General features: G+C 54.5%; 52 protein-coding genes, 1 tRNA gene, 1 other RNA gene and 1 pseudogene (1 of these 55 running past the window's edge). 37 read left to right on the forward strand and 18 right to left on the reverse strand.

The genetic code is table 11. From position 1 onward, the window contains the following. From IE105_RS00005 to IE105_RS00080, 16 genes are all read left to right on the forward strand, one after another. Positions 1–101, forward strand: a 101-nt coding sequence (locus IE105_RS00005) for an EF-Tu C-terminal domain-related protein (protein WP_233353933.1), incomplete at its 5' end; no start/stop codon positions are given. 18 nt (positions 102–119) lie between these two features. Continuing rightward, a tRNA-Trp gene (locus IE105_RS00010) sits at positions 120–195 on the forward strand. A 99-nt stretch (positions 196–294) separates the two neighbouring features. After that, complete coding sequence (secE, locus tag IE105_RS00015) at positions 295–546, forward strand: preprotein translocase subunit SecE (protein WP_189494099.1); 252 nt, start codon at positions 295–297, stop codon at positions 544–546. After that, the gene (gene nusG / locus IE105_RS00020; RefSeq protein WP_189494101.1) at positions 546–1,088 is read left to right on the forward strand and encodes a transcription termination/antitermination protein NusG; all 543 of its coding nucleotides are present in this window, start codon (positions 546–548) and stop codon (positions 1,086–1,088) included. The genes secE and nusG overlap by 1 nt, the downstream gene beginning before the upstream one ends. A 120-nt stretch (positions 1,089–1,208) precedes the next feature. Beyond that, complete coding sequence (rplK, locus tag IE105_RS00025; protein ID WP_189494103.1) at positions 1,209–1,637, forward strand: 50S ribosomal protein L11; 429 nt, start codon at positions 1,209–1,211, stop codon at positions 1,635–1,637. A gap of 3 nt (positions 1,638–1,640) precedes the next feature. Then, on the forward strand, positions 1,641–2,333 hold the full coding sequence (gene rplA, locus IE105_RS00030; protein ID WP_189494105.1) for a 50S ribosomal protein L1: 693 nt from the start codon (positions 1,641–1,643) through the stop codon (positions 2,331–2,333). Positions 2,334–2,581: 248 nt separating this feature from the next. Further along, positions 2,582–3,097: a 50S ribosomal protein L10 gene (gene rplJ / locus IE105_RS00035; protein ID WP_189494107.1), complete on the forward strand. Its 516-nt coding sequence runs from the start codon at positions 2,582–2,584 to the stop codon at positions 3,095–3,097. An 87-nt stretch (positions 3,098–3,184) separates the two neighbouring features. Then, positions 3,185–3,553, forward strand: a complete 369-nt coding sequence (gene rplL, locus IE105_RS00040; RefSeq protein ID WP_189494109.1) for a 50S ribosomal protein L7/L12 — start codon at positions 3,185–3,187, stop codon at positions 3,551–3,553. A gap of 188 nt (positions 3,554–3,741) precedes the next feature. Next, on the forward strand, positions 3,742–7,824 hold the full coding sequence (gene rpoB / locus IE105_RS00045) for a DNA-directed RNA polymerase subunit beta (protein ID WP_189494111.1): 4,083 nt from the start codon (positions 3,742–3,744) through the stop codon (positions 7,822–7,824). A 108-nt stretch (positions 7,825–7,932) separates the two neighbouring features. After that, positions 7,933–12,105, forward strand: a complete 4,173-nt coding sequence (rpoC, locus tag IE105_RS00050) for a DNA-directed RNA polymerase subunit beta' (protein ID WP_189494113.1) — start codon at positions 7,933–7,935, stop codon at positions 12,103–12,105. 101 nt (positions 12,106–12,206) lie between these two features. After that, positions 12,207–13,562 carry a serine hydrolase domain-containing protein gene (locus IE105_RS00055; protein WP_189494115.1) on the forward strand — a complete coding sequence of 452 codons (1,356 nt, stop codon included), beginning with the start codon at positions 12,207–12,209 and terminating at the stop codon, positions 13,560–13,562. A 97-nt stretch (positions 13,563–13,659) separates the two neighbouring features. Continuing rightward, the gene (locus tag IE105_RS00060; protein WP_189494116.1) at positions 13,660–14,400 is read left to right on the forward strand and encodes an SDR family NAD(P)-dependent oxidoreductase; all 741 of its coding nucleotides are present in this window, start codon (positions 13,660–13,662) and stop codon (positions 14,398–14,400) included. 36 nt (positions 14,401–14,436) lie between these two features. Beyond that, positions 14,437–15,342 (forward strand): hydroxymethylglutaryl-CoA lyase, encoded by a 906-nt coding sequence (locus tag IE105_RS00065; protein ID WP_189494119.1) that lies wholly within the window; start codon positions 14,437–14,439, stop codon positions 15,340–15,342. 58 nt (positions 15,343–15,400) lie between these two features. Beyond that, a complete protein-coding gene (gene dnaG / locus IE105_RS00070) occupies positions 15,401–17,212 on the forward strand; it encodes a DNA primase (RefSeq protein ID WP_189494121.1) in 1,812 nt (603 codons plus the stop codon). A 101-nt stretch (positions 17,213–17,313) separates the two neighbouring features. Beyond that, on the forward strand, positions 17,314–19,317 hold the full coding sequence (gene rpoD / locus IE105_RS00075; RefSeq protein ID WP_189494122.1) for an RNA polymerase sigma factor RpoD: 2,004 nt from the start codon (positions 17,314–17,316) through the stop codon (positions 19,315–19,317). 541 nt (positions 19,318–19,858) lie between these two features. Next, a complete protein-coding gene (locus tag IE105_RS00080) occupies positions 19,859–20,665 on the forward strand; it encodes an NAD(P)H-hydrate dehydratase (RefSeq protein WP_189494124.1) in 807 nt (268 codons plus the stop codon). Here IE105_RS00080 and xth read toward each other — a convergent pair. The 3 genes from xth to IE105_RS00095 form a co-directional block, all read right to left on the reverse strand. Further along, positions 20,662–21,456, reverse strand: coding sequence for an exodeoxyribonuclease III (gene xth / locus IE105_RS00085; RefSeq protein ID WP_189494126.1), 795 nt, complete (start codon positions 21,454–21,456; stop codon positions 20,662–20,664). The genes IE105_RS00080 and xth overlap by 4 nt on opposite strands. Before the next feature lie 159 nt (positions 21,457–21,615). Beyond that, entirely contained in the window at positions 21,616–23,325 is a 1,710-nt protein-coding gene (locus IE105_RS00090) for a hypothetical protein (protein WP_189495004.1), read from the reverse strand. A 33-nt stretch (positions 23,326–23,358) separates the two neighbouring features. Further along, positions 23,359–24,819, reverse strand: coding sequence for a sigma-54-dependent transcriptional regulator (locus IE105_RS00095; protein ID WP_189494128.1), 1,461 nt, complete (start codon positions 24,817–24,819; stop codon positions 23,359–23,361). 235 nt (positions 24,820–25,054) lie between these two features. Here IE105_RS00095 and IE105_RS00100 point away from each other — a divergent pair, with 235 nt between their 5' ends. The 4 genes from IE105_RS00100 to IE105_RS00115 all read left to right on the forward strand — a co-directional run bounded on the left by IE105_RS00100 (position 25,055) and on the right by IE105_RS00115 (position 28,410). After that, entirely contained in the window at positions 25,055–25,348 is a 294-nt protein-coding gene (locus tag IE105_RS00100) for an aa3-type cytochrome c oxidase subunit IV (protein WP_189494129.1), read from the forward strand. 170 nt (positions 25,349–25,518) lie between these two features. Continuing rightward, complete coding sequence (locus IE105_RS00105) at positions 25,519–26,649, forward strand: Re/Si-specific NAD(P)(+) transhydrogenase subunit alpha (RefSeq protein WP_189494131.1); 1,131 nt, start codon at positions 25,519–25,521, stop codon at positions 26,647–26,649. Positions 26,650–26,654: 5 nt separating this feature from the next. Continuing rightward, a complete protein-coding gene (locus IE105_RS00110) occupies positions 26,655–26,984 on the forward strand; it encodes a proton-translocating transhydrogenase family protein (protein ID WP_189494133.1) in 330 nt (109 codons plus the stop codon). Position 26,985: 1 nt separating this feature from the next. Continuing rightward, positions 26,986–28,410, forward strand: coding sequence for an NAD(P)(+) transhydrogenase (Re/Si-specific) subunit beta (locus IE105_RS00115; RefSeq protein WP_189494134.1), 1,425 nt, complete (start codon positions 26,986–26,988; stop codon positions 28,408–28,410). 84 nt (positions 28,411–28,494) lie between these two features. Here the strand turns inward: IE105_RS00115 and nfsB are convergent, their stop codons facing one another. Continuing rightward, the gene (gene nfsB, locus IE105_RS00120; protein WP_189494135.1) at positions 28,495–29,187 is read right to left on the reverse strand and encodes an oxygen-insensitive NAD(P)H nitroreductase; all 693 of its coding nucleotides are present in this window, start codon (positions 29,185–29,187) and stop codon (positions 28,495–28,497) included. Between the two features lie 126 nt (positions 29,188–29,313). Between nfsB and IE105_RS00125 the strand changes: the two genes are divergently transcribed. Next, positions 29,314–29,697, forward strand: coding sequence for a winged helix-turn-helix transcriptional regulator (locus IE105_RS00125; protein WP_308429042.1), 384 nt, complete (start codon positions 29,314–29,316; stop codon positions 29,695–29,697). A gap of 18 nt (positions 29,698–29,715) precedes the next feature. On the opposite strand, the gene IE105_RS00130 is transcribed toward IE105_RS00125, so the two are convergent. Then, a complete protein-coding gene (locus IE105_RS00130) occupies positions 29,716–31,011 on the reverse strand; it encodes an amidohydrolase family protein (RefSeq protein WP_189494136.1) in 1,296 nt (431 codons plus the stop codon). Between the two features lie 182 nt (positions 31,012–31,193). On the opposite strand from IE105_RS00130, the gene IE105_RS00135 reads away from it, so the two are divergent. Then, entirely contained in the window at positions 31,194–32,165 is a 972-nt protein-coding gene (locus tag IE105_RS00135) for an NAD(P)H-quinone oxidoreductase (RefSeq protein ID WP_233353899.1), read from the forward strand. A 113-nt stretch (positions 32,166–32,278) separates the two neighbouring features. On the opposite strand, the gene IE105_RS00140 is transcribed toward IE105_RS00135, so the two are convergent. Both IE105_RS00140 and IE105_RS00145 read right to left on the reverse strand, forming a co-directional pair. Beyond that, positions 32,279–32,800: a CC0125/CC1285 family lipoprotein gene (locus IE105_RS00140; RefSeq protein ID WP_189494138.1), complete on the reverse strand. Its 522-nt coding sequence runs from the start codon at positions 32,798–32,800 to the stop codon at positions 32,279–32,281. Between the two features lie 102 nt (positions 32,801–32,902). Continuing rightward, on the reverse strand, positions 32,903–33,619 hold the full coding sequence (locus tag IE105_RS00145; protein ID WP_233353900.1) for a glutathione S-transferase N-terminal domain-containing protein: 717 nt from the start codon (positions 33,617–33,619) through the stop codon (positions 32,903–32,905). 26 nt (positions 33,620–33,645) lie between these two features. Between IE105_RS00145 and IE105_RS00150 the strand changes: the two genes are divergently transcribed. Then, entirely contained in the window at positions 33,646–34,509 is an 864-nt protein-coding gene (locus IE105_RS00150) for a DMT family transporter (protein WP_189494140.1), read from the forward strand. Here the strand turns inward: IE105_RS00150 and IE105_RS00155 are convergent. Continuing rightward, positions 34,506–35,252 (reverse strand): pirin family protein, encoded by a 747-nt coding sequence (locus tag IE105_RS00155; RefSeq protein ID WP_233353901.1) that lies wholly within the window; start codon positions 35,250–35,252, stop codon positions 34,506–34,508. The two genes, IE105_RS00150 and IE105_RS00155, sit on opposite strands and share 4 nt — an antisense overlap. Positions 35,253–35,268: 16 nt before the next feature. Next, positions 35,269–35,865: an FMN-dependent NADH-azoreductase gene (locus IE105_RS00160; RefSeq protein ID WP_189494142.1), complete on the reverse strand. Its 597-nt coding sequence runs from the start codon at positions 35,863–35,865 to the stop codon at positions 35,269–35,271. Between the two features lie 96 nt (positions 35,866–35,961). Here IE105_RS00160 and IE105_RS00165 point away from each other — a divergent pair, with 96 nt between their 5' ends. After that, the gene (locus IE105_RS00165) at positions 35,962–36,873 is read left to right on the forward strand and encodes a LysR family transcriptional regulator (protein ID WP_189494144.1); all 912 of its coding nucleotides are present in this window, start codon (positions 35,962–35,964) and stop codon (positions 36,871–36,873) included. A gap of 7 nt (positions 36,874–36,880) precedes the next feature. On the opposite strand, the pseudogene IE105_RS15305 reads toward IE105_RS00165, so the two are convergent. After that, positions 36,881–37,753: pseudogene (locus IE105_RS15305) on the reverse strand (enoyl-CoA hydratase/isomerase family protein). A 420-nt stretch (positions 37,754–38,173) separates the two neighbouring features. Between IE105_RS15305 and IE105_RS00180 the strand changes: the two are divergent. Together IE105_RS00180 and IE105_RS00185 are read left to right on the forward strand one after the other, a co-directional pair. Next, a complete protein-coding gene (locus IE105_RS00180) occupies positions 38,174–39,574 on the forward strand; it encodes a sodium/proline symporter (protein ID WP_189494151.1) in 1,401 nt (466 codons plus the stop codon). A 134-nt stretch (positions 39,575–39,708) separates the two neighbouring features. Beyond that, the gene (locus tag IE105_RS00185; RefSeq protein WP_189494153.1) at positions 39,709–40,542 is read left to right on the forward strand and encodes a hypothetical protein; all 834 of its coding nucleotides are present in this window, start codon (positions 39,709–39,711) and stop codon (positions 40,540–40,542) included. Positions 40,543–40,578: 36 nt separating this feature from the next. On the opposite strand, the gene nadC is transcribed toward IE105_RS00185, so the two are convergent. After that, a complete protein-coding gene (gene nadC, locus IE105_RS00190) occupies positions 40,579–41,433 on the reverse strand; it encodes a carboxylating nicotinate-nucleotide diphosphorylase (protein ID WP_189494155.1) in 855 nt (284 codons plus the stop codon). Between the two features lie 9 nt (positions 41,434–41,442). Beyond that, positions 41,443–41,949 (reverse strand): TetR/AcrR family transcriptional regulator, encoded by a 507-nt coding sequence (locus IE105_RS00195; protein ID WP_189494157.1) that lies wholly within the window; start codon positions 41,947–41,949, stop codon positions 41,443–41,445. 60 nt (positions 41,950–42,009) lie between these two features. Here IE105_RS00195 and IE105_RS00200 point away from each other — a divergent pair, with 60 nt between their 5' ends. The 10 genes from IE105_RS00200 (at position 42,010) to IE105_RS00245 (ending at position 52,016) form a co-directional block, all read left to right on the forward strand. Beyond that, entirely contained in the window at positions 42,010–42,399 is a 390-nt protein-coding gene (locus tag IE105_RS00200) for a hypothetical protein (protein ID WP_189494159.1), read from the forward strand. 717 nt (positions 42,400–43,116) lie between these two features. Beyond that, positions 43,117–44,775, forward strand: coding sequence for an energy-dependent translational throttle protein EttA (gene ettA / locus IE105_RS00205; protein WP_189494161.1), 1,659 nt, complete (start codon positions 43,117–43,119; stop codon positions 44,773–44,775). A gap of 151 nt (positions 44,776–44,926) precedes the next feature. Next, on the forward strand, positions 44,927–46,816 hold the full coding sequence (locus IE105_RS00210) for a glycoside hydrolase family 9 protein (RefSeq protein WP_189494162.1): 1,890 nt from the start codon (positions 44,927–44,929) through the stop codon (positions 46,814–46,816). A 57-nt stretch (positions 46,817–46,873) separates the two neighbouring features. Further along, positions 46,874–47,839, forward strand: coding sequence for an ArsR/SmtB family transcription factor (locus IE105_RS00215; RefSeq protein WP_189494164.1), 966 nt, complete (start codon positions 46,874–46,876; stop codon positions 47,837–47,839). Beyond that, positions 47,836–48,816 (forward strand): methylenetetrahydrofolate reductase [NAD(P)H], encoded by a 981-nt coding sequence (gene metF / locus IE105_RS00220; protein ID WP_189494166.1) that lies wholly within the window; start codon positions 47,836–47,838, stop codon positions 48,814–48,816. The genes IE105_RS00215 and metF overlap by 4 nt, the downstream gene beginning before the upstream one ends. Next, the gene (locus IE105_RS00225) at positions 48,813–49,505 is read left to right on the forward strand and encodes a tellurite resistance TerB family protein (protein WP_189494167.1); all 693 of its coding nucleotides are present in this window, start codon (positions 48,813–48,815) and stop codon (positions 49,503–49,505) included. Before metF ends, IE105_RS00225 begins: the two co-directional genes overlap by 4 nt. Positions 49,506–49,609: 104 nt before the next feature. Then, positions 49,610–49,969, forward strand: a complete 360-nt coding sequence (locus IE105_RS00230; RefSeq protein WP_189494169.1) for a hypothetical protein — start codon at positions 49,610–49,612, stop codon at positions 49,967–49,969. 18 nt (positions 49,970–49,987) lie between these two features. Further along, entirely contained in the window at positions 49,988–50,863 is an 876-nt protein-coding gene (locus IE105_RS00235) for a DMT family transporter (protein WP_189494171.1), read from the forward strand. 2 nt (positions 50,864–50,865) lie between these two features. Continuing rightward, complete coding sequence (locus tag IE105_RS00240; RefSeq protein ID WP_189494174.1) at positions 50,866–51,294, forward strand: DUF1801 domain-containing protein; 429 nt, start codon at positions 50,866–50,868, stop codon at positions 51,292–51,294. Further along, positions 51,291–52,016, forward strand: a complete 726-nt coding sequence (locus tag IE105_RS00245) for a peptidoglycan recognition protein family protein (RefSeq protein WP_189494176.1) — start codon at positions 51,291–51,293, stop codon at positions 52,014–52,016. The genes IE105_RS00240 and IE105_RS00245 overlap by 4 nt, the downstream gene beginning before the upstream one ends. On the opposite strand, the gene IE105_RS00250 is transcribed toward IE105_RS00245, so the two are convergent. The 4 genes from IE105_RS00250 to IE105_RS00265 form a co-directional block, all read right to left on the reverse strand. Further along, positions 51,999–52,223, reverse strand: a complete 225-nt coding sequence (locus tag IE105_RS00250; RefSeq protein WP_189494178.1) for a ribbon-helix-helix domain-containing protein — start codon at positions 52,221–52,223, stop codon at positions 51,999–52,001. The two genes, IE105_RS00245 and IE105_RS00250, sit on opposite strands and share 18 nt — an antisense overlap. 170 nt (positions 52,224–52,393) lie before the next feature. After that, positions 52,394–52,570: a DUF4169 family protein gene (locus IE105_RS15585; protein WP_189494180.1), complete on the reverse strand. Its 177-nt coding sequence runs from the start codon at positions 52,568–52,570 to the stop codon at positions 52,394–52,396. Then, positions 52,567–53,958: a class II fumarate hydratase gene (fumC, locus tag IE105_RS00260; protein ID WP_189494182.1), complete on the reverse strand. Its 1,392-nt coding sequence runs from the start codon at positions 53,956–53,958 to the stop codon at positions 52,567–52,569. Before fumC ends, IE105_RS15585 begins: the two co-directional genes overlap by 4 nt. A gap of 323 nt (positions 53,959–54,281) precedes the next feature. Then, on the reverse strand, positions 54,282–54,887 hold the full coding sequence (locus IE105_RS00265) for an SspB family protein (protein WP_233353902.1): 606 nt from the start codon (positions 54,885–54,887) through the stop codon (positions 54,282–54,284). Between the two features lie 129 nt (positions 54,888–55,016). Here IE105_RS00265 and IE105_RS00270 point away from each other — a divergent pair, with 129 nt between their 5' ends. Then, positions 55,017–56,366 carry a cytochrome P450 gene (locus tag IE105_RS00270; RefSeq protein WP_189494184.1) on the forward strand — a complete coding sequence of 450 codons (1,350 nt, stop codon included), beginning with the start codon at positions 55,017–55,019 and terminating at the stop codon, positions 56,364–56,366. A 12-nt stretch (positions 56,367–56,378) separates the two neighbouring features. On the opposite strand, the gene IE105_RS00275 is transcribed toward IE105_RS00270, so the two are convergent. Both IE105_RS00275 and ssrA read right to left on the reverse strand, forming a co-directional pair. Continuing rightward, complete coding sequence (locus IE105_RS00275; RefSeq protein WP_189494186.1) at positions 56,379–57,371, reverse strand: phosphatase domain-containing protein; 993 nt, start codon at positions 57,369–57,371, stop codon at positions 56,379–56,381. Positions 57,372–57,552: 181 nt separating this feature from the next. Next, positions 57,553–57,671: a transfer-messenger RNA gene (gene ssrA, locus IE105_RS00280) on the reverse strand; it runs 244 nt beyond the window's last position.

The following is a 57,671-nucleotide window of genomic DNA, read 5'->3' on the forward strand; positions in this document are numbered from 1 at the left end:
AGCTGATCGTCCCAATCGCGATGGAAGAGAAGCTCCGCTTCGCCATCCGCGAAGGTGGCCGCACAGTCGGCGCCGGCGTGGTGTCAAAAATCACGGAGTAGGCCCGCAATAACTAGTGTAGGGGTATAGCTCAGTTGGTAGAGCATCGGATTCCAAATCCGAGTGTCGAGGGTTCGAGTCCTTCTGCCCCTGCCACTTTCTAACACGATCCGGAGCCGCTAGGGGTCCGGACCCAGGTGTCGCGGAGGTCGATTCGGCCTTCGCGTTTCGCCGTTTAAATAAGGGAACGCCCTAATGGCGAAAGGCAAGTCAGCCACTCCGTCCAAGAAGGACGCCAAAGTGCCACCGAAAGTGTCACCGGCGACTTATTTGGCGCAAGTTCAGCAAGAGGGCCGCAAGGTTGTCTGGCCGAGCTGGAAAGAAACTCGCCAGACGACCATCCTTGTGATGATCATGGTTGTCATTATGGGTCTCTTTTTCTTTGCGGTGGATTTCCTGATCGGCATTGTCGTGCCGTGGGTCTTGAATTTCGGGAGCGTCTCTTAATGGCTGCACAGTGGTATATCGTTCAGGCCTACTCGAACTTCGAGAAACGCGTGAAAGAAACGCTCGAGCGCGACGCCGAGGAAAAAGGCTTGTCTCATTTGTTTGAGGAAGTTTTGGTTCCAACGGAAACCGTGATCGAAGTGCGCCGCGGCCGTAAGGTTGAAAGCGAGCGCAAATTCTTTCCGGGTTATGTTCTGGTCAAGGTTGATCTGACCGATGAGGTCTATCACCTGATCGCGAATTCGCCGAAGGTCACAGGATTTCTTGGGGCGTCGAGCACGTCTAAAAAGCCTCGCCCTGTTCCGGATAAGGAAGTAGCACGGATCATCGGATCGCAGGAAGAGGGCGCCGTAGCGGCCCGTCCGACGATCAGTTTCGAGATTGGTGAAATGATTAAAGTTGTCGATGGCCCGTTCCAGAGCTTCTCTGGCTCGGTCGAAAGTGTCGACGAAGAGGCCGCGCGCCTCAAGGTTCTTATTAATATCTTCGGGCAAGGTACGCCCGTTGAACTCGACTATTCGCAGGTTGAAAAAGAGAGCTAGCGCTCACGACCTGCAAATACTGACTGTGGGAGGGGCGGCTAAGTCCAGTCGATCCCAGCACCACGGTCTCCACACGCGCGACGGCAATCCTGCTCAGCGCAACCGCCATAGGAGTGGAAAATGGCAAAGAAGATTAGCGGCTACATCAAGCTGACAATCCCCGCGGCTTCCGCGAACCCATCTCCGCCGCTCGGCCCTGCATTGGGTCAACGCGGCGTCAATATCATGGAATTCGCCAAGGCGTTTAACGCTAAGACCGAAGGCCTGGAAAAAGGCGTTCCAACGCCGACGATCATCACAGTTTACGGCGATAAGTCGTTCTCTTTCGTGACGAAAACGGCGCCTGCCAGTTACTATCTGAAGAAAGCGGCGGGCAAAAAGTCCGGCGGTAAGCTTCCGGGTAGTGAGATTGGCGGGACTGTTACGCGCGCCCAGTGTCGCGAAATTGCAGAAGCCAAAATGGTTGATCTGTCCGCAAACGATCTGGATCAAGCCACCAAGATCATCGAGGGCTCTGCCCGGTCGATGGGTTACGAGGTGACGGAGTAGATCATGACACATGCAAGCAAACGTATGAAAGCGGCTATGGCCACTTTCGATCGCGAAACGAATTACAGCATCAAAGAGGCTGTTGAATTGGTTAAAGCCAATGCCAAAGCTAAATTTGACGAGACGATTGAAGTCGCGTTGAATCTCGGTGTTGATCCACGTCACGCTGACCAAATGGTCCGTGGTGTTGCAAACCTGCCAAATGGCACAGGCCGCACCGTGCGCGTCGCTGTGTTCGCACGTGACGCCAAGGCTGATGAAGCCCGCGAAGCGGGTGCTGACATTGTTGGTGCGGAAGACTTGGCTGAAATGATTCAAAATGGCGATATGCCTTTTGATCGCGTTATCGCCACGCCTGACATGATGCCGCTTGTCGGTCGTCTGGGTAAAGTCCTCGGCCCGAAAGGCATGATGCCAAACCCGAAAGTCGGGACTGTCACGCCAGACGTTGCCAAAGCTGTTCGCGATTCCAAAGGTGGAGCGGTCGAGTATCGCGCCGAGAAAACCGGGATTGTTCACGCCGGCGTTGGCAAAGCCAGCTTCGATGCGGATAAGCTAGAAGAAAATGTCAATTTTCTTCTCTCGAAAATCCAACGTGAGCGTCCATCTGGCGCGAAAGGCACGTTTATCAAACGCGTCACGCTCAGCTCAACAATGGGCCCTGGCGTCAAGATCAATGCAGCCGATATTGGCTAATTAGGAATTTCGGCGAGGTTTTCCTCGCCGAATAGACTGTCCGAGACCGCCGGTGATCCCATTTGGGGTCATAATTCCAGCGCAGACAGAGCGACAACTATTCTAAGTGGGGTTTCCCCGCGCCGAGTGGGTTCGAGCTTTGGGACAGAGAAGCGCTGGTTGCTTCGTCGCTCCCTGAGTGATGTTGCAACGGGCACCCCAGAGGGGTTTGGCAATGATGCTAAGCCTCGCAACAACGGAGACCGCAAATGGATCGCACTCAAAAAGCGGCTGCTGTCGAAGAGCTGAAAAGCATCTTCGCGGAAGCCGGATCCGTGGTTATGGCTGAATTTTCAGGCATGACTGTTGCGGAAATGACGGACCTGCGTGCTAAGCTCAGAGAGCAAGGCGCAACGATCCGCGTTGTAAAGAACCGCCTGGCGACGATCGCCATGAAAGACCAGCCTTTTGAAGGCGCCGGTACAATGTTCAAAGGTCCTGTGGCAATTGCCTGGGCTGAAGACATGATCAGCGCTCCGAAAGTCACTGTTGAGTTTGCTAAGAACTCGAAAGCTTTCAAGATCATCGGCGGGTTCATGGGCGAAGAGATTTTCGATTCTTCTGGAATCGATGCTTTGTCCAAACTGCCGTCCCGCGAGGAGTTGATTTCGATGGCCGCACAGCGTCTGCTGAGCCAAGCTACGAACATCACTTCCGCCCTCATGTCACCCGGTCGGAGCCTGTCAGGCGCGATCGCGACAATCGAGGAAAAGGCAGCAGCGTAACTCTTTACGACAACATTCTCGCAAAACTCGAACCAACCCGCCCTTACGGAACTTTCTGTCGGGGCAATAAACTCAAGGAACTACATCATGGCTGATGTTAAAAAACTTGCTGAAGAGCTCGTCAAGCTGACGATCTTGGAAGCCAAAGAGCTGAACGACATCCTTAAAGATGAGTACGGCATCGAACCAGCAGCTGCGGCTGTTATGGCTGGCCCAGCAGGCGCTGCGGCGGCTGAAGAAGAAAAGACTGATTTCGACGTCGTTATGACATCGTTCGGTGGCAACAAGATTTCCGTGATTAAGGAAGTCCGCGCCATCACAGGTCTTGGCCTCAAAGAAGCCAAAGAACTTGTCGAATCTGCTCCTAAAGCCGTCAAAGAAGGCGTGCCTGAAGCTGAAGCAAACGACATTAAAGAGAAGCTGGAAGCTGCCGGCGCAACGGTCGAACTCAAGTAGTTCAACCTATGCTCTTTTGTTCGCGGGTCCGTTTCGGACTCGCGAACACCTCCGATGGTCTGGGGAGGTAAAACACCCGTCCACACTGGCGTCCGGTCGCCAGTCTAATCCGAACCGGACTAATTTTGACCGGCGTTTTGGGGCTGCAGCCCAAAATGTCTGGCCGCGACTGACGAAGGGTGTCTTTGATGTCACTGACCTTTACCGGCAAGAAACGTATTCGTAAAAGCTTCGGGCGTATTCCCGAAGCCGCCTCTATGCCTAATTTGATTGAGGTGCAGAAAAGCTCCTACGATCACTTCCTCCAGAAAGATATCGACGCGGGCGACCGCGCGAAGGATCAGGGGATTAACGGCGTTTTCAACTCTGTCTTCCCCGTGCGCGACTTTTCTGACCGCGCCGTTCTGGAGTATGTCTCATTCGTCTTCGAACCGCCAAAGTTCGACGAAGAAGAATGCCAGCAACGCGACATCACTTTTGCGGCTCCGCTGAAAGTGAAAATGCGTCTCGTCGTATTTGATATCGACGATGATACAGGCGCGCGTTCTGTCAAGGACATCAAAGAGCAAGACGTCTATATGGGCGATATCCCGCTCATGACCGACAAAGGGACGTTCATCGTGAACGGCACCGAGCGCGTGATCGTGTCGCAAATGCACCGTTCACCGGGTGTGTTCTTTGACCATGACAAAGGTAAATCCCACAGCTCAGGGAAGTTCCTATTCTCGGCACGGATCATTCCATACCGTGGCTCTTGGCTCGACTTTGAATTCGATCACAAAGATATTCTGTTTGCGCGGATTGACCGTCGCCGGAAACTTCCTGCCACGACCGTGCTTTATGCACTGGGCATGACGCGCGAAGAAATTCTCGAAGAATATTACGAAGCTGTCGAATTTAAACGCGACGCGAAAAAGGGCGGTTGGACCCGTGCCTTTGATCCAGAAGAATATCGCGGAGCGAAGCTCCAGCGTGATCTGGTTGACGCGGCGACAGGTGAAGTTGTGGCTCCATTGGGCCGCAAGCTGACCAAACGCGGTGCGAAGAAACTCGCGGATGATGGCGTGAAACACGTGCTGATTTCTGACTTTGAAATGTCCGAGCGCTTCGTCGCCGAAGACATTGTGAATATGAAGACGGGTCAAATCTACGCGGAAGCGGGTGATGAGTTGTCCGAAGACGCGATGGAGCAGATCAATGAAGCCGGTGTTGGCGAATTGTCTGTCCTGAACATCGATCACATCAATGTCGGTCCTTATATCCGCAACACATTGGCCGCCGATAAGAACGATAGCCGCGAAGGTGCGCTGGTTGATATTTATCGCGTCATGCGTCCGGGTGAGCCACCTACGGCAGAAGCCGCAGAAGATCTGTTTAACTCGCTTTTCTTTGATCAGGAACGCTATGACCTTTCGGCTGTTGGCCGGGTCAAAATGAACTTGCGCATGGAACTCGATGCCGAACCTGAAATGCGTGTTTTGCGCAAAGAAGATATCTTGGCTGTCGTCGATACGCTTGTGAAGCTCAAAGACGGCTTCGGTTCGATTGATGATATTGATAACCTCGGCAATCGCCGGGTTCGCTCTGTCGGTGAGTTGATGCAGAACCAATACCGTATTGGTCTTCTGCGTATGGAACGTGCGATTAAAGAACGGATGCAGTCGGTCGATATTGAGACCGTTATGCCGCATGATTTGATTAATGCGAAACCGGCCGCCGCTGTGGTGCGTGAATTCTTCGGCTCTTCGCAGTTGTCACAATTTATGGACCAAACGAACCCGTTGTCAGAGATTACGCATAAGCGTCGTCTCTCAGCGCTTGGCCCCGGTGGTTTGACCCGTGAACGCGCTGGCTTTGAAGTCCGTGATGTTCACCCGACCCACTATGGTCGGATTTGTCCAATTGAAACACCAGAAGGCCCGAACATCGGCCTGATCAACTCATTGGCGACCCATGCGCGTGTCAACGAATATGGCTTTATCGAAAGTCCGTATCGTGTGGTGAAAGACGGCAAGTTACAGGATAAAGTCCAGTATCTGTCGGCGATGGAAGAGGCTCGCTATATTGTTGCGCAGGCCAATGCCAAAGTCTCCGAAGACGGCGAGTTGATGGATGAATTCACGACCTGCCGCGCGAATGGCGAAGTCATTCAAGCGTCACGGGATGAAATCGATTTCATCGACGTGTCTCCGAAACAGCTCGTGTCTGTTGCGGCGGCGTTGATCCCATTCTTGGAAAATGACGATGCGAACCGGGCCTTGATGGGTTCGAACATGATGCGTCAGGCCGTGCCATTGCTGAAGGCGGAAGCGCCCTTGGTCGGGACCGGCATGGAAGGGATTGTGGCTGTTGATTCAGGTGCGACCGTGACAGCCAAGCGCGACGGTATCGTCGAGCAGGTTGACGCGAAACGCATTGTTGTTCGTGCCGATAAGGAAAAGGATTTATCCAAGTCCGGCGTCGACATCTACAACTTGCTGAAATTCCAGCGCTCAAACCAGTCGACCTGCATCAACCAACGTCCGTTGGTCAAAGTGGGTGATGAGGTCAAAGTCGGCGATATTATTGCTGATGGCCCCTCAACAGAGCTCGGTGAATTGGCACTTGGTAAGAACGTGCTTGTCGCGTTTATGCCGTGGAATGGCTACAATTTCGAAGACTCGATCTTGATCTCAGAACGTATCGTGCGCGACGATGTCTATACATCGCTTCACATCGAGGAATTCTCGGTCATGGCGCGTGATACGAAGCTCGGCCCTGAAGATATTACCCGCGATATTCCAAACGTCGGCGAAGAAAGCCTACGCAACTTGGACGAAGCCGGGATCGTCGCCGTTGGCGCCGAAGTTCATGCCGGCGATATCCTCGTCGGTAAGGTCACACCAAAAGGCGAAAGCCCGATGACTCCAGAAGAAAAACTTCTGCGTGCCATCTTTGGTGAAAAAGCGTCTGACGTTCGCGATACATCGCTGAAGCTCCCACCGGGTGCGTCTGGGACTGTCGTGGAAGTCCGTGTCTTTAACCGTCAAGGCGTCGAAAAAGACGAGCGCGCGATGCAAATCGAGCGTGAGGAAATCGAAAGCCTTGGGAAAGACCGTGATGATGAGCTGACCATTTTGGAACGCTCTGTTTACGCGTCGGTTCGTACGGTTCTCATGGGTAAGAGCGCTGTCTCTGGTCCGCGTGGGTTCAAAAAAGGTCCGATCACCGATGAGACGCTGGACGAAGTTCCGCGTTCTGATTGGTGGCGCATCGGTCTGGACGACGAAAAGGCCATTGGTGAGCTGGAAGCTCTGAAGTCGCAGTATGACACATCGAAAGCGCGTCTTGATGCGCGCTTTGATGACAAGGTCGACAAGCTGCAACGTGGCGATGATCTGCCTCCGGGTGTGATGAAGATGGTCAAAGTCTTTGTTGCCGTGAAGCGTAAGCTTCAGCCGGGTGATAAAATGGCCGGTCGTCACGGTAACAAGGGTGTCATCTCCAAGATCAATCCGATCGAAGACATGCCGTTCCTGCCAAACGGTCAAGCTGTTGACATCGTGTTGAACCCGCTCGGCGTTCCATCGCGGATGAACGTGGGTCAAATTCTGGAAACGCACCTTGGTTGGGCATGTGCCGGTATTGGCGACATGATCAACGAGGCGTTGGAAGTGTATAAAGAGGACGGTAATGTTACCGCGCTTCGTGAAGCAGTCCAACACGGCTACGGCGATGACATCACCCTGCCACGTAAGAATGATGAACTTATTGAGCTTGCGGGCAACGTCATACGCGGTGTTCCTATCGCAACGCCTGTCTTTGACGGTGCGCGCGAGCCGGATATCGTCACGATGCTTGAAAAAGCGGGTCTGCACAGTTCCGGTCAGGTCACATTGCATGATGGTCGGACGGGTGATCAGTTCACACGTCAGGTCACAGTCGGCTACAAGTACCTGCTCAAACTGCATCACTTGGTGGATGACAAAATCCACGCGCGGAGCATTGGACCATACTCGCTCGTCACACAGCAGCCGCTGGGTGGTAAAGCACAGTTCGGTGGCCAGCGCTTTGGTGAGATGGAAGTCTGGGCCCTGGAAGCTTACGGCGCCGCTTACACCTTGCAGGAAATGCTGACCGTCAAGTCGGATGATGTCGCGGGTCGGACGAAAGTCTATGAGTCGATCGTTCGCGGTGATGACAGTTTCGAGGCCGGTATTCCGGAGAGCTTTAACGTTCTCGTCAAGGAAATTCGCTCACTCGGTCTGAACATCGAGCTGACAAACGGCTAATTAGTATTGCTGCGCGCGAAGCCACAGGCTTCGCGCGCGCACTTTATTTCTAGTGGCTCGCCACTGTCCCGGACGCGGGATGGCTAAGCCCAAAACAAAGGACGTCCCATGAACCAAGAGGTCATGAACATCTTCAATCCGGCACAAGAAGGTCCATCCTTCGACCGGATCCGTATTTCCCTGGCGTCCCCTGAGAAGATTCTCAGCTGGTCATTTGGTGAAATCAAGAAGCCAGAAACCATTAACTACCGGACTTTCAAACCAGAGAAAGACGGCCTGTTCTGTGCGCGTATCTTTGGTCCTGTCAAAGATTACGAATGTCTCTGCGGCAAATATAAGCGCATGAAATATAAAGGCGTCGTTTGCGAGAAATGTGGCGTTGAAGTCACTGTCACCCGCGTGCGTCGTGAACGCATGGGTCACATCGAACTGGCTGCGCCTGTTGCGCACATCTGGTTCTTGAAATCTCTGCCATCGCGCATTTCGACCATGCTCAACATGACGCTCAAAGAAGTGGAGCGCGTGCTCTATTTTGAAAGCTATGTCGTCACCGAGCCGGGCCTGACATCTTTGGACGAGCGTCAAATCTTGTCCGAAGACGAATATCTCGACGCCCAAGCCGAATTTGGCGAAGATAGCTTTACCGCCGGTATCGGCGCAGAAGCTGTGCGCGAAATGCTGGGTGATCTGGACCTTGATGCCGAAATCGAACGCACGCGTTTTGATATGACGGAAACGGGTTCTGAGTTGAAACTCAAGAAACTGTCCAAGCGCCTTAAATTGCTCGAGAGCTTCAAGAAATCTGGCAACCGTCCGGAATGGATGGTTCTCACCATCGTTCCCGTCATCCCGCCAGAGCTGCGCCCGCTTGTGCCTTTGGATGGCGGCCGTTTTGCGACGTCGGATCTGAATGATCTTTATCGCCGGGTCATCAACCGCAACAATCGCCTGAAACGCCTCATCGAGCTTCGCGCACCGGACATCATCATCCGCAACGAAAAGCGGATGTTGCAAGAATCTGTCGATGCTCTGTTTGACAATGGCCGTCGGGGCCGGACCATCACAGGCGCGAATAAGCGTCCGTTGAAATCCATGTCCGACATGCTCAAGGGTAAACAGGGTCGCTTCCGTCAAAACTTGCTCGGTAAGCGCGTTGACTATTCCGGTCGTTCCGTGATCGTGGTTGGACCAGAGCTGAAACTGCACGAATGTGGTCTGCCAAAGAAAATGGCGCTGGAGCTATTCAAGCCGTTTATCTACTCGCGTCTCGACGCCAAGGGTCTGTCTGGCACTGTCAAACAGTCCAAGAAATTGGTTGAGAAGGAACGTCCTGAAATTTGGGATATTCTTGACGAAGTCATTCGCGAACACCCAGTTCTGTTGAACCGGGCCCCAACTTTGCACCGTTTGGGCATCCAAGCGTTTGAACCGAAACTGACCGAAGGGAAGGCGATCCGTCTTCACCCGCTCGTCTGTGCTGCGTTCAACGCCGACTTTGATGGCGACCAAATGGCCGTTCACGTCCCGTTGTCGATTGAAGCACAGCTGGAAGCGCGCGTCCTGATGATGTCGACTAACAACATCCTGTCGCCAGCCAATGGTAAACCGATCATCGTGCCGTCGCAGGATATCGTTTTGGGCCTCTACTACATGTCCCTGATGCGTGACGGCGAAACCGGTGAAGGCATGATGTTTGCCGATGTCGCCGAAGTCGAAGCCGCATTGGACAATAAGGTCGTGACCTTGCACGCCAAAGTGAAGGGCCGTTTCCCGGTCACTCACGAAGACGGCACCACTACAATGGAAGTCGCAGAAACCACGCCGGGTCGTTTGAAACTCGGTGAATTCCTGCCACGTCATCACAACATTCCGTTCTCCGTCATCAACAAAGAGCTGACGAAAAAGGAAATTGGTAAGCTGATCGACATCGTCTACCGCCACGGCGGCCAGAAGGCGACGGTGATCTTTGCCGATAAGATGATGGGTCTTGGTTTTGCGGAAGCGGCTAAAGCGGGTATCTCGTTCGGTAAGGATGACATGATCATCCCTGAGACGAAATATACGCTGGTCGCGGAAACGCATGAATTGGTTCAAGACTTCGAACAGCAATATGCGGACGGCCTGATCACTAAGGGTGAAAAGTACAACAAGGTTGTCGACGCTTGGTCCAAATGTACGGACAAAGTGGCGGATGCGATGATGGACGAGGCTGCTAAGCCCCGGAAAATCATCAACTCGATCTTTATGATGGCCGAGTCTGGCGCTCGCGGTTCTAAGAACCAGATGAAACAGCTTGCTGGGATGCGGGGCCTGATGGCCAAGCCGTCCGGTGAGATCATCGAGACGCCGATTACGGCGAACTTTAAAGAAGGCCTCACCGTGATGGACTACTTTAACTCCACCCACGGGGCCCGGAAGGGTCTTGCGGATACGGCGTTGAAGACAGCCAACTCGGGTTATCTGACCCGTCGTCTCGTTGATGTGGCACAAGACTGTATCGTCACAGAACAGGATTGCGGCACTGAAGCGGGTATCGAGATCAAACCGGTTGTCGATGGCGGTGACGTTGTTGTCTCGCTTGGCGAACGTATCTTGGGCCGTGTCCTGTCGGAAGACATGCACGATCCACGTACCGGCGATCTCATGTTCCCCGCCAATACATATATTGACGAAGACAAGATGCTGATCGTGGACGAAGGCGGCGCTGCCGATATTCGTGTGCGTTCGCCTCTGACGTGCGAAACGATTACGGGCATTTGCGCGACCTGTTACGGTCGTGATCTCGCGCGCGGGACCAAGGTCAATATGGGCGAAGCCGTCGGCGTTATTGCGGCGCAGTCCATTGGCGAACCGGGTACGCAGCTTACGATGCGGACGTTCCACATCGGCGGGACAGCCTCTGTTGCGGATAAATCCGTGATCGAAGCGGTCAATGAAGGCCGGATCAAATATGACGAAAAAGACGTCATCGAGACCGACAATGGCTTCATTGTCAATGTCCGCAAACTTGAGTTCGAAGTCGTGAATACCGACGGTAAAACGCTCGAAATCCACAAGGTTGATTTCGGGTCGCGGATGCCGCTGGATAACGGCGCGATGGTCAATATCGGTACGAAACTCGCCGATTGGGACCCGTACACCATGCCAATCCTCTCTGAGGTTGCCGGGACTGTGCGCTTGCTCGATCTGGTTGAAGGGGTCTCCGCCAAGGAAGAAACCGACGAAGATACGGGTATTTCGTCCAAGGTCATTATCGATTGGCGCGCCAGCTCCAAATCGGGTGACATTCAGCCTGCTGCGGTGATCGAAGATGAGAACGGCGAACCTGTCGAGCTCATTGAAAACCGGATTGCGCGCTACATGCTCGCAGTCGGGGCGATCCTGTCGGTTAATGATGGTGATACGGTCAAGCCGGGTACGGTTTTGGCGCGTATTCCTAAAGGGTCTGCGACACAGCGCGACATTACCGGTGGTTTGCCACGGGTTGCCGAGTTGTTCGAGGCCCGTCGTCCAAAGGATGATGCGATTATCGCCCAGATGGATGGTAAGATTGAATTTACGCGCGACTATAAGAACAAGCGTAAAATCTCGATCCTGCCGGAAACAGAAGACGGCGAGAGCATCAGCTTCCTCGTGCCAAAAGGCAAACACATGCTCGTCTCTGATGGCGACATGGTCAAACGTGGCGATTACATCGTTGATGGTAATCCGGCCCCGCATGACATCCTTCAAGTGATGGGTGTTGAGGCGTTGGCGGAATATCTCGTTGACGAAGTACAAGGCGTCTACCGCCTGCAGGGTGTGCCGATTAACGACAAACACATCGAAGTGATTGTCCGGCAAATGCTGCAGAAAGTTGAAGTCACCGATCCGGGCGACACGTCCATGATCCGCGCCGAACAACTGGATAAGGTTGAGTTTAACGAGCGGAATGCAGAGCTTCTGGCGGGCAATAAGAAGGCGCGTCCGGCTACGGCTGAACCCGTTCTTCTCGGGATCACCAAAGCCTCGCTTCAAACGCGCAGCTTTATCTCGGCGGCTTCCTTCCAAGAAACGACACGCGTCCTCACGGAAGCGTCGGTTCAAGGTAAGGAAGACATGCTCGAAGGTCTGAAAGAGAACGTCATCGTGGGTCGTTTGATCCCAGCGGGTACCGGCAGCAATCTGCGTCGCTACCAGAAACTGGCGAACACACGCGACACCAAGTTGCTTGCAGAACGTGCGGCAGCGGCTCCAATGGAAGCCTTCCCATCGGAACTCGACGGCGACGCCGCCGAATAGACGACGCGACATTAGATTTAGGAAGGCCGCTCCTCGGAGCGGCCTTTTTTTATGGGTCTGTTGGTGTTTGCGTGAATGTAACTCAGCCCTATAATGGCGCTATGAAACTTAAATTTATTGCCCTTATGTCGCTGTGTCTCATCTTTGTTGTGGGCCTCGTGGCCTATCTCGCGAACCCTTATTTAAAGTCCGCAACCAGTTACAAAGCCAAAGCGTTTTGCTCAGAATATTTCGTCGCAAGGCGCACGCAGAATGATATTTTGGCCAATGATTTCTTGCGTGTTCACCCCATTGTATCTCGCGCAAAGGTCAGTGTGGGGCAACGGAGTATAAGTGGTCACGGCGTCGTAAAGGGACATGTGTTTGGGATCATGGGTCGCGTTACAGCGGTTTACCGACCCGGCTACGGTTGTGTGCTCGACATTGGCGGACCTCCGGTTGGTTATCGACTGGATCGACGTCGCTTTAAGTCGACCCGCTGGCCCGTCGCGACCGATGGTAATATCCAAGCCTTGACCGAAGCTTTCCGGTCCGACGCAGAGCGGGACAACCCAGCCGATATTCGCGCAGTCGTGGTCGTTCAAGACGGTGTCATTGTGGCCGAGGATTATGCCGATGGTTTCGCCCGAAATGTGCCGATGCAAAGCTGGTCGATGGCCAAATCCGTGACGCAAGCGATGACAGCCATTGCGATTGATCAGGGATTGCTCGCATTGACAGACAGCGCACTCATGCCGGACTGGACGGGCGACGACCCACGCGCCGCCATCACTGTTGCCGATCTTTTGCATATGACGGATGGCCTCGATTTCGTCGAGGATTACGGTGATCCAACATCAGATGTGACGCGGATGTTATTCGGAAGTCGCAATATGGGGTTGGCAGCGTCGAAAGCACCGCTCGCGCATACCCCTGGAACGCATTGGGCCTATTCCAGTGGCACAACGAATATTCTTTCGGCCGTGCTGCGACGCGCGATTGAGGCCTCGGGACAGGATTATCATTATTGGGTCTATGAGCATCTGTTCAACCCGATTGGAATGCGGTCTCCCGTTTTTGAAACGGATGCCTGTGGGACATTCATTGGTTCCAGCTATCTCTATGTCAGTCCACATGACTGGGCGCGGTTGGGTCAATTATATCTCGATGATGGGATCTGGGACGGGCAACGCGTTTTGCCGGAGGGGACGGTAGCCTATGCCACGACACCGTCTTTACCCGACTCTGCCCCGTTTTACGGTGCGCAGTGGTGGCTCAATAAGCCCATGCCGGATGGTTGGCAGCGCTTGCCAGGCCTACCGGACAGTGCCTTTTTTATGGGCGGACACGACGGACAAATGGTCATCGTTATTCCGTCCAAAAATGCGGTTATCGTCCGTCTCGGAATGACCCGTCCGCCAGTCGACAATGATGTTGATGTGATGCCGGGCCTCGCGGCGATTGTGGACGCTTTGTAGCGCGCATATGCGCACACCATGGCTCCTATTTTGATAGTCTAAATCTCGTACAAGCGTCGCATGTTTGTGCTATTCCTCTCGTTCACAAGGACGTCTCATGACCTATGATCTCTCAAATAAGACCGCAATTGTTACCGGAGGATCACGGGGGATAGGTGCCGCGATTGCGACGCGGCTCGCGGCTGATGGTGCACATGTCGTGTTGACCTACAATAGCAGCGAAGGCCCGGCCCAAGCGGTCGTATCCGCCATCAAAGCGAATGGAGGGTCCGCTGTGGCTGTGAAGGCCGACGCATCTGATCCATCTTCCGTGGCCGCCTACATCGATAAAGCCGCTGAAAAAGGGGGGATAGATATCCTTGTCCATAATGCCGGGATCGCGCGCATGGCACCGATATCCGAAGCGGGTTTGGACATGTTTAGGGAGGTCTATAAAACGAATGTGGACGGCGTTTATGCGGGTACACATGCGGCCATTCCTCACTTGAATGATGGGGCGTCCATCATTGTCATTAGTAGTATCAATTCTCATACGTTCCCGATTCCCGGGTTTGCCATTTACGGATCATCCAAAGCCGCGGTGACGGGTCTCGTAAAAGGGTGGGCGCGCGATCTGGGTCATCGGAATATCCGCGTTAATGCGATTCAGCCGGGTCCGATCGACACAGATATGAACCCAGCGGATGGCGGCCATGCTGAGGGCATGCGGCGAATGACGGCGCTGAGGCGTTACGGGAAAAGCACAGAAGTCGCGGCGTTAGCCGCCTTTTTGGCGTCCGATGAATCCAGTTTCATTACCGGGACGGGGATCGATATCGACGGCGGTATGACGATATAGATCCTTGATCCACTTAAAACGTTGAAGGCGTAAACCATGGCATCCATCGAAATTCTTGACGTCACCGCTCGCGATGGCCTCCAGAACGAGGCTCGTCTGTTCTCAACAGACGAAAAGCTTTCCTTGATAAACCGTGCGATAGTGGCGGGCGCAAAACGGATCGAAGTAGCGAGTTTCGCCCATCCCAAATACGTCCCGCAAATGGCGGACGCTGAAGCGGTCATTGCGGGTCTGCCAATCGAGACGGACGTGACCTATATTGGTCTGGTCATGAATGAGCGCGGCGTGGACCGGGCGCTCAAGACGTCTGTGCATGAGCTGGGCCTTGTGGCTGCCGCGAGCGATACTTTCGCGACGAAAAACCAAAACCAGACCCGCGACAGTTCCGTTGCGATGGCCTGCGCGATGGCGGCGAAGACGCGGCAAGCGGGCCGGGCGGTCAATGTGACGATCGCCACAGCCTTCGGCTGTCCGTTCGAGGGTGAAATTTCGGAAGAAGTCGTGCTGGATATGGTGCACCGTTTGTTCGACGCGGGGCTCACAGAAGTCGCTTTGGCGGACACCATCGGCGTCGCCAACCCGTGGCAGGTCAGTGCAATATTTGAACGTGTGGCGAGGGAACTGCCGCAGCTTTCCATGCGCGCGCATTTCCACAATACGCGCAATACTGGCCTCGCCAATGTCCATGCGGCCATTCAAGCGGGTGTCAAAACCATCGATGTATCAATTGGCGGTATAGGCGGCTGCCCCTTTGCGCCGAAAGCGACAGGCAATGTGCCTGCAGAAGATGTCATTTACATGCTGGACCGCGCTGGCTTTCAGACGGGATATGATCTGAATGCTGTCATCAAGACCGCGCATTGGTTGTCCGATGTCATGGAAAAACCACTGCCGGGTATGGTCAGCCGCGCTGGCGGTTTTCCGGTTCCTGTTGCTGTCTAGGCCGTCTGACCTGTCCGGTAGACTCGCGCCCGCCCAAATTTCGTTCTAGGTTTAATTTGTGCGGTTCGGTGAAGCTTTCCTCGAAGAACTAAAATCCCGTGTCCGGCCTTCGGACGTGGTGGGTAAACATGTGAAATTGCGTCGTCAGGGGCGAGAGTTCGCAGGCCTGTCGCCCTTCACCAATGAAAAAACGCCGTCTTTTTTCGTTAATGATGAGAAGGGCTTCTACCATTGTTTCTCGTCCGGCAAACACGGCGACTCGATTAGCTTTCTGATGGAAGTCACCGGCCTTAGCTTTCCCGAAGCGGTCGAGCAGCTGGCGCAGATGGCGGGGATGGAACTGCCGCGACAAGACCCACGCGCCGAAGAACGCGCCAAGGAACGAAAAGCCGCGATCAGTTGGATGGAGCGCGCACAAGATCATTTTGAGAAGACACTCTACCGTGCTCCGGGTGAGGCGGCTCGCAACTATTTGAAAGCGCGCGGGCTCAGCAAAACAGCCGCGCAATATTTCGGGATGGGGTTTGCCGAAGACAGTTTTTCATCCCTGAAAGATAATCTGATCCGAGAAGGGGCGGATGAACGACAGCTCATTGACGCGGGATTGTTGGTCGATCCGGATGATAAGAGCCGGGGCAGTTGGGATCGGTTTCGCAATCGCATCATGTTCCCGATCCACGATAATCGTGGACGGCTCGTCGCGTTTGGCGGCCGGGCGATGGAAAAAGACGCCAAAGCGAAATATTTAAACTCACCGGAAACGCGGCTCTTTTCCAAAGGGCAGCTCTTATACAACTATCACCGCGCGCGAGCCGCGCTCGCCGATCCAAAAAATGGGGCGAGGGGCCTTATCGTGGTCGAAGGTTATATGGACGTTATCGCCTTATCGCGCGCAGGGTTCCGCCATGCCGTGGCCCCCTTGGGCACCGCGCTGACAGAAGAACAATTGGCGCTGATTTGGCGGGCCGGGCCGGATGGGTTCCTCTGTTTTGACGGTGATAAAGCGGGTCTTCGTGCGGCTTATCGCTCGATTGAACGGGCGTTGCCGCTGCTAAAACCGGGCCAGAGCTTACGGTTTGTGATCATGCCTGACGGGCAAGATCCGGACGATCTCATCCAAGCCAAAGGTGCGCCCGCCTTTTCTGCGCTGCTGGAACGCAGTGTACCCTTGGTGGATATGTTGTGGCGGCGCGAAATCGAGAAAGAGGTGCTCAATACGCCGGAAGCGAAAGCCGGATTGAAATCCCGCCTTTATGATGCGCTCCGAGAGATCAAAGATCCGACCGTGCGTGAACTCTATGAAGCCAGCCTACTGGGGCGGTTCGATAAGCAATTTGGCCGAGTCTGGACACCGAATCGGTCAAAGTCGCGTGAGAAAAAGGCGGATAAAAAGGTCGTTGCGGCCGGGGCGGCTAAATTGGCGAGTAATATGCGGCAAGCACAGACGTTGATTGGCGGCATAATTTTGTTTCCAAATCTGCTCGAAGACGTCGATGAGACGCTGTTCGGCCTTGATTTCACCGATCCGGCGCATGTCGCAGCACAAAGATCGATTCTGCGCTACTGGAGGCAGACGAAAGCTGTTGATATCGCGGGGTTGCATGCCCATATGTCGGTAGATGGATTAGAGGAGGAGTTACGCACCATTCTGTCTCGGCGGTCGCTAATCACGGCAGCTCTGGGTGGTGCAGATGCGGAAAACGGCGATCGCGCGGCTATCTGGATAGAAGAAGCCGGCACCTTTATGGAACACGCCCGAACAGACGCAGGCTCCCCCGAAGCTCGGTCACGAATGGCCGAGACAATCCGCAAGGACAATGCTGAGGCGATGCATCGCCTTATGCGGGCACAGAGTCGTGCCCGCGAGTAACCAGTATAAGGCCCTGATGTCCGTCGTTCGGATATGAGGGCTCTTTCAGTTTGTGCGGACCTGACAGTCACACGTCGGGTACCCAAAGGAGACGGACACCAATGGCTGAGGCCGATTCCAAAACAGAGTTGAGTGTGCAGACGAAAAGCCGTCTTGATTTCAATAATATTGACGTCAAACGGATGATTACCAAGGCCAAGAAATCGGGTCTTCTGACAACCGAGGAGCTGAATTCGCACCTCGATATCAATGGTATTTCTGCGGAAGAAATCGAAGTTGTCCTCGCGACTCTTTCTGAAATGGGCATTTCTGTCCATGAGGAAAAGGACGAGGAAACCCTCGGTCCCAAGACCCTCGCGCGTAATCAAACGACGGCCGTTAAGGGCGGGAATTCTAAGGAAGAACTCGACCGCACTGATGACCCTGTGCGCATGTATTTGCGCGAAATGGGCGTGGTTGAATTGCTATCACGCGAAGGCGAAATCGCCATCGCTAAGCGGATCGAAGCCGGCCGCAACACGATGATCAAAGGTCTGTGCGAAAGCGCGCTGACCTTTGAAGCGATGATGATCTGGCGCGAAGAATTGGCCGAAGGCGCGATTTTACTGCGCGACATCATCGATCTGGATGGCACCTATAACCGCTCTATCGGTAATGTGCAGGAAGACCGGTCTCACTTGGCCGTGCGCCGTGAGAAGATTGAAAAAGGCGAGCTGGAAAAAGAAGAAGGCGATCTGCCGAGCTTGGCCGAAGAGCGCAAGCTCAAGCTGCCAGAGCGCAATTACGCCCCGGGCGAAAAGCCAATTGAAGACGATACAGACGATGAAGAGGATAAGACCAACCTCTCCATGGCCATGATGGAAGCCGCTCTGCGTGAGCAGATCATGGAGAAGTTGGACCGTATTTCGGAAGACTTTGCCCGATTCCAAAAGCTGCAGCAGATGATTATTGCGGCGCGCCTCAAAGGTAAAAAGCTCCGGACGCCGCAGCGCGATGAGTATGAAGAAATTTCAGACCGGATCGTTGAAGAGATCAAAGGTCTGCAACTCAATAATGCTCGGATCGAAGCGTTGGTCGAACAGCTCTTCCACATCAATAAGCGGTTCATCAGCCTTGAAGGCAAATTGATGCGCTTGGCCGACGGCAATGGCGTCCCCCGCCAAGAGTTCCTCGCGGCTTATCTGGGTTCAGAATTGAACCCGAATTGGCTCAATGACATGCGCGGCCAGTCAACAGCCTGGGACCGCTTCATTGATCGCGAAGCGATTACGATTGAGAAAATCCGCACTGAAATCGCTGAAATGGCGAAAGAAACCGGGGTTCCGGTCGATGAATTCCGCCGTATTGTGCAGACCGTCCAGAAAGGCCAACGCGAAGCGCGTCAAGCCAAGAAGGAAATGGTCGAAGCCAACTTGCGTCTCGTGATTTCAATTGCCAAGAAATACACCAATCGCGGCTTGCAATTCCTCGACCTTATTCAAGAGGGCAATATCGGCCTGATGAAAGCAGTCGATAAGTTTGAATATCGTCGCGGTTATAAATTCTCGACCTATGCGACTTGGTGGATCCGGCAGGCGATTACGCGCTCAATCGCGGATCAGGCCCGAACGATCCGAATTCCGGTCCATATGATCGAGACGATCAACAAAATCGTCCGCACCAGCCGTCAAATTTTGCACGAAATCGGTCGCGAACCGACGCCCGAAGAATTGGCGGCGAAGCTCTCCATGCCTTTGGACAAAGTCCGTAAGGTAATGAAGATCGCGAAAGAGCCGATCTCTTTGGAGACGCCTATCGGTGACGAAGAAGACAGCCAGCTTGGTGACTTTATCGAGGATAGCAATGCGATCCTGCCAATCGACAGCGCAATCCAATCGAACCTGCGCGAAACCACGACCCGCGTGCTCGCCTCACTCACCCCGCGTGAAGAACGTGTCCTACGGATGCGGTTCGGGATTGGCATGAACACCGACCACACACTCGAAGAAGTCGGTCAGCAGTTCAGCGTGACGCGCGAACGGATCCGCCAGATTGAAGCGAAAGCGCTACGGAAGCTCAAGCATCCAAGCCGGAGCCGCAAATTGCGGAGTTTCTTGGATCAGTAAGTCGCTGACAATAATCAAAAGGGTCGCTTTGGCGGCCCTTTTCTTTGCGGTGCTTGATGTTGTTTACTTTGGCTTGAAACAATGGGGGTTTATTGGGCGGCAGTTTGGTGATGGTTTGAATACGCAGAAAACTATCGGATTTATGAAGCTTGGTGATGAAGCTATAATTCAGGTCGCTCCTTCACGGCGAGGGATCACGCGTTATTCAATCCGTCGGGAGGACGAGGGTGACAAAAATCGACCAAATTTTGCTTATGTACTCGTCTCGCGCGAAAGCCTGTGCGGGCAGGAGAGGACGATCAATAAGCCAAGCTATATGAGGTCCCAAGAAAATATAGTTTTCTTAGATGACCCTCGCGCAAGCCGTAAACTTATCAGACCGTCTCTTTGGCAACGTCGCAAACCTGTATGTATATACGTGAAACTGGACACATATGCGGGTGTCCAACCTTTGCCTCTGAAGTTCGTTATACGAGTCCACAACACACGCCCCTGTTGGGGTATTGAGTGTCTTCTGGACTAATTCTTTAAGGATCGTCCAATGGGTGTTTCAGACGACTGTAGTACATTTCAAAACTTGCCCAATCTGTGGCGTACATCGCTTCCAAACCCCGACTCATCTTCCCACAAATATCAACGCGGATATTGTGTCGTTTTCGCAGCCCCAGCGCTGACAGGGGCAACGCGGATGGCGGCGACGGCGGCGCTGCGTATTGGGGCCGGGCTCGTGACCGTTCAGGCCGCGCAGCGCGGCGATATCTACCGCATGACTTTGCCACCTGAAATCATGGTGCAGGATGACGGCGAACCTGTGCCTGATAAAGCGACGGTTTTGCTTGGCGGGCCGGGCGGAATATCGCCTCATCACAAGCGTGACCTGCTGCGACGTTCGGACTTGCCACGGGTCATTGATAGCGGCGCCTTGCCGGACAGGCCTGCGCTTTTGAATGGCACGGTGAAAACGGTGCTGACGCCACATGAGGGTGAATTCGAAACCCTCTTTGGGCCAATTGGCGATGACCGGAGGCAGGCCGCGCTTCAGACGGCCCAGCGCGCGCAATCCATTGTCGTGTTGAAAGGTCCGGTGACATTAATCGCCCATCCCGATGGACGGCTGATCGTCAATGACCGTCCAGACGCCAATCTCGCCACGGCTGGTACAGGCGATGTCCTCGCGGGTATGATCGCGGGGTTGATCGCCCAAGGCATGGATGTGTTTTACGCGGCTGCCGCGGCTGTTTGGATGCATTCCGAAGCGGCTCGCCGGATCGGACATGGTCTTATAGCCTCTGATATTATCAAGGCGCTTCCCAATGTGCTAAAAACCGCCGCCGATCCTGACAGCTAAAGTTCAAACCGCCCAATAATCGGCACATGGTCGCTTGGCCGCTCCCCTTCGCGGACAAACTTATCAATTGTGACGTCCACCAGTCGGTCCATGGCTTGGCCGCTGCAGAGCAGATGGTCGATGCGGATGCCGAGGTTGTTTTGCCACGCGCCGCCTTGGTAATCCCAGAATGAATATTGCCCGTCGCGCCCGTCGAGGGTCTCAAACGCGTCATAAAAGCCGAGGTTTTTGATGGCGTGAAAGGCGGCCAGCGTTTCAGGGCGATAAAGCGCGTCGCCCCACCAGCCTTCCGGGTCGTGGCAATCGCCCGCACGCGGGATGACATTATAATCGCCCGCTAAGATGAGCGGTTCTTCGAATTTCAACAGCGTTTTGGCATGGTCTTTGAGGCGCGCCATCCAATCGAGTTTATAGCGATATTTTTCGCTATCGGCGTCCTCGCCAACCGGGTTGCCGTTGGGGAGGTAGATACATCCGACCCGCACGACGCCGCCTTTGGCCGGCAGGACAACCTCAATATACCGCGCTTGTTCATCGTTCTCGTCGCCGGGCAGTCCGATGCGGACCTCGTCCGGTGTCACGCGGCTCAGGATCGCGACGCCATTATAGCTCTTCTGGCCATGGACGCTGCAATGATAGCCGAGCGCCTCGATTTCCATGCGCGGAAAACCGTCATCGACGGTCTTGATCTCTTGCAAGCACAATACATCCGGCTGCGCGCGCTTGAGCCATTCCGTGAGGTTTGGCATACGGGCTTTGACTGAATTGATATTCCAAGAGGCTATTTTCATGGGTCTGCGAGTCGTGACTTTGGGGGTCTCTGTCAAGCTCTGTGGCGCGTTGAGAGTCCTCGGGCAGTGCGGACCTTATGGGCTTATCCCCCTAAAACGCAAAAACCGCCGCAGCCCGAAGGCGACGGCGGTTCTTTAGGACCCGATTCTTTGGTGGATTTAGAACCGGACCTTAAAGCCTGCATTGAGGGCGTGCGCTTGAGTTTGATCGTTTGAGATCTGTTGCGGCGCGACGAAGGGGATAAAACCTTTGTTATAGACATACTCAACACCGACATCGAGGAAGTCGCTAATCGGATACTCGACGCTGACAGCATGTTGTTGGTTCTTCTCAAAGCTGGTCGGTTGTCCAAACATGCCGACATTGCCTGTGTCATCACTGATATTACCCCAAGACCCGGACGCGGCGATCGCCATTTGACGGCCATTAACGTAAGGTTTGACGCGAACCTGTGCGACGAGGGTCGAGAGGTTTTCATCAAAGTTGATATTGTTGATATCGGTCGTCGAACCGGCGGGGTCGATCAGATATTGCGGCAGAGGCGTGCCATCAACCGCTTGTGGAATGGCTGCGGCCCACGGTTCGAGGGTGGTCGTATATTCAACCATCGCGTCAAGGAACGGGCTGTTATACTCGGCAAAGCCGTTCACGAGGCTGTTGCGATAGCTGATAAAGTTCGCCGGCGGTGTGCCTGTGGCGCGACCTTGGAATGTATGCGCCGTAAAATTATCGCGATAAATTGTATCGTGAAGGTAACCGCCGCCCACCGTAAATGCGCTAGAATTACCGAGCAGGAATTCCTTCTCGGCTGAGGCCGCGTAGTTTGCGATATTATTATTTTCATCGGCAAAGGCGACGCGAAGTTGACGGCCTCCAGAAAACGCTGATGCACTCAATTTGAAGCCATTATTATAGAAACCTAGCTCGGCGACGGGTTGGTCGGAGACAGCCCAGAAGTAGTGATGACCTTCATTTTGCGTGAAGGCATTATAGCTATCGAAATTCCCGAAATCGATCGTCTTGCGACCAAAGGCGGCGTAGAAAGGCGAGCGCTGTAGATTACCGAAAACGACAAAGGCCTTGCGCAACTGGAACTCGTCTTGTTCGCCCGGGTATTCAGTTTCAGAATATTCAGGTTGCAAATGGAGCGTCGTCCAATCGCCAAAGGTGCTGGTAAAGGTCAACGCGGCATTATTGATCGCAAAGACACCGGCTTCTTGATCGGTGCCATTAGAAAAGAATGGGAAGCGTGATAGGATCGGGAACTGACCTGGCGCGTCGGTCTTCTGATACATGAAAGACCCTTGCAGGTGGCCGCCGAGATAGAGCGAATTAGGCTGCAGAACACCAGACGCCCGATTTGATAGGAGCGTCAGGGTCTTACCGGTCGTGTTTTCTTGGAAGTCGAGCATATCGCGGGTGTTTTGAACTGAGGTACGGACATTAACGCCGCCGATGCTCGTATTGCGGTCGCGCATGAAGGCTTGCGATGCGGCTGGTGAATAAGAGACAGCGTTTGGATTACTGTAACCGCGCAGGCCGAAGTTAACCGGGCGGGCTTGAGGGTAAGACGGCTGGCTATAAGTGGGTTGGCCATAACCGGGTTGGGGATAGGATGGCTGACCATAAGCGGGTTGGGCATATTGGACATTGGACGTGACATACTGGCCGGAATCAACGAGCTGATATTGACTGATGAGACGTTCATGCTGCCAACTTTGCGGAGGCAGATATTGGCCATGACTATGGCCTGACGACTGGAACATGCCGCGCAGCCCGTTGCTCGCGCCATGATTGGCCAGAACCGGAAGGCTCACGGCGCCGATTGCTGCACATGCGAGCAGGCTGATTTTAAGTTTGGTCATCATGTCCTCACCAATGAATTTAGATGGTGGCCAATCCTAGGCCGACCGGACGTGGTCGACATCGAGCGCATGCTCGCGGACCTTCCGGTAGAGTGTGGAGCGCCCAATTCCGAGACGGCGGGCAACCTCCGACATGTGTCCATGATAGGTTTCTATTGCGAAAGCGATAAGATCGCGTTCAATATCTTCTAAAGTTCTGAGATGGCCTTCACGGTCCAAGACCGAGACTGCGCCTGTATCTTCACTTTCATTGGCCGGGACGAGGCTTTCGAGCGCATCGCGGTCGCCGTCCTCGACGATTTGCGACATTAACGGCATTAAGCCTGATATTTGCGGGAAATCACTGGGGCGGAGGTGGTTTCCGTCCGATAAGATCATGGCTCGGAAAATCATATTTTCCAGCTGTCGGACATTGCCCTTCCACTCATGTGTCGCGAGCATTTTCAGGGTTTCAGACGTCGCACCGGACACATTCATTTTTTCTTGTGCATTAAAGCGCGCAATAAAATGTTCTGTCAGGGCCGGAATGTCTTCAGAGCGCTCGCGCAAAGGCGGAACCGCGATAGGGAAGACATTCAGGCGGTAATAAAGGTCTTCGCGGAAGCTTCCATTGGCGACGCATTCCGCCAAGTCGAGATTGGTCGCGCTGACAATACGCACGTCGACAGAGACAGGGCGTTTGGAACCAATCGGATCAACTTCGCCTTCTTGCAGAACGCGGAGCAATTTAACTTGCATGTCGAGCGGCAATTCACCGATTTCGTCGAGGAATAATGTGCCCGTGTGGGCTTCTTGGAATTTACCCAAATGCTTAGCATTCGCGCCGGTAAAACTACCCTTTTCGTGACCGAAAAGGATGCTTTCGACCAATGTTTCCGGGATCGCGCCGCAATTGACGGAGATAAACGGTTTGTCGGCGCGGTCACTCGCGCCTTGAATGGCGCGGGCAATCACTTCTTTACCAACACCGGACTCGCCCGTTATTAAGATCGGGATGGTCGCTTTCGCGCCGCGTTCCCCCATCGCCACAACGGGACGCATCACGGCACTACTGCCGATCAGGTCATCAAAGGTCAGCCCCCCTGTCGATTGCTTCTTGAGGCGCGTGACTTCGCGCGACAGTGTTTTCATTTCCAGCGCATTGCGGATAGAAACGACAATGCGTTCAGGGGCGGCAGGTTTGACAACAAAGTCCCGTGCGCCAGTTTTCATAGCGGTCACAACCGCTTCGATTGACCCTTTGGCCGTCAACACAATGACGGGCATTTCCGGGCGTTTTTTGGCAAAAGCCGTCAGGACTTCCATCCCATCCGTGCCCGGCATGATGAGATCAAGCAAGACGACGTCCACATTCGCGCTATCGCTGCCAAGGACCATTTCAATGGCCGTATCGCCGTTACCGGCCTGCAAAACGGAAAAACCGCTCTTCTCCACAACGGCCTGTAATAGGCGGCGCTGTGTTGGGTCATCGTCGACGATAAGGACGGTCTTGGACATGGAACTCCCACTTCTTCACTTGGCTAGCGCTCTCTAATCGGGCGCTTTCGCATTTCGACATGTGTGCCAAAAAGGGATGAAGGTGAGGTCAGTAAACAGGGTAAAGGTTTGGTGAAGAGAAAAATAGGCCGCGTTTCTACGATTGAACACGCGCAACAGCTTTGGTAGTTGGATATAAAGAAACGCTTCGGTTGCCTGTTGACAGGCGGCCCCATGATCAGAGGACATAGCCGACATGGCCGATACAAATTATACGCGTGGCGAGATGGAAATCACCGACCACGAGGGCACATTTTCAGGATTTATGGGTGTCTCTAAGTATGGGGCGGTCACGATTATTGTTTTGCTTATGTTCCCAATTCTGACGTTTGCCGCCAATGTAGCTTGGCCAACATCCCTCTTGATCAGCATCATTTTGGGTGTGATTCTTGGCGTGGCTCTGAAATTTAAAGCACAATGGTTTGCAGGTTTGATCGGGTTTTCCGTTTTCTTGGGCGTCGTGATCGGTCTTCTGCTGCTGTTGTTCTAAGGGAATATTGCCGGCTGAACGGGTCATGCGCCCATTTGTGCAATAGGTTTCCTCGCATAATCGACAGCACGAAATTATTTTTCTTTTCGGTCGCTTTCAATTGCGGTGAGCGCAAAGATTTGCTTTAGGCTGCAAATGAGTCGTCACATGACGTCGCAAAGGGGATCTGTGTGCAAATTGCGGTCTTAAAAGATACGTCCGATTCGGATGCCCGCGTTGCGGCCACGCCGGATACGGTCAAAACCTATGTTGATGCGGGCCATACGGTCACGGTCGTCAAAGGGGCGGGGCAGGCAGCCATGTTCGCCGATGCGCTTTACACGGATGTGGGGGCCAAACTGGCTGCGTCAAACACAGCCGCCGTCAAAACCGCTGATATCGTTTTGTCCGTCACGGGCGGTACCGCGAAATTGCTCGCGAGCATGAAAAGCGGTGCAGCGATCACGGGCCTGCTGTCGCCCACTGACAATCCCAAATATATTGACGCGGCCGCCAGCGCTGGCGTGACGGCGTTCGCACTGGAATGGATCCCGCGTATCAGTCGCGCGCAGAGCATGGACGTGCTGTCGAGCCAATCCAACCTGTCCGGCTACCGCTCTGTTGTGGAAGGCGCAGGAATTTATGGACGCGCGCTGCCGATGATGATGACAGCGGCGGGCACAATTGCTCCGGCGAAGATTTTTATCATGGGTGTCGGTGTTGCGGGCCTTCAAGCGATCGCCACGGCGCGTCGCCTTGGCGCTGTGACGACAGCGACAGATGTGCGTCCGGCGACTAAGGAACAAGTCGCCTCGCTCGGGGCTAAATTCATCGCGGTCGAAAACGAAGAATTCAAAGCGGCGGAAACCGCAGGCGGCTACGCCAAACAAATGAGCGCAGAGTATCAAGCGCTGCAAGCTGAATTGACCGCCACTCATATTGCCAAGCAAGACATCGTCATCACGACGGCGCTCATTCCCGGACGGGACGCGCCGATCCTCGTGACCAAAGCGATGCTCGACACCATGCGCCCCGGCTCCGTCCTCGTGGATCTGGCCGTGGAACGCGGCGGCAATGTCGAAGGCGCAAAACCCGGTGAGATTGTGACCACTAAGAATGGCGTTCACATCGTCGGCTATCTTAACTGGCCGTCGCGGATGGCATCGGACGCGTCGAACATGTTCGCGCGCAATATCAAAGCCTTCCTTCCACTGGTCACAGCCGAAGACGGCAGTTTCGCGCCGAATTGGGACGATGAAGTTATTCAAGGCGCGGCACTCACGCGCGACGGCGAAATCGTCAATTCGCGTTTGAAAGGGTAGGGACTATGTCAGCTATGATCATAATGGCAGGCGGTGTCGCCGTTAGCCCACTTGTCTTCCAACTCGCAATTTTCGTGTTGGCGATATTCGTTGGCTATTACGTCGTCTGGTCCGTGACACCGGCGTTGCACACGCCATTGATGGCCGTGACCAACGCGATTTCATCCGTCATCATCGTCGGCGCGCTGGTGGCTGTGGCCGCTGGCACGCAAGGCGGCTCATCGATCTCGACCTGGGCGGGCTTTGCCGCTGTGTCTCTTTGTGCCGTGAACATCTTTGGCGGCTTCCTCGTCACCCAGCGCATGCTGGCGATGTATAAAAAGCGGGAGCGTTAGAATGTCTTTGTCTTCTTTTGCGCTTTCCGCAAATCTCGCCGCTGTCCTCTATACGGTCTCGGCGGTTCTCTTCATTCTCGCATTGCGCGGACTCAGCTCACCCGAAACATCCCGGCGCGGCAATACATATGGCATGATCGGGATCGCGATTGCGATTTTCACGACCATCTTGGTCGCCGGTTTTGGCGGCACGGGCCTTCTTCTGATCGGCGGGGGAATGGCCCTCGGCGGCATTGTTGGCGCGATTATCGCCAAGAAAATCCCGATGACGGACATGCCGCAACTGATCGCGGCCTTTCACTCGCTCGTCGGTCTGGCTGCCGTGCTGGTGGCGCTGGCGGCTTTCTTTAGTCCGGACAGCTTTGGCATCTTGAATGCGGACGGCTTGATGAAGGGCGGCTCGCTGCTCGAACTGTCCCTCGGCGCCGGCATCGGTGCGATTACCTTCTCCGGCTCGCTGATCGCTTTTGCCAAACTCAACGGCAATATGTCGGGCTCCCCGATCCTCTTGCCCGCACGTCACGTCATCAACATCTTGTTGGGCGTGGCCTTTTTCTTCCTCGTCGGGTTGATGATGAGCACGGGCGGGACCGAGCCGTGGATGATGTGGGCGGTGATCGCCGTGACGCTGGTCCTTGGCTTTACCCTGATTATCCCCATCGGCGGCGCGGATATGCCTGTCGTTGTGTCGATGCTGAATAGCTATTCCGGTTGGGCGGCTGCCGCGCTGGGCTTCACGCTCGGTAATCTTGCGCTCATCATCACGGGGGCGCTGGTTGGCTCATCGGGCGCGATCCTGTCCTACATCATGTGCAAAGCCATGAACCGGAGCTTCATCTCGGTCATTCTTGGCGGGTTTGGCGGCGATGCGGCCAGCGCGGCAGACGGCGACAAAGAACAACGTCCGGTCAAGCGCGGCTCTGCCGAAGACGCGGCTTTCATCATGAAGAACGCGTCTAAGGTTATCATTGTGCCGGGCTACGGCCTCGCCGTCGCGCAAGCGCAACACGCCATTCGCGAAATGGTCGATAAGTTGAAAGAAGAAGGCGTTGACGTGTCCTACGCCATTCACCCCGTAGCGGGCCGGATGCCGGGGCACATGAACGTGCTGCTGGCCGAAGCCAATGTGCCCTATGACGAAGTGTTCGAATTGGAGGACATCAACTCCGAGTTTTCCAACACCGACGTTGCCTTCGTTATCGGCGCCAACGATGTCACTAACCCCGCCGCCAAAACCGATCCAACATCACCCATCGCGGGCATGCCGATCTTGGACGTCGATAAAGCGGCCACCGTGCTGTTCGTGAAACGGTCACTATCGCCGGGCTACGCCGGGATCGACAATGACTTGTTCTACCGTGACAACACGATGATGTTGCTGTCCGATGCCAAGAAAATGGTCGAGGAGATCATCAAGGCACTGTAAGGGATCAGACATAGAAATTAAGAAGGCCTCTCATCGAAATGAGAGGCCTTTTTTGTTGCCCGCAGGTTTGCGGCTCTAGACGGTTTAAACTTCCGTCAGGATTTCATTTAAAGGCAGGCGTGATTTTGGCGCTGCAGCATTATAGTCGTTTGCCTCAGAGTGGTAACCCAAACAAACGATGAAAAGGCTGCTGAACCCTTTGTCACGCAGGCCGAATTCTTTGTCGAGCGTCGGAATGTCGATGCCCTCCATCGGGGTGCTGTCGATACCGAGCGCCGCTGCACCGAGCATGAATTGGCCACCGTTTAAGTAAACTTGCTTGTCCATCCAATGCTGGACGTCTTTGTAATCTTGTTTGTGCAGGTTGACGAACATCGTCCGACCGCCGTGCATTTGCGGTTTGAAAGTGTCCTTATCGGCATCAAATCGACCATCCTTGTCTTCCTGTTCAAGAACATGAAGGAGGTAGTCCTCGTCGATTGAAAGCCGGCTTGCAAATACAACGACATGTGACGCATCGCGAATGGATTTGCTGTTGAACGGATATTTTTCGTCGGTGGCTTTGGCGATCCGGTTTTTACCCTCTTCGGACGAGGCCAGAATAAAGTGCCACGGTTGGGCATTCGTGCTTGAGGGACTGAAGCGCAAAAGGGATTTGAGGCTCTCAATATGCTCAGCTGAAATCTTTCGGCTGGGATCATAAGCTTTCGTCGTGTGGCGCCACTGAGCGACCTCTGCCGGGTTTGCGGGATCAGGCTGCGTACGTTTTTGGGACATTATGTGACAGGCTTTCTGCGTCTTGGTTGAAACTGTGAATCCGAATTTACACAGCTCATATATGCTCTACCTAATTATTATCTAGTACGCACTTATTGTGCTTATACATACGCATTGGATACCACTATGTCCGACATGGTCTCATCGAACTCGTCAGCACGATCCCGACGTCATACGGCCTACGATTGTTCAGGCGGCTGCCCGGTCGAAGCGACTTTGGAGGTGATCGGGGGAAAGTGGAAAGGGATGATTTTGTTTCATCTCTTGGAAAGCCCACACAGATTTTCAGCGTTAAGCCGTGCCGTTGGCGGAATTACGCAACGAACGCTGACGAAGCAGCTGCGAGAATTAGAGGCGGACGGGATTGTTTCACGCAAAGTCTTTCCCGTAGTCCCGCCTAAAGTCGAGTATAGCCTGACGGAATATGGAGAAACGATCCGGCCCATCATTATGGCTTTGAAAACGTGGGGTGAGGGTCATCTGGGTTCACAGACCGACCAACAATCATAAAGCCTCCCTCCAGCATATTTACCGAAGCGACGTCATGTGCCCGCGTTTGACGACCATCTGGAGCGTATCGAGCGCTTTGAGGTCTTCCGTCGGGTCGTCTGTGTAGAACAGGATGTTGGCAAAATAGCCCGGCGCGACATGTCCCACGCGGCCCTTCGCGTTCACAACCTCAGCGCCCGTTTCAGTGGCAGATGTCCAGACGTCGTCTAAATCAAGACCGACAGTTTCGTGTAAATACCGCATCTCCAGATGGATTGCGCTGGGTCCAGCGTCTGTCACGAAGTCCGTTCCTGTCGAGATGCGGACGCCATGTTCAACCGCGAGCCGGGTCATATCAGCACTCAAGGCGCCGCTGCAAAGCGACGGCTTAGGGGATTGATCCTCCAGCCAATCGTAAATCATTGACGTCGCATCAAGAATGGTGCCGTGCTGTTTCATCGCCGCAAACGTATCAATCAAGGCCTCCGGAAGAGGCTGTGTCTCGTCACGATCAGGCATAGGGTCGCGGGAGCCATAAGTGACTGGCATTGTGGGTTGAAAGACGTGGGCGAGACTGCAGGCATGAGACATAGTCGTGACCCCGGCGCCCGCAACTTGTTCAGGGCCGGCGGGATAGACAGCCGTGTGCGCCCATGTCGGTATGTCTTGTCGTTTGGCTTCTGCCGCAATGGATTCGACCTGCTCGGTCGTTAAATCAGCATAAATTTTGATGCCCATCGCGCCGCTACCACGGGCGAGTGTGACACTCTCTTTGATATCGGATTGGGCATCGATACGGCGCATCCACGGGACGTCACCGGGTGTCAAACCCGCCGTGACGGACTGCACACGCGGGTCTGCCATGAAAGTCGGTCCGGCGAAGACGGCTGAATAGACAATATCCGGAGATTCTATTTCATTCTGATAGGCCCGCCGCGATAGTTCAGCCGCGGCCCGGAGGTCATCCGCCATGGATCGCCCCGTGGTCACGCCACTTCTGAGCATGTCGCGAAGACGTTTCTCGGCGAGCGCTGTGTCGGGCGGTGTTGCGACATGGATGTGGGTGTCGATGATCCCGGGCAGGGCATACAGTCCCGTTACGTCAACGCGGGCCGCGTTCTCTGGAACGGAGGGCGTATCAATCAGTGAGAGAATGACACCGTCTTGGACGAGAATGGTTATGTCTTGTCGGTCACTGTGTGTCTTATCAAGCGAGACAAGCGTGGCCCCGGTGAACGCTATTAAATTGGGGTCTATAAGGGTCGTGTCGGGGCTAGTCGCGCAGCCGACAAGTCCGATGGACAGAGCCGAAAACAGATAAGAACGAAGTCGCATAAATATGGTCCTGATGATCTATTAATGAATCTAACAGCTTTGGCGACGCTAACAATATGATCTTTGAAATAGGCCTCTACCGTCGATGCCCTCATTCCACACGCCCAACTCTCTAACCGCGTGTCGCGTGCCGTTGGTCTTGACTTTCCCCTGTTACCCGATGACCCTTGTCTATGACATCTATGCGCGCCGTAACCATCCAAGCTGACAAATCGTTGCTGATCCAAGACAGGGCAAGACCCGATGCTGGGGATGGCGAGATTCTCATTCGGGTTGAGGCGGCCGGGGTCAACCGCGCGGATCTGCTGCAACGGGCTGGGTTTTATCCGGCCCCGCCGGGCGCTTCCGAGATTTTGGGTCTCGAGGTCGTCGGTCATGTTGAGGCCGTCGGGCCGGGAACAACACGTTTTAAAATCGGTGACCGCGTTTGTGCCCTGCTGCCCGGCGGGGGTTACGCAGACTTCGCTGTCGCTGATGAAGGGTCGGTTCTGCCTGTGCCCGATTCCCTGTCCGCTGCGGAGGCGTGCTGTTTTCCTGAAGCCGTATTTACGGTTTGGGCCAATGTGTTTGATCGGGCGCGATTGCATCCGGGCGAAGTGTTTCTCTGCCACGGTGGGACCAGCGGCATTGGCGTGATCGCGGTGCAAATGGCGCGCTTACTGGGCGCTGAGAGCGTTTTTGCGACGGCAGGAACGGACGAGAAATGCGCTCTTGCCGTAACGCTCGGCGTGGACCGGGCGATAAATTACAAGTCAGAGGATTTCGTCACTGTGATGGGCGAGGCGGGCGGCGCCGACGTCATTCTGGATATGGTTGGCGGCGATTACGTGGCCCGCAATATCCAAGCCTGCCGCCCCGATGGACGCATCATCAACATTGCCTATATGAATGGGTTTAAGACCGAGGTCGATTTCCGGCCTGTCCTGATCAAACGCTTGTCTTTGATGGCGACAACGTTACGTGCGCGACCCATCGCCGAGAAACGCCGACTGCGGGATGCGCTCGAAGCCAAAGTCTGGCCATTTATTATGGACGGGACACTCCGCCCTGTGCTCGACAGCAGCTTTGCGCTGTCCAATGTCGAAGCTGCCCATGCCCGCATGCAATCAGGTCAGCACTCCGGTAAGATCGTCTTGTTGATGGGCGAGGGTTAGATAGGGCTTCAATTGTTATAATCATTGCCGGTCGTTTGATTGCAGTCGGATGGCCCTAAACAAAAAAACCCCTCACCGAAGTGAGGGGTCATATTTTTGTACGCGGTGTCGGATTATCGGTAATCCCGTTCAACCCGGCGGGCGTCATAGGTCTCGCCATCAATCGGCATTGACCCCCAACCCGCTTCGAATTCCAACTTTACCGTATAGCGCGTTTCCTCTCGATCATCGAAATCAATCGAGACGCTCGTCCTGCGCTCTGTGCGATATTCAGTGCGGCACGTTAACAAGCCGCAGGACTTATAGGGTACCCGCTCATAGCCGGCCTCGAACCCGCTTTCATTATCAGTTCGGCGCGTGTCACTGTCGATTTCACTTTCGACAATACGAAACCAGTCATAATCCTTTTTCCGAGTCTTACGGGCCGCTTCGTAAAGCGCCTCGTCATAGACTTCGCTACGAGATTCGTCACGTTTGCCTCGGACTTTCACGTCGAATGTTCGGTCCGCGGTTCGGCGTGTAATCGGGGCTTCAATGGACGCGCCCGCTTTTACGGTCACGTCTGTCGCCATAGACAACGCTGGAATGGATGTGCCGGCAGCTAGAATAGCCATCGTTAAAAGTGTCGTACGCATGATATTTCCTCCTATGCTGTCCAATAAACGGGTCAGCCGGAGAAAGGTTCATTTTGTACCAAGGCCATTTCAAGGCCATTTTAGGGCAGATTTAGGGCAGGTTTAAACTGCGGGTTGTTGCGCCGGGGCCATGCCTTGCCGCGCAAGCGCCAATAATACGCCCGCGTCTTGTTCCATCTTGTGTTGATGGGCCTCTAGGTTTGGATAGTTTTCCAGCTGCAACGGCGTCCGCTCAATCCAACGCATAATAATATAGAGATAGGCATCAGCGTGAGAGCGCGCCCCGAGCAACCACGGGCCGTCGCTTTCCGCGATCCAATCGTTCAGCCGAAGGAAATATTCATTGAGCCGATCATAGGTCATGTGCCGAACGGTTTTCTCTGTCTGGGGTGTATCAGCAAACAAACTGGGTCTGAAATGACCCTTGAAGGCCGCGTGGACTTCGGATGACAGAAAGCTGAGCGCTTCGGCCTCTTTACGGCCAGCGGGTTTATCACGCGCATAGGCGGCGTCGCCAACATGGGTCGCGCGAATATAGCCGAGGATCGCGGTCGCTTCGGTCAGCACATCGCCATCATCAAACACCAAGGCTGGAACTTGGCCGCGCGGATTAATCGCGAGATAATCTTCCCCTTTATGCGCACCGCGTTCAAGGTTGACGATTTCGATGAGCGCATCGGCCCAGGCAATGGCGATATTGGGGGCCAGCGCGCAAGTGCCGGACATTGTGTAGAGTTTCATCGCTTGGGTCTCCGGAAGAGCGGTATTGGGACGTGAAGGCGGTGATGTCGGTCCGATCACGTATAGCTGAACTGACATGACTTGTTTTTACGTTAGGGGCGAGCATGATTTACTCCCAATCAAACTGGCGGAACACTGTTTTTCTGACAGGCTTAGCGTTGCTGGCGTTTGCCGGGAACTCGGTATTGACCCGATTGGCTCTTGTTGACGGTGCGATTGGAGTCGGTCTGTTTACGACGCTGCGGATTTTCGCGGGCGCTGCCGTGTTGCTGGTCTTAGTGGGTGCCCGGACAGCCATACGGGCCGGGAGCTGGTCTGGCGCGCTGTCTTTACTGGGATATGCGGGCCTATTTTCTGTCGCCTATCTCAATCTTTCAACCGGGATGGGGGCATTGATCCTGTTCGCCAGTGTGCAAATCACCATGATTGGCTGGGGTCTTCTGCGCGGTGAACGGTTAGGGAGTGTCCAAATTTTCGGGGTTTTGCTGGCGGCGGGGGGATTGGTCTGGTTGTTGCTGCCCGGTTTGGAACGCCCCCATCCTGTGGCCGCCGCCATCATGATAGGTTCAGGGGTCTGTTGGGGTATTTACTCTCTCTTGGGTCGCGGCGCAGGCAACGCAACCCATGTCACGGCGGGGAACTTTCTGCGTGCAGCAGCTCTGATCGTACCGATTGTTATTCTATGGAGGGTGATAGCGCCCTCAGAAGCGGTCTCTGTGCAAGGCGTCGGATTGGCTGTGACCTCAGGCGCGATCACATCCGGTCTAGGCTACGCCATTTGGTATCGCGCGTTAAAACACCTGTCCGCAACGCGCGCAGGCGTAGTCCAACTCCTCGTTCCGCCGCTCGCCGCGCTGGGCGGGATCATCTTGCTCAGCGAACCGCTCACAGTTCGTTTTTTAGGGGCGAGCGCGATCATCCTGATAGGGATCGCGCTCGCTATTTTTAAGCGTGTGACGTCGGATTAGCTAAACTCGAAATAGAGGAATTCAGCATCATCGCCGTTCCGCAATTCGAGCCGTCCGCTCTCGCGAATGGCCAAACCATCGCCGCGCCGCAACGCTTCGCCATTCACGGTGACAGACCCGCGCGCGACTTGGATCCAGCCGCGTGTGCCGTCCCCCATCTCGTGATCGATGCGCTGATCCCCGTTAAGGGTGGCCGCATAAATATCCGCATCGGCGCGGATCGACATGGACCCGTCCCGCCCTGTGGGCGATAGAAACAAGGCCAGCTTGCCGTCTTTGGCTTCAGGGCTAATGTCGAGCGTGTCGTAGCGCGGCTCTGCGCCTTCCACATTCGGGAGGAGCCAGACTTGCAATAGTTGCATCGGCTCCGTTTGTGACGGGTTGGACTCACTATGCCGTACGCCGGACCCGGCGCTCATATATTGAACGCCGCCCGCCATAACGGTTGAGCCATTGCCCATACTATCGCGGTGCTGCAGCCCGCCTTTGAGGATGTAGGAGAAAATCTCTGCGTCCTTATGCGGATGTGTCGGGAAAGCGCCGCCACCGTCAATCCAGTCATCATTGATCACGCGCAGACTTTCAAACGCCATATGATCGGGATCGTAATAGCTGCCAAATGAGAAGCTATGCGCCGCGCGCAGCCAACCATGATCGGCTTTGCCGCGCGCTTCCTCTGGCCGGAGAACGAGGCCTGAAGCGAGGTTTTTTGATTTTGTTTTCGTGTCTAAAGTCATCGTCATATCCTTTCTTGAGAATTTAAGCCGCGAGTGTGCGGATCTGTTGCTTCGTCTGTTCGACCTTGTCCGGACCATTGGCCATCAATTGATCCGCAGCAATGATTTGGACATCTGTGATACCGAGAAAGCCGAGAAAATGGCGCAGATAGGGTGTCGCAAAATCGATGTCACTGCCGACCTGAGTGCCACCAGAGGCCACTAAGATGACGGCGCGTTTACCGCTCAACAAGCCTTCAGGGCCATTTTCCGTATAGTGGAATGTGCGTCCCGCGCGCGCAACTTGATCGACCCAGAGCTTTAGCGACGCCGGAATACCGAAATTATAGATCGGGGTGCTGATCACAATCAACTCACTCCCCTCCAACTCTTCAACGAGTTGGTCAGACCTCGCCAGCGCAGCGCGGTGATCCGCTGTGCGGTTCGGTTCTGGCGTAAACGTCGCGCCGATCCAATCCTGTTGTATCACGGGAAGCGCGTGACTAACGTCGCGGGTTTGCACCCGAACAGGGCGAGTTTCGGCGACGCTGTCAATATAGAGATCGGCGAGACTGCGGCTAACCGATCCGTCGCGACGAGCGGAGGAATCGATCCGTAGAATGTTTAGCGGGTTTGGCATGAGAGGCTCCTATTTCTGTTGATCCTCATCTATGTGTTGTCATGATCATTGGTAAGCTGGCTTGATTGCAAGTCACTGTTGCGATAATCGCAACGAATGGATCGTTTTGCCGAAGCTGAAATCTTTGTTCACACAGTTGAGGCCGGAACCATCACAGGGGCAGCCAAAGCGCTGTCTTTAAACAAATCTGTCGTATCGCGGCGGATTAAGGCGTTGGAGCAACGCCTAGGCGCAACCTTGCTCAACCGCTCGACCCGGACTTTGTCACTGACCGATGCGGGGCGTAGTTATTACCAGCGCGCACAGGGGCTGCTGCGGGCGTGGCGCGATATGGAGGATGAGGCGAGCGGGGCGGAATGCGCGCTGGCAGGGCCGATCCGTATCGCCGCGCCGTTATCGTTCGGCTTGTCACAACTTGGCCCAGCTCTGATCGACTTTCAGAAGGATCATTCAGATATCCGGCTCGACGTTGATTTTTCCGACCGCAAGATCGATTTGATCGCTGATGGGTTTGATATGGCCGTACGGATTGGGCGGCTGGACGATAGCGCGATGATTGCGCGCAAATTGGGCGATGTGCGGATGGTGTGTGCTGTGTCTCCACAATGGCTCGCTGAACATGGACCGATCGAGACAATTCACGACTTACGTGACGCGCCGGAGCTTCGCTACGGCCTAAAATTGGGCAAAGGCTGGGCCTATCGTGAGCGGTCCGGCAAACGGGGAACGGTGCAGCTTGAACCCCTCATGCGCGCGAGTAATGGCGATTTTCTGCGCGATGCGGCAATCGCGGGCTTGGGTGTTGTGATCGAACCGGACTTTATCCTGTGCGATGCGGTTCGGGCCGGGCGGCTCGTAGCGATCTTGCCGGAGTATGTGTTTGATGCGCCGAGCGTTTATGCGGTTTGGCCACCAACCCGTCATATGCCGCGACGGGTTAGAACCTTAGTCGAGGCCTTGCGCACCCGCTTTGGCGGTGTCGCCCCATGGTCATTAGAGGGGGCGTAAAGCCCGTTCAGCTAAAGTCCGGGCTCCGCTTGTTTAGAAAGGCGCGAAAACCCTCGCCGAAGTCGCGACTGCTGAAGCCCGCTAAAAATTGCGCGCGTGTTTCGTCTGTCTCGTTGCGCTGACCATTTTGATAGGCGGTGATCATGGATTTGGTCACGCGAAGGGATTCAGGCGACAGACGGGTGAGGCCTTCCGCGTAGTCCTTCACTGCGTCGTCCAGCGCGTCGACGCCAAAAGTGCGATGGACTAGCCCCATTTTTTTCGCGGGCTTGGCTTTGATGATCCGCGCGGAGAACAAAATGTCTTTGGCATTGGCGACGCCGACGGCGTCAATCAAGCGGGCAATATCTGAGAACGGATAGACCAATCCTAATTACGCGGGCGTGATCGCGAAGCGCGCAGTCGCGTCGGCTAAGCGTATGTCGCAGCACAGGGCGAGGCCACAGCCGCCGCCGACACAGGCCCCTCGGATGGCCGCAATCGTTGGCATTGGAAATGCGGCAAGCGCATCAAAAGCCGTCTGGATATCGGCGCTGATTTGAGCCGCGGATTCGGGCGTCGAGTAGAGCGTTTCGAATTCGGAAATATCGGCCCCGGCGGCAAAGTGATCGCCGTCTCCTTGCACGATTAACGCGGTCGGATTCTCTGCTTCCAACGCGCTGAGAACGACGGGAAGTGCGGCCCACATTTCAGCGTTCAGCGCGTTGCGCCGCGCCGGTTGGGAAAGGGTCAAACGCGCGATGCCATCGTCTGAAATGTCTGTTTTGATATGGTCTGTCATTCTGTGTGTCTGGCTTCCGAGTGGAGGTGAGGATGAGTGAACACGGGCTTGTCCTCCGCATAAAGGGTCTTCCCGAAAGAAGCGATGAAAACCGTTCATGGCGTTGTGCGCTCGTCTTTCGGGCGCGGGCTAGGGTCACATATCTCTTCTATAAGGGCTTATTAGAATATCACTTAAACTTATAACGCATTATAAGAAACTTATAACTCTATATTTATCAACCTATTGTGTCGCTAAGTTCATGTAATAATTTCACAGCGTTTTGTGTCTAATGTTTTCTGGCACCTCGCCTTCATCACGGGCTCACCGGCGATGATACGGGGCGTAGACGCGTGGACGCGCCGTCAAACCGGGGGTAACGACGACAAAAATCGCCCACTAATTTTCTTTTGATCGCACACATCCTTGGGACGATTTCCGACTGACTTTGGGTGGCCGACGCGCTAGCCATGCGCTCTACTCTGAAGTCGCAGAACACATGTGACGTCGGGATGAGCGTAATCTGGGGAGGATGAGCGCATGGCGGACAATTCCATTATTATCGCGACGTTGGTTGCCTATAAAATCGTGCTGTTAGGCATCGGATTTTGGGCCAGTCGGCGTGTCGATAGCGAAGGCGATTTTTTCCTTGCAGGACAAAGCTTGGGGCCTTGGACGGCGGGGTTATCTTATGCCGCGTCTACCTCAAGCGCATGGGTGTTGCTCGGCTTTACCGGCATGGTGTTCACCCAAGGCTTGGTTGCGCTTTGGCTCGTGCCGGGGATCTTCGGGGGTTACCTGATGACATGGCTGGTTATGGGGCCACGCCTGAACGCGGAGACGCGCGAACGCGGGCATATCACTGTGGTCGACTTCCTTGTTGCGGATGCCGGGAAATGGGCGCGGATCATCGGCGTGGTTGCTGCGGCGCTGATCCTTTTTTGTTTCGTCTTTTACATCGCGGCGCAATTCCAAGCCGCGGGGAATGCGCTGACCGAAGTCTTCGGGATGAGCGCAACGGAAGCGATCTTGCTCGGGGCCACTGTGATTTTGGTTTACTGCCTCATGGGCGGTTTTCTGGCGGCGTCAATTACGGACGCGCTGCAAGCGGGCGTTATGGTCCTCGCTTGTATCATTGTACCGATTGCAGCTTTGAATGCAGCAGGTGGCATCGGCAATGTAATCGACGCGCTGCACACGACTGTGCCACCGTCCTATCTCAGTTTTACCGGGCAAGCGGCGGGCATGGCCGGAATTGGCGCGGCAATGGGATTGCTGGGAACGGGGCTGGGCGCTTTAGGGCAACCACAACTGCTCAACCGGATCATGGCGGTTCGAAGTCAGGCCGAACGTCGCCGCGGGGCGGCGATAACCGTCGGCTGGGGCGTGCTGATTTACAGCGGACTCGTCGTTTTGGCGCTGTCAGGTCGCGCAATGGCGTTGGATACCGGCGGCGAGAGCCTGTTTTTCGCGGCGGCGAGTGCTTACTTGCCTGCAGCGCTCGCGGGGATTGTCATTGCCGCCGTTTTGTCTGCCGTGATGAGTACAGTCGATAGTCTTCTTCTCGCGGCGGCCTCAGCTGTCAGCCACGATAGCGGGTTAACTTGGCGCGATCCTAAACAGGCGCTCCTGATGGGGCGTTTGGCGATGGTTGGCGTGGCCGTGATTGCGGTCGTGATCACGCTTTTCGCACCCACAGACATTTTCACGCGCGTGTTGTTCAGTTGGGTCGCGCTTGGGGCCGCGTTTGGCCCTGCGATCCTTACTCGGTGCCTCGGGTGGCGGGTGAAAGGCGGGGCGGTCCTCATGGCCGTGATCGCAGGCTTCGGGATTGCCGTCACGGCCTATAATATTCCCGGTCCCGGCGCTGAAATCATGGAAAAATGGGGCAGTTGGGCCGTCGGTTTTATCATTCTTGCCCTCGGGCGGCAAAAGACCTGACGCTTTGCTGGGCCCCGGAACAGCTTTTCTGTCTGACGCAGGTTGGATTTACTGCAGTTTGAACGTTGGCGTAAAGGTCTTGCAGAGATTTCGCCATTATGGGGGATAGGGCTAACGTTTAGAAAGCCGAAAGCATGACCCTGAAAATTATACGACATTGCCTGCTCGCAGCGACTGTTTTGCTCGTGGCTTCGCCCGTCATGGCTCAGACCGACACCGCGTACTCAGACATTTCCAAGCGCGACATGCGTGAATTCCGGCGCTTGATGCCGGGTATCTACACGAATGAAGAGCAGGTAAATTTTCAAGAGAGCTTGGGCGTCGCTAAAGAAGACCAGGTGATGCGCATGGACGTGGTCGTTACACGAACAGGTGAGAGCTTTACGAGCGTGATTACATGGGCCGACGGACGGACGCTCGAGGCCCGGCATGAACATAGTATTGTGAATGGTAAAATACAGGCCAATGCGATCCGCAATGGACGTATGGAATGCGCGCGCACTGTTACCCGGACGTTCGAAACTTTCACAGCTGTCGGATGTGACGGACCATTTATCCTGTCACCGAAGGGAATTAGCCTCACGAGTGGTGATAAGACCTATATTTTACTGCGATCCCGTCCGTTTACATGTTGGGTCAGCCCTCGCAAAACTGACGGAAGTTACGCCTTTTACAATAACCTCGTCCTCCATGATCAGGGCGGACGGGTCTGGATTGATGCGACAGCGGATCATCCCCGTGTCGGGTTGAAGCTCCGCAATGTGACTTGGCCGACGGGTGTGAACCGTGACTCGATGGCGCTCTATACTTATCAAGGTCAAGATGAAGTCTATTCACCGGGCTATGCTTGGGGAGACCCGAAATCAGAGCGCCTCGCCATCAATACCAGATGGATCCAAGCGTCTTGCACACAGGGTAACTCGCTTATTACGCCCACTCTCAACCTTACGCCGGGTCGTTCCGACTAGCCCCTCAGGCGTTCACAAGGCGGCGTGACGAAAAGCTTATTGCGCGTCCATGCCGATATCAAAGTTTGGCGCGGAATGGGTCAGTGCGCCGACGCTAATCACATCCACGCCTGTTTCGGCGATTCCGCGAACAGTGTGCAAATTAACGCCGCCTGAGGCTTCGACTATGACACGCGCGTCGCCTATGATGCGCTTGGCCTCACGCAATTTTTCGGGGTCCATATTATCGAGCAGGACGACATTGGGGTGATAGGGCAGAACTAGCTTTAGTTGCTCCAGAGTGTCCACTTCGACGCTGACCATCGTCATATGATCGCGATGTTCCATCACGGTGGTCAGGGCTTTGTAAATGCCGCCCGCCAGCGCGATATGATTATCCTTGATCATGATGGCCGCCGCAAGGCTTTCACGGTGCGCAAATCCACCGCCAGCCAGCACAGCGCGCTTTTCCAGCGCCCGGAGCCCCGGTGTTGTCTTGCGCGTTGCGGCAATCCGCGCGCCTGTGCCCTCGACAGCTTTAACATAGAGCGCGGTGAGCGTTGCGACACCACTCATCCGGCCAAGGAAGTTGAGCGCGACGCGTTCCGCAGATAGAAGCGAACGGGTGTTGCCGTTGACTCGCGCAATGATGGTGCCGGCTTTGACAGCCCCGCCGTCACCGACTTCAATGACAAACTTCACGGACGGATCGACGAGCGCATAAGTCAGCTCTGCCGCTTGCATTCCAGCAATCACGCCAACTTCGCGGGCCCGCATGACGAGCGAACCCGTCGCGGCTTCCGGCACGAGCAGGTTCGCCGAGAGATCGCCGGACACGCCGAAATCTTCTTCGAGAGCACGCCGAACAACGGGTTCAATAATAATGCGGGGGAGAGGCGGGAGTGTTGACATGGGTGCGCTCTAGCCGGACGGAAAGGATACGTCGAGGCCGCAGCCTGTGAGGACACCCCAGCCTTCAACCGCGGCCAGTAATTCTATGGCACGGTCAGGCTCAGTTAAGCGTGCGGCCAGCCAATCGTGAAAGTCGGTTGCGAGTGTATTAGCGATCTTTTGTGCCATTGCGTCCCCCCGTATGGCCTGCGCGGTTAGCTCCAGCAAAACGGCAATTGATGGATTAAAGACCCCGGTTTTCATGACGCTGCCAATCATTGGCATCAATTGATTGGCGGGGAGTGGCGCAGCCGGTAACATCGCGTCCATGGTCTCTTTATCCCGGCGGGCAAGCTCGTTGAGCGCGGCTTCCATGACGCCTGCTTTCGAGCCATAATGGTAAACTAGCATCCGGTCAGATGTCCCGGCCGCTTTCGCCATTGGTCGCAGGCTTGACCGCGCGACACCGTGTGACAGCACATAATCGGCCAACGGGCCCGTGTATTTGGCCGCATTTTGTGTGTTTTTATCTGTCACTTGACGGGGGTTGTAGCGACCGCTACATATGTAGCAACTGCTACACTACAGGAACGTCTCATGGATAAGCGCGGCACATTTCTCATTATTGGCATCATTTTCTGGATCGTTGCGGCGGGCCTAATGCATTATCTCGGACCGATCTTCTTAGATGGGGCTTTATTGCACATATTATTTTGGATCGCGAATTTCGCTTTTGCGGCTGTCTCCATCATTTTAATTGCAAAAGCTACAGGGCGGACCAAGCATGACATGCTTGTTCCAGTCACGATCATGGCCATGCCTGCGATGATCATGGACGGTCTATCGATAACGGCTGACGCGCAAGGTCTGACCCATATTTACGCGAATACGCCGCTTTTAGCCGCCTATTCTGGCGGGTTCTTGCTCTTTGCTTTTTGGAGTTTCTTCTTCTTCGCGCTGGTTTGGCATCGTGACGCAAAAGTTTGACCCAAGTCCCGGGTTGGGGGCGATAAAATGGATCCTCGGATAACGTCTTCGTAAACCCCATGTTCATGACATTCAACATAACCCCATCCCCGCCTACCCCTTTTCGTGGTCTGTTAGCCTCACCCGCTTCGGACACGAGAGAGGCATTGCTCTCAGGCTTGCGGGGGTTTGGTAGGCTGGACGGTATGCGAGTTAATGCGGCGCATGCGGTTCCATTCGACGGAACGATCGATGACGACTATCGGATGAGAAACGAGCTTGACGACGCCAAACGATCCAGTGGATCGTTTGGCTAGGAACTGAACCGCATCGCGGTTCGGCCCCGAATGTCAGGTGCGCCTTCGGTAGATCGGGCGGCAGGCAGTTGCGGGGTCGAAAGCCTCGGAAGGGTCTAACCGTCACTCGCGTGAGCTCATAGCGGGCCGCGAGGGCACGGCGTTTTGATCGGATGCGTCTGTCAGGCGCGCGGGCTTTGCTCGTTGTAAATGGTTCTAACTCTACCTTCCCCATCAGCGGGGAAGGCCCGCGCTCGTGTCACGTCACGAAACGCTTGAATGCCGGCGCCTTGATGCGCGGTGGGACGTGATCTCATGTCAATTTATCGAATGGGGTCTAGGCTTGAAAAAAGTCCCTTTACGTCACATATGCGGCGGGAAATAAGCGCCCGGAAGTCTGGCGCTCCTTACACCGTAAAAACACAGAGACGGAACAGCTCTCATGGCTCGCCAATTCGCTTATCATATGCAGGGTTTGACGAAGAAATTCGGCAATAAGACTATCCTCGATAATGTTCACCTGTCCTTCTACCCGGACGCCAAAATCGGCCTCGTCGGGGTCAACGGTGCGGGTAAATCAACGCTGATGAAAATTATGGCCGGCGTCGACACGGAAGTGACCGGCGAACATTGGGCGGCTGAAGGCGTCAAAGTGGGCTATCTGTCGCAAGAACCGAAACTTGATCCGGATAAAGACGTCTGGGGCAATGTCATCGCGGAATGCGAAGATAAACGGATTTTCGACGCCTATAATGCTGTCGCCATGAAAATGGCTGAGGATTATACCGACGAGTTGATGGAAGAAATGACGGTCCTGCAAGAGCAGGTTGATGCGCGGGATGCGTGGGATATTGACAGTAAAATCGAAATGGCGATGCAGGCGCTCCGTTGCCCGCCTAAAGAAGCTGATGTTACGCCGTTGTCCGGTGGGGAACGTCGCCGGGTCGCGATTTGCAAACTTTTGCTCGCTAAACCTGATCTGTTGTTGATGGATGAACCGACCAACCACTTGGATGCGGAGACCGTCGCGTGGTTGGAGAACTATCTGGTCAATTATAAAGGCGCGATCATTCTGATTACGCACGATCGCTATTTCCTCGACCATATCACCAATTGGACGCTCGAAGTGGATCGTGGCCGGACGTTCCCGCATGAAGGGAACTACTCGTCTTGGCTGGCGTCGAAAGCTGACCGGATGGATCAAGAAGGCCGCGAAGGCGACAGCAAGACCAAAGCGTTGAAACGTGAATTAGAATGGATCCGGTCTAACCCGAAAGCCCGTCAGACGAAATCTAAAGCGCGGATCAGCGCATATGAAAATCTGCGTGATGAGGCCGATAGAGAAGTCGTCAGCCACGCTGAAATCCGTATCCCAATGGGCGAACGGCTCGGTAATATTGTTGTTGAAGCAAATAATGTCTCCAAAGGCTTTGGCGATAAACTGCTGATTAAAGACCTGTCCTTCAAACTGCCGCGCGGTGGCATTGTTGGCGTGATCGGTCCGAACGGCGCGGGTAAAACCACATTGTTCAAGATGATTACAGGTGATGAGACGCCCGACGAAGGCAGTTTCAAAGTCGGCGAAACGGTCGAACTTGGATATGTCGATCAGAACCGGGATGCGCTCGATAATAGTAAAAACGTTTGGGAAGCAATTTCTGACGGGCTCGACATTCTACAACTCGGAAAACGCGAAGTTCCAAGCCGGGCCTATGTCGGTGCATTTAACTTTAAGGGCACGGATCAGTCGAAGAATGTTGGGCAATTGTCCGGCGGTGAACGCAACCGGGTGAACTTGGCGAAAATGCTGACGCGTCCGGCCAACTTACTTTTGCTCGATGAACCAACCAATGATTTGGACCGTGAAACACTCGCGTCACTTGAAGTTGCGCTCGAAAAATTCCCCGGATGTGCCGTGGTGATTTCGCACGATCGTTTCTTCCTTGACCGTGTTGCCACCCATATCCTCGCCTATGAAGGCGATAGTCATGTGGAATGGTTTGAAGGCAATTTCGCGGACTATATTGAAGACAAAAAGCGCCGTTTGGGTGACGATGCGGATATTCCGAAGAAGCTGAAATTTGTTAAATTTGACCGCTGATTCAAGCGCGTCGTAAACCGAAAAGGTCCGGGAGGACCTTTTCGAAACGCGTTTAAATTAGGAGTGTCAGCGTAAAACGCTGACAAATCACCGGATCACACACAGAGACCTTTAAGTCTCGTAAAACAGTTTTTGGTAGATGAAGCGCATTATGCGCCTCATCCTATCGATCATTATCTGTTTGTCGTTCGCGGTGACGGCCCGGGCCACCGATCCGGCGCCGTTTATTGTCGTGGATCAATTTGGCTATGTGCCAAACCTTGAAAAACGCGCCGTCATTCGTGACCCGCAAATCGGCTTTGATGCGAGCCGGTCTTTCCAACCAAGCGGCCTCTACGCCGTCATTGATGTGCGAACGGGCGATCCCGTCTATCGCGGCCGTCCTGTTGCATGGAAGCAGGGCAAAGTAGACGAGGCGTCTGGCGATCGGGTTTGGTGGTTTGATTTTTCTGCGCTGACGACCCCGGGAACTTACGTTGTCCGGGATTTGGACAGCCGCGTTGAGAGTGATCCCTTTGAGATTTCGCGAACCGTTTATCGTCCGGTTCTGCGCGATGCGTTCAAGGTGTTTTACTATCAACGGGCCGGGTTTGAAAAACGCGCACCCTATGCGGCGCAGGGCTATGAAGATGCGGCGTCACATCTCGGGAAGGGCCAAGATAGCCAAGCGCAACGATATGATTCTAAAGGAAAAATGGACGCCGCGCGCGATCTTCACGGCGGCTGGTACGATGCGGGCGATTACAATCAATATACCAGCTGGACCGCCAATTATGTGTCGAGCTTGCTGGCGTCCTATATCCAAAATCCGGTTGTTTGGACCGATGATATGGGCATTCCTGAGAGTGGGAACGGGATTCCCGACGTGCTGGATGAAGTGAAGTGGGGCTTGGATTGGCTAGCCCGAATGCAAAATACTGATGGGTCCATGTTGTCGATATTGGCGCGAGCGGAAGCCTCGCCGCCGTCCCAGGCAAAAGGGCCGTCACTCTATGGTCTGGAGAACACATCGGCCACCATAACAGCGGCGGGTGCTTTTGCGATGGCCGCCGAAATATTTCGAACGCAGCCGCGTTTGATTGAAATTGCGGATAGTTATCAAGCGCGATCTCTGCGCGCTTGGGCGTGGGCTGACGACAACCCGAGTGAGATGTTTTACAACAATGATGACGACCAAGGGACATTGGGCCTTGGCGCTGGACAGCAAGAAGTCGATGCGGATCGGCTAGATAAGAAAAGGCTCATCGCCGCGGCGCAAATTTTCGCGGCGACCGGGGAAGAGCGGTTTTGCAAAACGGCTGAGCGACTCTACCGCCGGGTTGGGGGAATCAAATCTGACACAGCGAATGGGTTTGAAGGCGACCTCGGATTTACGATGCTACGGTTTGCGGCGACCCAAGGCGTGCCTAAACGCCTGTCCCAACGTATCCGACAAGATTATTCGAGCGCCATGTTAGAATGGAATGGATGGGGGGCTGTGAATGATGATGCGGACCCGTATGGCGCTTATGTGGATGGCTATTGGTGGGGAAGTAACGGCACGAAAGCGCGCCGCGGTGCGGTCTTCACACAGGCTGTCGTTGGCGGCATTGATCCCGCATCACACGGGCGCGCCGTGAACGCAGCGTCGCATTACCTCCACTATCTTCACGGCGTGAACCCGATGGGTCTCGTCTATTTATCGAATATGAAAGAGGCTGGCGCAGAGCGGTCTGTGTCGACAATCTACCATGCGTGGTTCAAGGATGGATCGCGCGATTTCGATAGCACAAAAACGTCGCGTTACGGGCCAGCCCCTGGATTTTTAGTGGGCGGGCCGAATCCCGGTTATGCGCGGGATGAATGCTGCGCTAAAGGGTGCGGCGGGTTTGGTGACAAAGTTTGCCGTCGGCCAGATAGTGTTCCTCCCGTGGGGCAGCCTGCCGCGAAGTCATATGGCGAATTTAATGACGGCTGGCCGTTAAATAGCTGGTCTGTGACCGAAAACTCGCTCGGCTATCAGGCTGATTACCTCCGACTGCTCAGCAAATTCGTGCAATAAGTCACATATAAAGAAAATTTTATATGCTGCACGCTTTGCCTGTGATAGGTTAGTCGAGTGGAAACAATTGCTCGCATATTAAAATTGCTCGGTCATCCAGATCGCTTGAGAATTCTGGCGCTCCTGCAGCATGAAGAACTGACAGTCTCAGAGCTGGTGTCTGTGCTGAAGCTGTCACAGCCACGCGTCACGCAATATATAAAGTCGCTTGAGGACGCAGGCGTCGTGGACAGACTGCGCGAAGGCTCGTGGGTGTTTTCCCGGCTTTGCGTAAACGGCGGTATTTCGATGGCGATTGTCATGGGTGTGCTTGAAAAGTTGCCGGTTGATGACCCTGTCATGGCGGCAGACCGTGATCGGCTGAACCAAGTTCGGGCCGTGCGGGCCAACCAAGCCAATCAGTTCTTTGCCGATGTGGCCAATAATTTGGGCCGGTTGAGCCACGAGTTTTTGCCGCAAGCCAAAGTCGAAGCCGCCATTCTGGCGCAACTGGATACGCGCCAATTTTCCTTGATGGTCGATTTGGGCACAGGGTCTGGGCGGATGCTCGCGCTCTTATCCGATTGGGTCAAAAACGGAATCGGCATAGATCTGTCGCCCGACATGCTTCGCGTGGCTCGCTATACTTTATCTGATGAGCGGTTTGCGCATTTGTCGGTGCAGCAATCGGATTTGGCGCGAACGCCGTTGGGTGACGGGGTCGCGGATTTGGTCACTCTGCATCAGGTTTTGCACCATTTGGACCGACCCAGCGACGCGCTTTCAGAGGCCTCACGCCTGCTGGCTCCCAATGGAACACTCCTCGTGGTTGATTTTGCAGAACATGATCGCGAAGACTTTCGTGACCAATTTTCCCACCGCCGCCTCGGGTTTTCTCCGGAAGAAATGTCGGACCTTTTGAGCGCGCATCGGTTTGTAGATGTTCGTTATGAGACGATTGCTGGCGCAGACGATACTTACCCTGATCTCTTGATTTGGCGGGCGACACGCGCGCCAAAACGAACGCTGGAAACGATAACATGACCCGGTCTGTCCCCCAACGCGACCCCAATGCCCCCGTCGGGGCTATCGCACGTACCTCGTCCGATCGTTCTGTCACGAAGAATAGTTCTGATGTTTGCGTGAGCTTTGAATTTTTTCCACCAAAGACAGTGAAGGCTGAAACGCGCCTTTGGACCGCGATAGAAACACTTGAACCTCTAGGACCCGACTTTGTTTCCGTGACCTATGGGGCAGGCGGATCGACCCGCGAACGGACGCACCGCACGGTCGAGCGTATGGCCAAGGAAACCCGCATGAACCCGGCAGCCCATCTGACGTGTGTCGAAGCGACTCGCGATGAAATTGACATTATCGCCAAGGACTACTGGGCCGCAGGCGTGCGCCATATTGTGGCGCTGCGGGGTGATCCGACCTCTGGTATTGGTGATAAATATCAACCTCATCCCGATGGCTATGCTTACGCATCGGATCTGGTGGAAGGGTTGAAACGGATTGCCGATTTCGAAGTCACAGTCTCGGCCTATCCCGAACTGCATCCAGAGAGTGGCGATTGGCGCTCAGAGATTGATAATCTAAAACGCAAAATTGATGCCGGAGCGACGCGGGCCATCACACAATTTTTCTTCTCTCCCGACATTTTTTGGCGCTTCCAAGACCGGGTTCTGGATGCGGGTATTGATATCCCGATCGTACCGGGCCTGATGTTGCAGCCAAACGTAAAAGGATTACAAAAAATGTCTGAGCTTTGCGGCGTGGCGGTGCCGGATTGGTATGTCGAATTGTTCGAAGGTCTCGATAATGAACCGACGACGCGCGACATGCTGACGGCGACTTTGATTTCTGAGCTGGCGGCCGAATTACATGATCGGGGCGTGCGCCATTATCACCTCTACACACTCAACCGGGCGGAAATTGCGAATGCCGTGTCGCGCGTGCTAGGATTGCATAGACGGCAATCGATTGGCGATCAAAGCGTTGGACCTAGTTTACGCGCATGATTTGGACTCGAATTTTCACGGCGGCGGCGCAGCTTTTTGGGCCGCAGAGCCAAAATGATGGGCGTGGCACCTCTGGCACGGTCGAAGACGCGCCTGTGGTTGCCGCTTTGATTGCGCTTGGGGCCAAGATGGCGAAAGCGGACGGGGAAGTCCGGACCGAAGATATTGCCGCGTTTGAGCAAGTCTTTCGCCCTGAACCGGAATCGCAAGCCATGGTCGAACGGTTTTTCCGTCTCGCGCGGCAGACGACATTAGGATTTGAGCGCTATGCGAAACTTATCGCAAAACATTTTCGCGCGCGCCCAGCGGCGCTTGAAGATGTGATTGATGGTCTATTTCATATTGCGCTAGCAGACGGAGTTTTGACAGCCGAAGAAAATGATTATCTAGCCAGAGTTGCCGACATCTTCGGGTTCTCAGAATCTGAGTTTTCCCGCCTCAGAGCCAACCATGTCGGCCGAGGAGCGGATGATCCTTATTTGATCCTTGGTATTGATGAGACGGTCACAGATGAAGGTCTGCGTAAGGCCTATCGACGGGCGGCGGCGGCCAACCATCCTGACCGGATCATCGCGCGAGGCTTACCGCCAGAAATGACGGCGCTGGCCACGCATAAAATGGCGATGATCAATCGCGCTTATGCGCATATTCAAGCGACACGGAAAAAAGAGCGGGCAATATTGCTATAAAGCATGCCTTTCTCAGCCCATCTGACTGAGATGTGACCATATCGCAATGCGAGTGCTCTTGACCTGAGCGCTATTTCTTCCGATTTAGGAGGTCTAGGAGACGAATGATGACAGGAACTCAGCATCTTCATGGTCCGGGAACGGGCCTGTTTGGACAGATCGGACGTTGGCTCACTCTTGCCGCCGTGACAGTTGTGGCTGCTTTCATGCTATTTTTCTCTGCGGCCTTTGCTTTAATCCTGATCAGTGCCATCGCCATTTTGGTTTTGATCGCGGTCGCAATCTTCTGGATCAGAGCCAAATTGACCGGTCGACCGTTTGGTCCACGCGCACAGATGGATGCCCGCATGGCGGACATTCGTCGGCAGATGGGCGCAGATATGCAATCTGCTCCGCAAACGAAATCCGATGGTCCGGTAATTGATGCGCACCAAACACCCGAAGGCTGGACGGTCGAACGCTAAACCCTTACGCGCCCGCACATGACGGGGCGCGATTTCATAATTATGATGCTTTGCTGCCTCGGTTGGGGCGGCAATTTTGTCCTGAGTTCATGGATTGTGGGGGCTAACCCGGTCCCGCCCTTTATGCTGGCCTTATTTCGCGCCGTGTTTGTGCTGCTCTTTATGGGCGTGTTTTTGCTTCGACCTTTGCCCAAAAAATTCGGACGTCTTCTATTAGTGAGCCTCTGCGTCGGTCCGATTCATCTCGGACTTCTCTATACCGGCCTACAAACCGCACCTGCATCTGCGAGTTCGATCATCAGCCAAGCGCTGATCCCAATATCGTCAATCTTGTCTGTGCTCTTTCTCAAAGAGAGGATCGGTTGGATTCGCTCAACCGCAATTGTCGTGTCGTTATTGGGCGTCATGATCATGGTCTATGAACCCGGCGCGCTGGCGATGGACCGCGGACTTGTGCTCTTACTTTTGTCTTATGTCGCGCTGGCCACCGGATCTGTTTTAATGCGAACCATTCCCGACGTGGATTGGCGCCAGTATGTGGCCTGGACGGCGGTGTTGGTGTTTGTGCTGTCGCTCTTCACGACGGCGGTGTTTGAGACGGGCCACGCGGTCGCTTGGGAACAAGCGGGTTGGAAATTGATTGTTGTGGCGCTTTATGCGGCGCTCTTCGTATCAACTTTCGCGCATGGCCAATATTTCCGCCTGCTTCAGACCTATGAAGTGAGCCAAGTCATTCCCCTAACATTGATCACCACGCTGTGGGCCTGTCTGCTCGGTGTGTTGGTCTTGAATGAAACGCTCTACCCGCGCTACATCGTGGGGGCGATGCTGATCCTGCCTTGCGTCTGGATCATTGCGCGGCGAGGGGCCGTGCCGCCCGTGCAGGAGGACTGACGATGGCCAATAAAACTGTCCCGGAAGGGCTCAAAGTTGAGGATTATATCGCGGCCATAGACAGTCCTGAGCGGCGCGCAGATTGCGAATGGCTGCTGAAAACACTGAGCGAAGTGACGGGCATGGCCCCCAAATTGTGGGGTGGAACGTTGAAGAGTGCTATCGTCGGTTTTGGTGACTATCATTATAAATATGAAAGCGGTCGAGAAGGTGACTCCATGCGCATCGGCTTTGCGAACCGCGCGCAAGCTCTCACAATCAATATTATGCCGGGTTACCAGGATTTTGACGAGGAATTATCCCGTCTTGGAAAGCATAAGATGGGCAAATCTTGTCTCTACATTAAGCGGCTCTCGGATGTGGACACGGATGTTTTGACCGAAATGCTCCAAAAAGGGTTCGCGATTATGGCGGAAAAATACCCCGAATGAGCCCGCTTATTATTGAAACGCCATCGCCAAACTATAACGACAGAAAACTGCCAATTTCGATGCTCGTTTTGCACTATACGGGCATGGAAAACGGCACGGCGGCGCTTGATCGAATGCGTGACCCCGATGCGCAAGTCAGCGCGCATTATATGATTGAAGAGGACGGGCGGGTTTTTCGATTGGTCCCGGAAGCAAACAGGGCGTGGCACGCAGGTGTCTCGGACTGGAATGGGATCAAAGACGTTAATTCCGCCAGTATCGGAATTGAAATCGTCAATGGCGGCCATGAATTTGGATTGCCCGATTTTCCTGACGTGCAAATCAACGCCTTGATCCCCCTGTGTAAGCGGATCGTGACGGCTCATAATATCGCGCAGCAAAACATCGTCGGTCATTCTGATATTGCGCCAGAGCGAAAAGAAGACCCGGGGGAGATGTTTCCGTGGACGGGTCTGGCCGCCGCTGGAATTGGCCTATGGCCGGGTGAGGCGAACGGGGATCGGCGCGTCTTATTCGAACGGGGCGACCGTGATCGCGGCATTAGCTTGATCCAACGGGGGTTGGCTGGGCTGGGCTATGGTGTTGCGTTGGACGGAGTCATGACGGACCGAACGGTCGCCGTCATCCGTGCCTTTCAGCGGCGCTATCGGGCCGATAAAATTGACGGGATCGTCGATATGGAAACGTTAGACCTTGTAAGTCGCTTAGCGCGATTGGTCTGAGCGAACTCGCGCGAGAGTCCACACACGGATATAGCTCGCGAGGCCCTGTTCGGGCGCTTCGAGCAGTCGTTTATCATCTAACTGTCGGATCAAACCGGACATGGACAGGGATTCAGTCTTGGCGGCACGGTCTAGTTCGTCCCAAAACTCAGACTCCAGCGCGACTGACGTCGCATGTCCGTGGATGGAAACAGAGCGCTTTTTCATGCGACATCAAATGGAGGGTGACTGCTCTGGCGCAGCGTATTGCTCGGACGGGTGAGCGCAATAAATCCGGCTTTCAAGGGCCGATTGGGCCGCAAGTTGGAACGGTTTATCTCACTGATCATCACGGGTTGGCGTGACTGAAAACGCATTCTGGTCAGACCTCAGGGTAGCTAACTTTTGTCCAGTATATGATTATTCAACGCTTTTGTCTGCCTATCACGGGTTGTTTTCGCAACATTACGCTGCGCCAAACTCAATCCATGGGCGACGCGATTGGCGTCGGCCTGTTTCGTGGCGTCCATTTTGGCTTTGCGTTTACGGGCTTGTTTGAGGTTGTGGACGCTCACCGCGGAGAAATCATCAATTCTGGCCGCACAACCCTGTCAAATTCGTCTTCGGTGACAAACCCGAGGCCGACCGCTTCCTCACGAAGGGTCGTCCCGTTTTTATGCGCTGTCTTTGCGACGGTGGTGGCATTGTCATAACCAATGGTCGGGGCGAGCGCCGTGACGAGCATGAGGGAGCGGCTCAAAAGTTCGGCAATCCGGTCTTCATTGGCCGTGATACCGACAACACAGCGGTCCGAGAAACTGCGGGAGGCTTCGGCCAACAGCGTGATGGATTGCAGCATATTATAGACCATTACAGGCTTGTAGACGTTCAATTCGAAATGGCCTTGGCTGCCCGCGATTGTGATGGTCGTGTTATTGCCCATGACTTGGGTGCAGACCATCGTGATGGCTTCGCACTGGGTCGGATTGACTTTACCCGGCATAATCGAGCTGCCCGGTTCATTCGCTGGCAAGCTGATCTCACCGAGACCTGAGCGCGGCCCGGACGCGAGAAAGCGAATGTCATTGGCGATCTTGAGCAGGGACACCGCGACCGTATTTAACGCGCCGTGGGCTGAGACAAAGGCATCATGCGCCGCAAGCGCTTCGAATTTATTATCGGCGGTGCGAAATGGCAGACCAGTATAGCTGGCCACTTCAGCGGCGAAGTCTTCTGCAAACCCGGGTTTCGCATTCAGTCCCGTGCCGACGGCTGTGCCGCCCTGCGCCAGTGGGTAAAGCTCTTCTAGTCCCCGTTTTACACGCTCTATACCGAGGTCGAGTTGCGCCACATAGCCTGAGAATTCTTGTCCTAACGTGACGGGTGTCGCGTCTTGCGTATGGGTTCGGCCGATTTTGATGATGGACTTAAAGGCTTCCGCCTTATCATTGAGCGCGTTCCGCAAGACTTGCAATTCGGGCAGTAATTTATGCGCGATCTGTTCCGCCGCACTAATGTGCATGGCTGTCGGGAATGTGTCGTTGGAAGATTGGCTGCGATTGACGTGGTCATTGGGGTGAACAGGTGATTTTGAGCCAATTTCGCCGCCCAAAATTTCAATGGCTTTATTCGAGACGACTTCGTTCGAATTCATATTGGATTGTGTGCCGGAGCCGGTTTGCCAAATAGAGAGCGGGAAATTGTCGTCTAACTTGCCCTCAGCCACGTCGGACGCCGCCTGCACGATGGCATCCTTTAGGTGGGACTCCAGATTATCAGCCTTATAATTGGCAATCGCGGCGGAACGTTTGATGATTCCGAGCGCCCGGATCAGCGCGGGCGGCATGGTTTCAATTCCAATCGGAAAGTTGATCAGCGAGCGCGCCGTTTGCGCCCCATAATATTTATCAGACGGAACGTTGAGTTCGCCAAAGGAGTCAGATTCGGTGCGAAATTTTGTCATGAGCTGCCGTTAGCAGGCGCGCGGCGAAGGGGCTAGTCTCTGGACGTTATTCACGAATGCTCATGATAAAGAAAATGACAAGGGTGATGAACGTCAGTCCGAATATAGCAATCATGATTGCGGTAATATTCAGACTAGACACCCAAACCGGGCTTGCGTCTGATTGCTTAATCTCAGCCAAAATTAGCGTTGAAAAAAGATAGCCTGCGAGAACCCATAGAAATGCGGTATAAATTATTTTCCCAAAGGTCGTGAAGGGAACGAAATCCAACTGGTACCGCAGTCCACGGAATGAGGATTTGAGGAAAAAGTGCTTGTTCAAGCTACTTCTTTCGGAAGCTGTCCAAACTGACGACTTTCGGCGTATCGCCTTCAGTGGCGGCGTCATCAGAATTCGTGTCATCAGTCGTATCGTCATCAGCATTATCGGCTGATTTTTTACCGAACTTTGGCGCCGCTTTAGCAGGAGCGCCTAGCGTTGATGATATGGGCTTGCTCAAACCTGTGGTCGCGGGTGATGCTAATGATGTGACAGGCGAAATGTCCAAGACTGGACCGCCCTCCATCTCGGCAGGAGTTTCAAAGGCCAATGAAAAGCCCACGCTCGGATCATGAAAACGCGTGATCGCGTGATAGGGCACACGAAGGTATTTCGGGATGCCCCCGAACTTCAATGTGACTTCGAAATCATCGGCATTCGCGGCGAGATCCCAATATTGGTGTTCTAAGACGATGGTGATTTCTTCCGGGTATCGCTCCGCCAGAGAATCATCAATTTCTGCGCCCGGATACCGGGTCAGGAATGTGATATAAAAATGGTGCGCACCGGGCAGGCCATCTTCCCGAATGACACGACGAATCGCGTCTCGGACAATCCCGCGTAGCGCAAGGCTCCGCATTTGCTCGTAATTCATCAGGTCTTGACTCATAGGCCTATCTTAGAGCGGCGAGATAGCGGGTCAACCGCATACCTTCACGCAAAGTTTCGCAGAGGCAAGCCTGCGGGGGTCGACAAAGGCCGCAAGACAGGCGCGTTTTTCGGGCCTAAGACATTGAGGATGAGCCACCCGTCTCCCGACACATTGTTTCAGCCCCCCCACGCCAAACCGCTGACGGGGAAAGAGGGGTTCATAGAAGCCACGTGGAAATTCATTCGTAACCCGGTCGAAGGGTTCGGACCGCTGGCCTATCGCCAGCCGATCGTTACCGCGAAAACACTGGGTCAAACATTACACGTCATTTCAGACCCGGAAGGCATGAATGATGTGCTCGTTCGTCATGCTGACAAGTTCACGAAGACAGCGATTGATGCCCGTATCCTTGGTCCCGCGACGAAAGAAGGGCTACTGTCAGTGCATGGCGAACAATGGAAACGACAGCGCAAATCTGTCGCCCCGATTTTCCGCAAGCGACATATGGAAGACCTCGCACCGCTGATTGCTGATGTCATTGAGCAATTTAAGGCACGTATCGACCAACGACCAAATCTAGACTTATCAGCGGCGATGGCCGATTTGACATTTGATGTGTTGGCGAAGGCTTTGCTGGGCGACCCAAAAGGGTTGGACCGGGACCGGTTGAAAACGGCGACACGTGCGGTGGTTACGGGGGCGGGAACATTACGGCCTGATGATTTGCTACCATGGCCGCGATGGGTACCGCGCCCGATGACGCCGCGTGGATCGGCTGCGTTAAAAAGGTTAAAACGTGCGGCCGATGATTTGATCATTGAGCGCACGCAGCACCCCGCCGATGACCTCGTGGGGTTATTGATTGGCGCGGAGAATCTCAGTCAAAGGGAGCGGCGTGATAACCTCATTGGGTTCTTTATTGCTGGACACGAAACGACGGCACTGACCCTGACATGGGCGCTTTATTTGCTAGGGCGTCATCGCCCGACACTCGACCGTATCCGCGCAGAGGTCATCGCGGTGTGCGGGGACAAGCCTATGACCTATGATCAGCTCGATCACCTCACTTTCACGCGGGCCGTGATTGATGAGACGATGCGGCTTTATCCTCCGGCTCCGCTGCTTAATCGTGAACCCCAAGTCGAGGTCGAGGTGTTGGGGCGGATTCTTAAACCCGGCGATGCAGTTTTGTTGAATAATTACGTGATGCACCGGACGGAACGGCTGTGGGACAATCCCTTACTCTTCGATCCGGACCGATTTCTGCGCGATCCGTCGCTGCGGGCCAAAGGTGCGCCGTACATGCCGTTTGGCGCGGGGCCGCGCATCTGTGTCGGGGCGGCTTTTGCCATAATGGAAGCGGTCATGGTTTTAGGAACGCTGGCGCGGGATTATGATATTATCGTCGCTGACGATGTCTATCCGCGACCTTTAATGACGGTCACGCTTCGCCCCGAAGGCGGTGTTCCGGCTAGCTTAGTCCGAACTGACGTCTAAGGTTTATGGTGCCTAAAACTTATTGTCCAAGAGCGGCTCGAATGTTGCGCCTGCAAATATCTTGACCCCTAAGGCTTCGATTTCTTTGAGCGGCAGGCGATCATCTTCGTCCATGCCGGGACCCGGCGTGCGAATGAAGACACCTCTGATCCGGCCGGGATGGCGCAGGACCGCATCGCGATAAATAGCAGGGTCATGCTGGCCACTATCGCCAATGAGGTAGAATGGAAGATCGGGGTTGGCGGCTAAAACAGTGTCGATAGCCTCAGCCTTATGCAGGCTGGGCTCCTCTGTGATCATCTTGGTCGGGTCGATGCCAAAGTCTCGCAGGAATTTTGGCCCCCTAACAACGCCATTTGCCATGAAGACGGCATCGAGGAAGCCATGTAGGTTCCAAGGGGATGAACTGACATAAAACACGGGGTTTTTCCGCCCCGACATTGATCCCGCCATCATTTTCAACAGTGTCGTCGCATCAGGATAAATATAACGACTACCGACAGACCCGGTCACACTGGTCCATAGATTTTTACGCGTTGACCACGCTCTGGTCTGCATGATCGTGTCGTCAATATCAGAAATTACCCCATATTCCGCTGTCTCTGATGTAATCAGAACGGGGTGGTGAACGATATCGCCTGTACGGTCCGCTTTAACAACGGCCTTGGTCCAGCCGGGAAGGGGCGATTTGCGCGGCAATTCCAAGCGATAATAGCCTTCTTCGTCTGAAATCGCTGTCGTGTTGCCAATGCTAATTTTTTCGCCTCGGACTTCCTTGGTCATGAATAAAGCCGCCATCGCGGCGAGGTCATTGACGATTGAAGGCGTGTCGTTGGATGCACGCGATGTGTCGGCCTCTAAAGCCCGACCGCGAATGATGATTTTATCTGGAGTGGTGTAGCCAGAGTAAGGCAGCAGTCGCAGATTTTCGGGGGGAGCATTTTTCTGAATTGTGTCGAGAATAGTTTCAGCCCGAACGGCGATTGAATGCATAAATGGTTTCATTAGAGTCTATATGCACGTCGCCTTCATATCGTTCCACAATAAACACAGAGGAACCTGAGTTTCTTTTGGGTTGCAGCCCGAATGATAGGTGAAACCTATGAGGGGTAGATTGATAAACACGGTTTAGATGGCATGCCGCAGACGGTTGGGGGCAATGCGCGTCATATCAGTCAGAGGGAAAAGTGGTGGGTTTCTGTTGCCAGCTACCCACCGGAGCCCGCCTAGGGGTCTGAAACCCTAGGAGTTTAGTTCGGAATCATCCGGACTGCTTACGCAGCCAAGGCGAAATCCTCAGTATAA

Source organism: Algimonas arctica (assembly GCF_014652695.1).
Lineage (GTDB): Bacteria > Pseudomonadota > Alphaproteobacteria > Caulobacterales > Maricaulaceae > Litorimonas > Litorimonas arctica.

What these genes read in the sequence shown, in the direction of transcription:
- IE105_RS00115 (WP_189494134.1), top strand. Translation starts at nt 26,986, where the DNA reads ATGTCTTTGTCTTCTTTTGCGCTTTCCGCAAATCTCGCCGCTGTCCTC.
- IE105_RS00200 (WP_189494159.1), top strand. Translation starts at nt 42,010, where the DNA reads ATGGATAAGCGCGGCACATTTCTCATTATTGGCATCATTTTCTGGATC.
- IE105_RS00145 (WP_233353900.1), bottom strand. Translation starts at nt 33,619, where the DNA reads ATGTCAGTTCAGCTATACGTGATCGGACCGACATCACCGCCTTCACGT.
- rplA (WP_189494105.1), top strand. Translation starts at nt 1,641, where the DNA reads ATGACACATGCAAGCAAACGTATGAAAGCGGCTATGGCCACTTTCGAT.
- IE105_RS00100 (WP_189494129.1), top strand. Translation starts at nt 25,055, where the DNA reads ATGGCCGATACAAATTATACGCGTGGCGAGATGGAAATCACCGACCAC.
- IE105_RS00230 (WP_189494169.1), top strand. Translation starts at nt 49,610, where the DNA reads ATGATGACAGGAACTCAGCATCTTCATGGTCCGGGAACGGGCCTGTTT.
- IE105_RS00065 (WP_189494119.1), top strand. Translation starts at nt 14,437, where the DNA reads ATGGCATCCATCGAAATTCTTGACGTCACCGCTCGCGATGGCCTCCAG.
- fumC (WP_189494182.1), bottom strand. Translation starts at nt 53,958, where the DNA reads ATGACAAAATTTCGCACCGAATCTGACTCCTTTGGCGAACTCAACGTT.
- rpoD (WP_189494122.1), top strand. Translation starts at nt 17,314, where the DNA reads ATGGCTGAGGCCGATTCCAAAACAGAGTTGAGTGTGCAGACGAAAAGC.
- IE105_RS00155 (WP_233353901.1), bottom strand. Translation starts at nt 35,252, where the DNA reads ATGACGATGACTTTAGACACGAAAACAAAATCAAAAAACCTCGCTTCA.
- nadC (WP_189494155.1), bottom strand. Translation starts at nt 41,433, where the DNA reads ATGTCAACACTCCCGCCTCTCCCCCGCATTATTATTGAACCCGTTGTT.
- IE105_RS00055 (WP_189494115.1), top strand. Translation starts at nt 12,207, where the DNA reads ATGAAACTTAAATTTATTGCCCTTATGTCGCTGTGTCTCATCTTTGTT.
- secE (WP_189494099.1), top strand. Translation starts at nt 295, where the DNA reads ATGGCGAAAGGCAAGTCAGCCACTCCGTCCAAGAAGGACGCCAAAGTG.
- IE105_RS00185 (WP_189494153.1), top strand. Translation starts at nt 39,709, where the DNA reads ATGACCCTGAAAATTATACGACATTGCCTGCTCGCAGCGACTGTTTTG.
- IE105_RS00180 (WP_189494151.1), top strand. Translation starts at nt 38,174, where the DNA reads ATGGCGGACAATTCCATTATTATCGCGACGTTGGTTGCCTATAAAATC.
- IE105_RS00060 (WP_189494116.1), top strand. Translation starts at nt 13,660, where the DNA reads ATGACCTATGATCTCTCAAATAAGACCGCAATTGTTACCGGAGGATCA.
- IE105_RS00140 (WP_189494138.1), bottom strand. Translation starts at nt 32,800, where the DNA reads ATGCGTACGACACTTTTAACGATGGCTATTCTAGCTGCCGGCACATCC.
- rplK (WP_189494103.1), top strand. Translation starts at nt 1,209, where the DNA reads ATGGCAAAGAAGATTAGCGGCTACATCAAGCTGACAATCCCCGCGGCT.
- IE105_RS00110 (WP_189494133.1), top strand. Translation starts at nt 26,655, where the DNA reads ATGTCAGCTATGATCATAATGGCAGGCGGTGTCGCCGTTAGCCCACTT.
- rpoC (WP_189494113.1), top strand. Translation starts at nt 7,933, where the DNA reads ATGAACCAAGAGGTCATGAACATCTTCAATCCGGCACAAGAAGGTCCA.
- IE105_RS00160 (WP_189494142.1), bottom strand. Translation starts at nt 35,865, where the DNA reads ATGCCAAACCCGCTAAACATTCTACGGATCGATTCCTCCGCTCGTCGC.
- IE105_RS00210 (WP_189494162.1), top strand. Translation starts at nt 44,927, where the DNA reads ATGCGCCTCATCCTATCGATCATTATCTGTTTGTCGTTCGCGGTGACG.
- IE105_RS00240 (WP_189494174.1), top strand. Translation starts at nt 50,866, where the DNA reads ATGGCCAATAAAACTGTCCCGGAAGGGCTCAAAGTTGAGGATTATATC.
- IE105_RS00130 (WP_189494136.1), bottom strand. Translation starts at nt 31,011, where the DNA reads ATGCGACTTCGTTCTTATCTGTTTTCGGCTCTGTCCATCGGACTTGTC.
- IE105_RS00250 (WP_189494178.1), bottom strand. Translation starts at nt 52,223, where the DNA reads ATGAAAAAGCGCTCTGTTTCCATCCACGGACATGCGACGTCAGTCGCG.
- IE105_RS00080 (WP_189494124.1), top strand. Translation starts at nt 19,859, where the DNA reads ATGGGTGTTTCAGACGACTGTAGTACATTTCAAAACTTGCCCAATCTG.
- IE105_RS00135 (WP_233353899.1), top strand. Translation starts at nt 31,194, where the DNA reads ATGCGCGCCGTAACCATCCAAGCTGACAAATCGTTGCTGATCCAAGAC.
- IE105_RS00095 (WP_189494128.1), bottom strand. Translation starts at nt 24,819, where the DNA reads ATGTCCAAGACCGTCCTTATCGTCGACGATGACCCAACACAGCGCCGC.
- rplJ (WP_189494107.1), top strand. Translation starts at nt 2,582, where the DNA reads ATGGATCGCACTCAAAAAGCGGCTGCTGTCGAAGAGCTGAAAAGCATC.
- nfsB (WP_189494135.1), bottom strand. Translation starts at nt 29,187, where the DNA reads ATGTCCCAAAAACGTACGCAGCCTGATCCCGCAAACCCGGCAGAGGTC.
- IE105_RS00090 (WP_189495004.1), bottom strand. Translation starts at nt 23,325, where the DNA reads ATGATGACCAAACTTAAAATCAGCCTGCTCGCATGTGCAGCAATCGGC.
- xth (WP_189494126.1), bottom strand. Translation starts at nt 21,456, where the DNA reads ATGAAAATAGCCTCTTGGAATATCAATTCAGTCAAAGCCCGTATGCCA.
- rpoB (WP_189494111.1), top strand. Translation starts at nt 3,742, where the DNA reads ATGTCACTGACCTTTACCGGCAAGAAACGTATTCGTAAAAGCTTCGGG.
- ettA (WP_189494161.1), top strand. Translation starts at nt 43,117, where the DNA reads ATGGCTCGCCAATTCGCTTATCATATGCAGGGTTTGACGAAGAAATTC.
- IE105_RS00245 (WP_189494176.1), top strand. Translation starts at nt 51,291, where the DNA reads ATGAGCCCGCTTATTATTGAAACGCCATCGCCAAACTATAACGACAGA.
- IE105_RS00125 (WP_308429042.1), top strand. Translation starts at nt 29,314, where the DNA reads ATGTCCGACATGGTCTCATCGAACTCGTCAGCACGATCCCGACGTCAT.
- IE105_RS00235 (WP_189494171.1), top strand. Translation starts at nt 49,988, where the DNA reads ATGACGGGGCGCGATTTCATAATTATGATGCTTTGCTGCCTCGGTTGG.
- rplL (WP_189494109.1), top strand. Translation starts at nt 3,185, where the DNA reads ATGGCTGATGTTAAAAAACTTGCTGAAGAGCTCGTCAAGCTGACGATC.
- IE105_RS00270 (WP_189494184.1), top strand. Translation starts at nt 55,017, where the DNA reads ATGAGCCACCCGTCTCCCGACACATTGTTTCAGCCCCCCCACGCCAAA.
- metF (WP_189494166.1), top strand. Translation starts at nt 47,836, where the DNA reads ATGACCCGGTCTGTCCCCCAACGCGACCCCAATGCCCCCGTCGGGGCT.
- IE105_RS00225 (WP_189494167.1), top strand. Translation starts at nt 48,813, where the DNA reads ATGATTTGGACTCGAATTTTCACGGCGGCGGCGCAGCTTTTTGGGCCG.
- nusG (WP_189494101.1), top strand. Translation starts at nt 546, where the DNA reads ATGGCTGCACAGTGGTATATCGTTCAGGCCTACTCGAACTTCGAGAAA.
- IE105_RS00165 (WP_189494144.1), top strand. Translation starts at nt 35,962, where the DNA reads ATGGATCGTTTTGCCGAAGCTGAAATCTTTGTTCACACAGTTGAGGCC.
- IE105_RS00275 (WP_189494186.1), bottom strand. Translation starts at nt 57,371, where the DNA reads ATGAAACCATTTATGCATTCAATCGCCGTTCGGGCTGAAACTATTCTC.
- IE105_RS00265 (WP_233353902.1), bottom strand. Translation starts at nt 54,887, where the DNA reads ATGAGTCAAGACCTGATGAATTACGAGCAAATGCGGAGCCTTGCGCTA.
- IE105_RS00150 (WP_189494140.1), top strand. Translation starts at nt 33,646, where the DNA reads ATGATTTACTCCCAATCAAACTGGCGGAACACTGTTTTTCTGACAGGC.